Source organism: Deferrisoma sp. (assembly GCF_054681715.1).
The window spans coordinates 1-54,193 of the sequence record NZ_BAAHFQ010000012.1; the positions used below are offsets into that span (position 1 = coordinate 1).

51 protein-coding genes are annotated in these 54,193 nt (G+C 71.1%); 27 read left to right on the forward strand and 24 right to left on the reverse strand.

What is annotated here, in order from left to right:
- Nucleotides 1-16: 16 nt before the first annotated feature.
- The 8 genes from ACY0I8_RS03310 to ACY0I8_RS03345 form a co-directional block, all read right to left on the reverse strand.
- A complete protein-coding gene (locus ACY0I8_RS03310; RefSeq protein WP_461393572.1) occupies nucleotides 17-814 on the reverse strand; it encodes a TrmH family RNA methyltransferase in 798 nt (265 codons plus the stop codon).
- Between the two features lie 2 nt (nucleotides 815-816).
- Complete coding sequence (locus ACY0I8_RS03315; RefSeq protein ID WP_461393573.1) at nucleotides 817-1,728, reverse strand: class I SAM-dependent methyltransferase; 912 nt, start codon at nucleotides 1,726-1,728, stop codon at nucleotides 817-819.
- 88 nt (nucleotides 1,729-1,816) lie between these two features.
- Nucleotides 1,817-2,323: a thermonuclease family protein gene (locus tag ACY0I8_RS03320; protein ID WP_461393574.1), complete on the reverse strand. Its 507-nt coding sequence runs from the start codon at nucleotides 2,321-2,323 to the stop codon at nucleotides 1,817-1,819.
- Nucleotides 2,324-2,340: 17 nt separating this feature from the next.
- Nucleotides 2,341-3,312 carry a DMT family transporter gene (locus ACY0I8_RS03325; RefSeq protein WP_461393575.1) on the reverse strand — a complete coding sequence of 324 codons (972 nt, stop codon included), beginning with the start codon at nucleotides 3,310-3,312 and terminating at the stop codon, nucleotides 2,341-2,343.
- Complete coding sequence (locus ACY0I8_RS03330) at nucleotides 3,309-3,983, reverse strand: HAD family hydrolase (protein WP_461393576.1); 675 nt, start codon at nucleotides 3,981-3,983, stop codon at nucleotides 3,309-3,311. Before ACY0I8_RS03330 ends, ACY0I8_RS03325 begins: the two co-directional genes overlap by 4 nt.
- Nucleotides 3,984-4,063: 80 nt before the next feature.
- Nucleotides 4,064-5,401 (reverse strand): type I glutamate--ammonia ligase, encoded by a 1,338-nt coding sequence (gene glnA, locus ACY0I8_RS03335; RefSeq protein WP_461393577.1) that lies wholly within the window; start codon nucleotides 5,399-5,401, stop codon nucleotides 4,064-4,066.
- 62 nt (nucleotides 5,402-5,463) lie between these two features.
- Entirely contained in the window at nucleotides 5,464-6,792 is a 1,329-nt protein-coding gene (locus ACY0I8_RS03340) for a sensor histidine kinase (RefSeq protein ID WP_461393578.1), read from the reverse strand.
- Nucleotides 6,789-7,487: a response regulator gene (locus tag ACY0I8_RS03345; RefSeq protein WP_461393579.1), complete on the reverse strand. Its 699-nt coding sequence runs from the start codon at nucleotides 7,485-7,487 to the stop codon at nucleotides 6,789-6,791. The genes ACY0I8_RS03340 and ACY0I8_RS03345 overlap by 4 nt, the downstream gene beginning before the upstream one ends.
- A gap of 167 nt (nucleotides 7,488-7,654) precedes the next feature.
- Here ACY0I8_RS03345 and ACY0I8_RS03350 point away from each other — a divergent pair, with 167 nt between their 5' ends.
- Nucleotides 7,655-8,053: a periplasmic heavy metal sensor gene (locus tag ACY0I8_RS03350; RefSeq protein ID WP_461393580.1), complete on the forward strand. Its 399-nt coding sequence runs from the start codon at nucleotides 7,655-7,657 to the stop codon at nucleotides 8,051-8,053.
- 39 nt (nucleotides 8,054-8,092) lie between these two features.
- Here the strand turns inward: ACY0I8_RS03350 and ACY0I8_RS03355 are convergent, their stop codons facing one another.
- The 3 genes from ACY0I8_RS03355 to ACY0I8_RS03365 form a co-directional block, all read right to left on the reverse strand.
- Nucleotides 8,093-9,520 carry an ATP-binding protein gene (locus tag ACY0I8_RS03355; protein ID WP_461393581.1) on the reverse strand — a complete coding sequence of 476 codons (1,428 nt, stop codon included), beginning with the start codon at nucleotides 9,518-9,520 and terminating at the stop codon, nucleotides 8,093-8,095.
- Nucleotides 9,517-10,194, reverse strand: coding sequence for a response regulator transcription factor (locus ACY0I8_RS03360; RefSeq protein ID WP_461393582.1), 678 nt, complete (start codon nucleotides 10,192-10,194; stop codon nucleotides 9,517-9,519). Before ACY0I8_RS03360 ends, ACY0I8_RS03355 begins: the two co-directional genes overlap by 4 nt.
- 98 nt (nucleotides 10,195-10,292) lie before the next feature.
- On the reverse strand, nucleotides 10,293-11,495 hold the full coding sequence (locus ACY0I8_RS03365; protein ID WP_461393583.1) for a hypothetical protein: 1,203 nt from the start codon (nucleotides 11,493-11,495) through the stop codon (nucleotides 10,293-10,295).
- Nucleotides 11,496-12,128: 633 nt separating this feature from the next.
- On the opposite strand from ACY0I8_RS03365, the gene ACY0I8_RS03370 reads away from it, so the two are divergent.
- Nucleotides 12,129-13,535, forward strand: coding sequence for a citrate/2-methylcitrate synthase (locus ACY0I8_RS03370; protein WP_461393584.1), 1,407 nt, complete (start codon nucleotides 12,129-12,131; stop codon nucleotides 13,533-13,535).
- Between the two features lie 240 nt (nucleotides 13,536-13,775).
- On the opposite strand, the gene ACY0I8_RS03375 is transcribed toward ACY0I8_RS03370, so the two are convergent.
- Nucleotides 13,776-15,053: a double-cubane-cluster-containing anaerobic reductase gene (locus ACY0I8_RS03375; RefSeq protein ID WP_461393585.1), complete on the reverse strand. Its 1,278-nt coding sequence runs from the start codon at nucleotides 15,051-15,053 to the stop codon at nucleotides 13,776-13,778.
- Between the two features lie 334 nt (nucleotides 15,054-15,387).
- Between ACY0I8_RS03375 and ACY0I8_RS03380 the strand changes: the two genes are divergently transcribed.
- From ACY0I8_RS03380 to ACY0I8_RS03415, 8 genes are all read left to right on the forward strand, one after another.
- Nucleotides 15,388-16,905 (forward strand): sigma-54 interaction domain-containing protein, encoded by a 1,518-nt coding sequence (locus ACY0I8_RS03380; RefSeq protein ID WP_461393586.1) that lies wholly within the window; start codon nucleotides 15,388-15,390, stop codon nucleotides 16,903-16,905.
- Between the two features lie 260 nt (nucleotides 16,906-17,165).
- Nucleotides 17,166-18,473, forward strand: coding sequence for a 4-aminobutyrate--2-oxoglutarate transaminase (gene gabT, locus ACY0I8_RS03385; RefSeq protein WP_461393587.1), 1,308 nt, complete (start codon nucleotides 17,166-17,168; stop codon nucleotides 18,471-18,473).
- Nucleotides 18,474-18,563: 90 nt separating this feature from the next.
- A complete protein-coding gene (locus ACY0I8_RS03390) occupies nucleotides 18,564-19,799 on the forward strand; it encodes an amino acid ABC transporter substrate-binding protein (protein WP_461393588.1) in 1,236 nt (411 codons plus the stop codon).
- Between the two features lie 55 nt (nucleotides 19,800-19,854).
- A complete protein-coding gene (locus ACY0I8_RS03395; protein WP_461393589.1) occupies nucleotides 19,855-20,745 on the forward strand; it encodes a branched-chain amino acid ABC transporter permease in 891 nt (296 codons plus the stop codon).
- 3 nt (nucleotides 20,746-20,748) lie between these two features.
- Complete coding sequence (locus ACY0I8_RS03400; RefSeq protein ID WP_461393590.1) at nucleotides 20,749-21,729, forward strand: branched-chain amino acid ABC transporter permease; 981 nt, start codon at nucleotides 20,749-20,751, stop codon at nucleotides 21,727-21,729.
- A complete protein-coding gene (locus ACY0I8_RS03405; RefSeq protein WP_461393591.1) occupies nucleotides 21,726-22,451 on the forward strand; it encodes an ABC transporter ATP-binding protein in 726 nt (241 codons plus the stop codon). The genes ACY0I8_RS03400 and ACY0I8_RS03405 overlap by 4 nt, the downstream gene beginning before the upstream one ends.
- Complete coding sequence (locus tag ACY0I8_RS03410) at nucleotides 22,448-23,158, forward strand: ABC transporter ATP-binding protein (RefSeq protein ID WP_461393592.1); 711 nt, start codon at nucleotides 22,448-22,450, stop codon at nucleotides 23,156-23,158. Before ACY0I8_RS03405 ends, ACY0I8_RS03410 begins: the two co-directional genes overlap by 4 nt.
- Nucleotides 23,159-23,176: 18 nt before the next feature.
- Nucleotides 23,177-24,931, forward strand: coding sequence for an aldehyde ferredoxin oxidoreductase family protein (locus ACY0I8_RS03415; RefSeq protein WP_461393593.1), 1,755 nt, complete (start codon nucleotides 23,177-23,179; stop codon nucleotides 24,929-24,931).
- A gap of 95 nt (nucleotides 24,932-25,026) precedes the next feature.
- Here ACY0I8_RS03415 and ACY0I8_RS03420 read toward each other — a convergent pair whose 3' ends face one another.
- From ACY0I8_RS03420 to ACY0I8_RS03475, 12 genes are all read right to left on the reverse strand, one after another.
- Nucleotides 25,027-25,698, reverse strand: coding sequence for a DUF1614 domain-containing protein (locus ACY0I8_RS03420; protein WP_461393594.1), 672 nt, complete (start codon nucleotides 25,696-25,698; stop codon nucleotides 25,027-25,029).
- Nucleotides 25,695-26,462, reverse strand: coding sequence for an alpha/beta fold hydrolase (locus ACY0I8_RS03425; protein ID WP_459942512.1), 768 nt, complete (start codon nucleotides 26,460-26,462; stop codon nucleotides 25,695-25,697). The genes ACY0I8_RS03420 and ACY0I8_RS03425 overlap by 4 nt, the downstream gene beginning before the upstream one ends.
- Nucleotides 26,463-26,541: 79 nt before the next feature.
- Entirely contained in the window at nucleotides 26,542-28,854 is a 2,313-nt protein-coding gene (locus ACY0I8_RS03430; RefSeq protein WP_461393595.1) for a response regulator, read from the reverse strand.
- Complete coding sequence (locus ACY0I8_RS03435; RefSeq protein WP_461393596.1) at nucleotides 28,851-29,873, reverse strand: two-component system sensor histidine kinase NtrB; 1,023 nt, start codon at nucleotides 29,871-29,873, stop codon at nucleotides 28,851-28,853. Before ACY0I8_RS03435 ends, ACY0I8_RS03430 begins: the two co-directional genes overlap by 4 nt.
- An 83-nt stretch (nucleotides 29,874-29,956) precedes the next feature.
- The gene (locus ACY0I8_RS03440) at nucleotides 29,957-30,370 is read right to left on the reverse strand and encodes a YbaN family protein (RefSeq protein ID WP_461393597.1); all 414 of its coding nucleotides are present in this window, start codon (nucleotides 30,368-30,370) and stop codon (nucleotides 29,957-29,959) included.
- Nucleotides 30,370-32,937 (reverse strand): M16 family metallopeptidase, encoded by a 2,568-nt coding sequence (locus ACY0I8_RS03445; RefSeq protein WP_461393598.1) that lies wholly within the window; start codon nucleotides 32,935-32,937, stop codon nucleotides 30,370-30,372. The genes ACY0I8_RS03440 and ACY0I8_RS03445 overlap by 1 nt, the downstream gene beginning before the upstream one ends.
- Nucleotides 32,934-34,841, reverse strand: coding sequence for an ABC transporter substrate-binding protein (locus tag ACY0I8_RS03450; protein WP_461393599.1), 1,908 nt, complete (start codon nucleotides 34,839-34,841; stop codon nucleotides 32,934-32,936). Before ACY0I8_RS03450 ends, ACY0I8_RS03445 begins: the two co-directional genes overlap by 4 nt.
- A complete protein-coding gene (gene dnaJ / locus ACY0I8_RS03455) occupies nucleotides 34,838-35,941 on the reverse strand; it encodes a molecular chaperone DnaJ (RefSeq protein WP_461393600.1) in 1,104 nt (367 codons plus the stop codon). Before dnaJ ends, ACY0I8_RS03450 begins: the two co-directional genes overlap by 4 nt.
- Nucleotides 35,942-36,154: 213 nt before the next feature.
- Nucleotides 36,155-38,068 carry a molecular chaperone DnaK gene (dnaK, locus tag ACY0I8_RS03460; protein ID WP_461393601.1) on the reverse strand — a complete coding sequence of 638 codons (1,914 nt, stop codon included), beginning with the start codon at nucleotides 38,066-38,068 and terminating at the stop codon, nucleotides 36,155-36,157.
- Nucleotides 38,069-38,141: 73 nt separating this feature from the next.
- A complete protein-coding gene (locus tag ACY0I8_RS03465) occupies nucleotides 38,142-38,720 on the reverse strand; it encodes a nucleotide exchange factor GrpE (protein ID WP_461393602.1) in 579 nt (192 codons plus the stop codon).
- 218 nt (nucleotides 38,721-38,938) lie between these two features.
- Nucleotides 38,939-39,982, reverse strand: a complete 1,044-nt coding sequence (gene hrcA, locus ACY0I8_RS03470; protein WP_461393603.1) for a heat-inducible transcriptional repressor HrcA — start codon at nucleotides 39,980-39,982, stop codon at nucleotides 38,939-38,941.
- 235 nt (nucleotides 39,983-40,217) lie between these two features.
- A complete protein-coding gene (locus tag ACY0I8_RS03475; RefSeq protein ID WP_461393604.1) occupies nucleotides 40,218-41,411 on the reverse strand; it encodes a coproporphyrinogen-III oxidase family protein in 1,194 nt (397 codons plus the stop codon).
- Nucleotides 41,412-41,488: 77 nt separating this feature from the next.
- Here ACY0I8_RS03475 and rpmH point away from each other — a divergent pair, with 77 nt between their 5' ends.
- From rpmH to ACY0I8_RS03560, 17 genes are all read left to right on the forward strand, one after another.
- The gene (gene rpmH / locus ACY0I8_RS03480; protein ID WP_025323655.1) at nucleotides 41,489-41,641 is read left to right on the forward strand and encodes a 50S ribosomal protein L34; all 153 of its coding nucleotides are present in this window, start codon (nucleotides 41,489-41,491) and stop codon (nucleotides 41,639-41,641) included.
- Between the two features lie 38 nt (nucleotides 41,642-41,679).
- Nucleotides 41,680-42,027: a ribonuclease P protein component gene (gene rnpA, locus ACY0I8_RS03485; protein ID WP_461393619.1), complete on the forward strand. Its 348-nt coding sequence runs from the start codon at nucleotides 41,680-41,682 to the stop codon at nucleotides 42,025-42,027.
- A complete protein-coding gene (gene yidD / locus ACY0I8_RS03490; RefSeq protein ID WP_461393605.1) occupies nucleotides 41,979-42,203 on the forward strand; it encodes a membrane protein insertion efficiency factor YidD in 225 nt (74 codons plus the stop codon). The genes rnpA and yidD overlap by 49 nt, the downstream gene beginning before the upstream one ends.
- Nucleotides 42,204-42,208: 5 nt before the next feature.
- Nucleotides 42,209-43,825, forward strand: a complete 1,617-nt coding sequence (gene yidC / locus ACY0I8_RS03495; protein ID WP_461393606.1) for a membrane protein insertase YidC — start codon at nucleotides 42,209-42,211, stop codon at nucleotides 43,823-43,825.
- 290 nt (nucleotides 43,826-44,115) lie between these two features.
- Entirely contained in the window at nucleotides 44,116-45,498 is a 1,383-nt protein-coding gene (gene mnmE, locus ACY0I8_RS03500) for a tRNA uridine-5-carboxymethylaminomethyl(34) synthesis GTPase MnmE (RefSeq protein ID WP_461393607.1), read from the forward strand.
- A gap of 42 nt (nucleotides 45,499-45,540) precedes the next feature.
- Nucleotides 45,541-47,430, forward strand: a complete 1,890-nt coding sequence (gene mnmG / locus ACY0I8_RS03505) for a tRNA uridine-5-carboxymethylaminomethyl(34) synthesis enzyme MnmG (protein WP_461393608.1) — start codon at nucleotides 45,541-45,543, stop codon at nucleotides 47,428-47,430.
- Nucleotides 47,417-48,031 carry a 16S rRNA (guanine(527)-N(7))-methyltransferase RsmG gene (locus ACY0I8_RS03510; RefSeq protein ID WP_461393609.1) on the forward strand — a complete coding sequence of 205 codons (615 nt, stop codon included), beginning with the start codon at nucleotides 47,417-47,419 and terminating at the stop codon, nucleotides 48,029-48,031. Before mnmG ends, ACY0I8_RS03510 begins: the two co-directional genes overlap by 14 nt.
- A gap of 343 nt (nucleotides 48,032-48,374) precedes the next feature.
- Nucleotides 48,375-49,130 carry a ParA family protein gene (locus ACY0I8_RS03515; RefSeq protein ID WP_461393610.1) on the forward strand — a complete coding sequence of 252 codons (756 nt, stop codon included), beginning with the start codon at nucleotides 48,375-48,377 and terminating at the stop codon, nucleotides 49,128-49,130.
- Between the two features lie 17 nt (nucleotides 49,131-49,147).
- Nucleotides 49,148-49,999 (forward strand): ParB/RepB/Spo0J family partition protein, encoded by an 852-nt coding sequence (locus ACY0I8_RS03520; RefSeq protein WP_461393611.1) that lies wholly within the window; start codon nucleotides 49,148-49,150, stop codon nucleotides 49,997-49,999.
- 61 nt (nucleotides 50,000-50,060) lie between these two features.
- Nucleotides 50,061-50,333, forward strand: coding sequence for an AtpZ/AtpI family protein (locus tag ACY0I8_RS03525; protein ID WP_461393612.1), 273 nt, complete (start codon nucleotides 50,061-50,063; stop codon nucleotides 50,331-50,333).
- A 14-nt stretch (nucleotides 50,334-50,347) separates the two neighbouring features.
- A complete protein-coding gene (locus ACY0I8_RS03530) occupies nucleotides 50,348-50,653 on the forward strand; it encodes an ATP synthase subunit I (protein WP_461393613.1) in 306 nt (101 codons plus the stop codon).
- Between the two features lie 186 nt (nucleotides 50,654-50,839).
- The gene (atpB, locus tag ACY0I8_RS03535) at nucleotides 50,840-51,514 is read left to right on the forward strand and encodes a F0F1 ATP synthase subunit A (protein ID WP_461393614.1); all 675 of its coding nucleotides are present in this window, start codon (nucleotides 50,840-50,842) and stop codon (nucleotides 51,512-51,514) included.
- 6 nt (nucleotides 51,515-51,520) lie between these two features.
- A complete protein-coding gene (atpE, locus tag ACY0I8_RS03540) occupies nucleotides 51,521-52,231 on the forward strand; it encodes an ATP synthase F0 subunit C (RefSeq protein WP_461393615.1) in 711 nt (236 codons plus the stop codon).
- A gap of 24 nt (nucleotides 52,232-52,255) precedes the next feature.
- A complete protein-coding gene (gene atpE / locus ACY0I8_RS03545; RefSeq protein WP_025323645.1) occupies nucleotides 52,256-52,504 on the forward strand; it encodes an ATP synthase F0 subunit C in 249 nt (82 codons plus the stop codon).
- Nucleotides 52,505-52,638: 134 nt separating this feature from the next.
- Nucleotides 52,639-53,067 (forward strand): ATP synthase F0 subunit B, encoded by a 429-nt coding sequence (locus tag ACY0I8_RS03550; RefSeq protein WP_461393616.1) that lies wholly within the window; start codon nucleotides 52,639-52,641, stop codon nucleotides 53,065-53,067.
- Nucleotides 53,067-53,648 carry an ATP synthase F0 subunit B gene (locus tag ACY0I8_RS03555; RefSeq protein ID WP_461393617.1) on the forward strand — a complete coding sequence of 194 codons (582 nt, stop codon included), beginning with the start codon at nucleotides 53,067-53,069 and terminating at the stop codon, nucleotides 53,646-53,648. The genes ACY0I8_RS03550 and ACY0I8_RS03555 overlap by 1 nt, the downstream gene beginning before the upstream one ends.
- Nucleotides 53,645-54,187 carry a F0F1 ATP synthase subunit delta gene (locus tag ACY0I8_RS03560; RefSeq protein ID WP_461393618.1) on the forward strand — a complete coding sequence of 181 codons (543 nt, stop codon included), beginning with the start codon at nucleotides 53,645-53,647 and terminating at the stop codon, nucleotides 54,185-54,187. The genes ACY0I8_RS03555 and ACY0I8_RS03560 overlap by 4 nt, the downstream gene beginning before the upstream one ends.
- Nucleotides 54,188-54,193 lie beyond the last annotated feature (6 nt).

Below are 54,193 nucleotides of genomic sequence, written 5' to 3' on the forward strand. Positions count from 1 at the left end.
AGAGGCCCCAGGATGGCTACGCTCTATCCCTCTGCCGGACCACCTCGTAGAGCACCAGCGCCGTGGCCGTGGCGAGGTTCAGGCTGTCGGCCGCCCCGAACATGGGGATGCGCACCTTGAGGTCGGCGGCCTCGCGCCAGGCCGCCGAAAGCCCGTGGGCCTCGCTTCCCATGACCACGGCCACGGGCCCCGTCAGGTCGGCCGCGGTGTAGTCGAGAACGGCCTCGGGCGTGGCCGCCACCGTGCGGACGCCCCGCGCCCGGAGCCAGGCGATCACCTCCGGGGTCGGGGCCTCGGCGCAGGGCACCAGGAACCGGGTGCCCAGGCTCGCCCGGATCACGTTGGGGTTGTGGAGATCGGTGCCCTCCCCGCAGAGGATGAGGCCGTGGACCCCGGCGGCGTCGGCCGTGCGCAGGATCGCGCCCACGTTCCCCGGCTTCTCGGCCCCCTCCACCACCACGAGGAACGCCGGGTCGGGCGGGGCCAGCCGGCCGAGGCTGGTGTCGGCGTAGGGCACCACCAGGACGATCCCGCCGCTCCCCTCCCGGTAGGCGATCCGGGCGTAAGCCGCCTCCGACACCCGGAACACCGGCACCCCCGAGGTCTCGAGCCGCCCCAGGAGATCCCTCCCCTCGGGCCCCATCCGCCCCTCGCAGGCGTAGGCCTCCCGGGGCATCCAGCCCGCGTCGAGGCACCGGCGGACCTCCCGCAGGCCCTCCACCACGGTGAGCCGCTCCCGGTCCCGGTGCCGCCGGCTCGCCAGGAGCCGCGCCACGGCCTTGATGCGGGGGTTCTGGGGGCTCTGGATGAGCATGGCTAGGCGGCGGGCCGCCTGTTCCCGGCGTCTGGCGCGCCGACCCCCGACACCCACCGGCCGTAGGTGCCGCTCGGGAGCGGCCGGCCGGTCCGGTCGGTCACGAGCATCTCGCCCTTCTCGATCCGGTCGGGCCGGCGGGGTATCGCGGCCTCCAGGAGGTTCGCCAGGGTGGTGGGGGTGAACCCCGGGGTATGGCAGCTCAGGAGCACGAAGGCGGGCCCGGGCGCGAGGATCGCGGCGCAGGCCTCCAGGAGCTCGTACAGGTGCTCCTCGATCTTGAACACCTGGCCCTTGGGGCCCCGGCCGAAGGTGGGGGGATCGAGGACGATGCCCTGGTACCGGTTGCCCCGCCGGGCCTCCCGCCGGACAAACTTGAGCGCGTCGTCCACGATCCACCGGATGGGCCGGTCGGCCACCCCCGAAAGCCGCGCGTTCTCCCGGGCCCAGTCCACCACGCCCCGGGCCGCGTCCACGTGGACCACGGCCGCCCCGGCCTGGCTCGCGGCCAGGGTGGAACCGCCGGTGTAGGCGAAGAGGTTCAGGACCTTGGGGGACTCCGATCCCTCCATCGCCCGGAGGGTCCGGCGGAGCCAGTCCCAGTTCTCGGCCTGCTCGGGAAAGAGCCCTAGGTGGCCGAAGTCGGTGAGCCGGATCCAGAACCTGCTTCCCCCGTACGCGATGGCAAACTCCCGGGGCTCCCCGGTCCGCCACTCCCACCGGCCCCCGCCCTTGTCGCTTCGGTGATGCACCGCGTCGGCCCGGTCCCACTCGGCGGCCGGGAGCCGGGGCGGCCACAGGGCGGCCAGCCCCTGGCGCACCACGCGAAGCGGGCCCACCCGCTCCAGGCGGCGCTCGCCGCCGGTGTCGAGCAGCTCGTAGGTTTCTTCGGGGGGGGTGTCGGCTCGGGTCATGGTTTCGGTGGAATCGGGGCGCGCGGTTTTCGGGGAGCCTACGGGAAGGACGGCGCGGGGCGCAAGGCGGCGGGACGGGCCCGCCCGCTCAGTCGCGGCCGCGCCAGCTCTTCTTGCGGTGGAACTCCCAGGGGGGCACGGGGTCGTCGTCGCGCCACAGCCCCTTGCGGAACCGCCGGGCGCGCTCCTCGAGCTTCCCGAGTTCGGGGTCCTCGTCGTAGTCGGGGTCGGCCCAGGCGAGCCCCTCGGCCCCGAGCAGGCGGTTCAGGTTCTTCCCGCCGGGCAGAAGCACCACCCCGAGCGTGTGGCCGTAGCGGTTCCGGCCCTGGGCGATCACCCGGACCCGCTTGCCCATGGCCTTGGCCTGCACGAAGCTTCGGGCCCTTTTCTCGTACGGCTGGCCCTTCTCGGGGCTGTCCACCCCGGCCAGCACCACCCGGACGATCCGGCCCGAGTCTTTTTGGACCTTGATGGTGTCGCCCCGGATCACCCGGACCACCTTGCCCTCGAACTCGCCCCGCCACAGGCCGCAGCCGGCCGCGATGAGCGCGAGCGCCAAAAACAGTACCGCCGGCCCGTCCTTCCGGTGCCTCAACGTCAACGCCCTCCGTGTCACCCGCGGTCTCCTTCGGACCCCGCCCCCGCATACGATACGGCATCCGGCCCCGAGTTCTTGACCTCGGCCCGGGTCGCCGCCCACACGCCGGCCAGGATCAGGGCCGCGCCCCAGAGCATCGTACCGGAAAGGGGTTCCCCCAGGAACACCACCCCCGAGGCCACCCCGGCCAGGGGGATCCCGTAGATCAGGGTGTTCACGGCGGTGGTCCCGAGGGCCGGGATGGCGGCGTTCCAGAGGAGATAGCCCAGGGCCGAGCACAGGACCGAGAGGTACAGGAACGCGGCCCAACCGGCCGGAGAGGGCGCGGCCGCGGGGGGCGCCACCGCCCACTCCACGGCCGCCAGGGGAGCCAGGAACGCGGCACCGGTGAGCATGGCGGCCTGGGTCACCCACAGGTTGGGGTACCGCCGGCCCAGGCGGTCGGCCAGGAAGGTGTAGGCCACCCAGGAGCCCACCGCCCCGAACATGAGGCCGTCGCCCAGGGCGGTAGCGTCGGGACCCGCGTCGGCCCCCACGATCACCCCCACCCCGACGAGGGCCGTGGCGAGCCCCAGGAGCACCCGGGGCCGGGGCCGACGGCGGCGGCGCACGGCCTCGGCCAGCGCGGTGGCAAGCGGGATCGTGGCGATGATCAGGGCCCCGTGGCTCGCCGTGGTCCGGGCCAGGCCCAGGTTCTCGAAGGCGAAGTAGAGGGTCACCCCGGTGAGCCCGAGGCCGGCGGCGGACCACCGGTCGGCCGGCGCCAGGCGCACCCCCGCGCACCGGGCCCGGACGAAGGGCCAAAAGATCAGGCCGGCCAGGGCGAACCGCAGGAACGCCAGAAGAAGCGGGGGAAACTCCCGCACCGCCGCCCGGGTGGCCGCGTAGGACCCTCCCCACAGGAGGATCACCAGGCTCGCCGAGACCCAGTGGACCCACGGCCCGGGGCGCGCGCGAAGCCCGACGGCGGCGGGGTCGGCGCTCACGGGGTTCCCCCGGCCGGCCGGGCGCCGTCCACGAGGGGCAGGAGGTCCTCGGGCCGACGCAGGAGGCGGGCCGCGCCCGCGGCCCGAAGTTCGGCCTCGTCCCGGAACCCCCACAGGGCCCCCACCGGCACCATGCCCGCGGCCCGGGCGGTTTCCATGTCGGTGGCCGTGTCGCCGAGGTAGAGGCAGTCCTCCGGGCGAACCCCCAGGATCCGGGCGGCGCGGAGGGCCCCCGCCGGGTCGGGCTTCCGGGGCGTGTCGGGCCCCGCGCCGATCACGGCCCGAAACGGCCACCGGCCCAGAAGCGCGCGGACCATCTCCACGGCCGGCTCGTGGGGCTTGTTGGTCACGACGGCGAACGGGACCTCCCGGGCCACGAGCCCGTCCAGGAGTTCCGGAACCCCCGGGTACGGCCGGGTGGTCTCCAGGGATCGGCGCCGGTACTCGTCCCGGAGCGCGGCGAGCACCCGGGCCACCCCGTCCTCGGCCAGGTCCGGGGGAACGATCCGGCGCACCAGCATCTCCATGCCGTCACCCACGAACCGGCGGTAGGCCCCTTCGGGGTGCGGCGGGAACCCGAACCGCTCCAGCACGGCGTTGGCCGCCCGGGCGATGTCCCGCAGGCTGTCCAGAAGGGTACCGTCCAGGTCGAACACCACGCCGCGGTCCATCCTCGTCCTCCCCCGCCGGGCCCCAACGAGAACGGGGCGCCCGCGGGCGCCCCGTTCCCCGGTGGAATCCCGGACGGCTCCTAGTAGATGCCCAGGTAGTTGTCGAGTTCCCAGTCCGTGACGGCCGTGCGGAACTCATCCCACTCCTTGCGCTTGGCCTCCACGTACTTCTCGAAGATGTGGTCGCCCAGGGTGGCCCGGCTCAGGGGGTTCTTCTCGAACTCGTCCAGGGCCTCGGCGAGCGAGGCCGGCAGGCTCGGGATCCCGGCCGCGGCCTTCTCCTCCCCGGTCATGTCGAAGATGTTCGCGTCGGTGGAGGGCGGGCACTCGAGCCCGTTGCGCACCCCGTCGAGCCCGGCGTTGAGCATCATCGCGAAGGCCAGGTAGGGGTTGCAGGTGGGGTCGGGGCAGCGCACCTCCACCCGGGTGGACATGCCCCGGGCCGCCGGGATCCGCACCATGGCGCTTCGGTTCGAGGCCGACCAGGCCACGTACACCGGCGCCTCGTACCCGGGCACGAGCCGTTTGTAGGAGTTCACGAGCGGGTTCGTCACGGCCACGAAGCTCCGGGCGTTCTTGAGGATGCCGGCGATGTACTGCCGGGCCGTGGCCGAGAGCTGCAGCGGGGCCTCGGGGTCGAAAAAGGCGTTCGTCCCGTCGAGCCGGAACAGGGACTGGTTCGTATGCATGCCCGAGCCGTTGATGCCGAACACCGGCTTGGGCATGAACGTGGCGTGGAGCCCGTATTTGCGGGCGATGGTCTTCACCACCCACTTGAAGGTCACCACGTTGTCGGCGCAGGCGAGCGCGTCGGCGTACTTGAAGTTGATCTCGTGCTGGCCCTCGGCCACCTCGTGGTGGCTCGCCTCGATCTCGAACCCCATCTGCTCCAGGGTCTCGATGATCTCCCGGCGGCACTCGATGCCGTAGTCCTCGGGGTCCACGCTGAAGTACCCGGCCTTGTCGTGGGTCACCGTGGTGGGCTCGTCGTTTTCGAGGCTGAACAGGAAGAACTCGCACTCGGGCCCCACGTTCATGGTGAACCCGTCCCTCTTGGCCTCCTCCAGGACCCGGCGCAGGTTCACCCGGGGGCACCCCTCGAAGGGCGTCTCGCCGTCGGCCTTGTACACGTCGCAGATGATCCGGGCCGCGCCCCGGCCTTCCTTCTTCCGCCAGGGGAGCACCCGGAACGTGGAGTAGTCGGGCTTGAGGTACATGTCGGATTCGTTGATCCGCACGAACCCGTCGATGGAGGACCCGTCGAACATCATCTTGCCGTCGAGGGCCTTCTCGATCTGGCTCCGGGGGATCGCGACGTTCTTCATGAACCCGAAAATGTCCACGAACTGGAGCCGGAAGAAGTGGATGTTCTCGCGTTCGACGATCTCGAGGATCTCCTTCTTGGTCACCGGGGGCACTCCTCTCTTGTGGCGGAAAAATGGGCAACGGCGCGGGATCGTACCCCGCCGGGGCTCGAATCTCAAGGTGGGATCGGAAACCCCATCTCCACCCGCAGGCCCCCCTCGGGCCGGTTCGCGGCCGAGATCCGGCCGCCGTGGGCCTCCACGGCAGCGCGGGCGATGGCGAGCCCCAGGCCCGCCCCGCCGGACCCCCGCTCCCGGGCCCGCTCCACCCGCCGGAACGGCTCGAAGATGCGCTCGAGGTCCGCCTCGGGTACCCCGGGGCCGGCGTCGAGCACGGCCACCCGCGCCTCGGCGCCGTCCGCCCCCACCTCCACCCGGACCTCGCCGCCCGCCGGGGTGTGGCGCACGGCGTTTCGCACCACGTTCTCCAGGGCCCTTCGCAGGAGTTCCGGATCGCCCTCCACCACCGCCGGCCCCTCGGCGGAGACCCGCACCGCCCGGTCCGGGGCCTCGAACCGGGCGTCGGCCGCGACCGCCTCGGCAAGGCCGGCCAGGTCGAGGCGCTCCCGCCGGAGTTCGGGACCCGCGGTCTGGAGCCTGGAGAGCGTGAGGACCTCGCCGATCAGGTGGTCCAGGCGGCCGATCTCCCGCTCGGCCCGGTCGAGGCTCGGCAGGGCCGCGGGGCCGGCGTCGTCCCGGGCCAGCTCCAGGGCCACCCGGAGTCGGGCCAGGGGCGAACGCAGCTCGTGGGACACGTCGCGCAGGAGGGTCCGGTGGGCGGCCAGGAGGGCCTCGAGCCGTTCGGCCATCCGGTCGAAGTCCCGTCCCAGGTCGGCGATCTCGTCCCGCCGCCGGCCGAGCCGGGGCCCAACCCGCACCCCGAGGTTTCCCGCCGCGAGCTCCCGGGTCGCCTCCCGGATCGCCCGCACCGGCGCGGCGAGGTAGCGGGCGAGCCCGAAGCAAACGAGGCCCGCCACCACGAACATGAGGGCGAGCCGCTGGCCCAGGGTGTCGAGCCGGACCCAGCGCCACAGGGGATGGGGCGGCGTGAACCGGGCCACGAGCACCGTGGGGCCGGGGGCCATCCAGGCCCGGAGCCCGAGACGGCGGGCCATGCCCCGCATCCGATGCCCCCGGAGCTGGGCCTCGGCAACGCGAAGGACCTCGGCGGTGGGCTCCTCGGGCCCGATCCAGGCCCCGCCGGGCCGGAACAGGTAGAGCGCGGCGCCCACCCGCCGCCCCAGGGCCTCCAGGCGCTCGGCCGCGGCGTCGGGGCCGGCCTCGTCCCACAGGGTCAGCACCTCGGGCACCCGGGGCAGGAGCACCTCGTGGGGCATGGGGGGCGGCGGCCGCGTAAGGGCGATGGCCGCGATGCCCGCCCCGATCAGGATCATCGCGAGCCAGAACGCGACGAAGATCTTGAGGAACAACCGGCCGCCGGTCATGGCCCCCTCCGCCCCGGCAGCGCGTACAGATAGCCCACCCCGCGCACGGTGCGGATCCGCTCCGTTCCGTCCGGGGCCGGGCCGAGTTTCCGGCGCAGGCTGCTCACATGCACGTCCACGCTCCGGTCGAAGGCCATGAGCGGCCGGCCCAGGCCCTGCCGGGCCAGCTCGTCGCGGCTCACCGGCCGGCCCGCCTGCCGGAGCAGCACCTCCAGAAGCGAAAACTCGGCCGAGGTCAGGTCCACCGGCTCGCCGGCCCGGAGGGCCGTGCGGGTGCCGGGGTCGAGTTCCAGGTCCCCCGCCCGGACCACCTCGGGTTCGCGGCCGGCCCGCGCGCGGCGCCCCACGGCCCGGATCCGCGCCAGGAGTTCCCGGGGATTGAAGGGCTTGGGCAGGTAGTCGTCGGCCCCGAGCTCGAGGCCCACGATCCGGTCCACGTCGTCGCCCCGGGCCGTGAGCATGATCACGGGCACGTCGCTCGTCTTCCGGAGTTCCCGGAGCACCTCGAACCCGTCGAGCCCCGGGAGCATCACGTCCAGGACCACCAGGTCGAACGCCCCGGCCCGCGCCCGATCGAGCCCCGCGGGGCCGTCGGGCGCCGTCTCCACCCCGAACCCCTCCCGGCCCAGGTACTCCTGGAGGAGCTCGCAAAGCTCCGCGTCGTCGTCCACCACCAGGATCTTGCGCTCGTCCATCCGATCACCTCCCGGGGCACGATTCTACCCGCCCCCGGGGCCGCGCACCTCCCCCGTTTACCGTTCTTTACGGTTTGCCCGAACGTCTTCACCCCCCTTTTCGGGCCGGCGCGCTATGCTTCCCTTCGTCGGCCGACCCAACCCCGTTTCCCACGAAGGAGGCAGCCATGAACACGCGACGCACACACCGTTGGATCCCGTTCTTGACCCTGGGGGCCGCCCTGCTCCTCGCCGCGGTCCCGGCCTGGGCCGGCGGGGGCCGCCGGGGCGGGCCCCCCGACCCGGACCGCCAGCTCACCCACCTCACGCGGTACCTGGACCTCACCGAGGACCAGCAGGCCGAGGTCCGGAAGATCCTGGAGGGGGCGCACCAGAAGCGCCAGGAGATCTGGGACAAGGAGGAGGGCTGCCGGGCCGAGGTACGAGACGAGATGGAGGCCCTGCGCGAGGATACCCACGAGCGGATCGCGACCGTGCTGACCGACGAGCAGCGCGAGGCCTGGAAGGACCTCCTGGAGGACTTCGGCCCGGGCCGCCGCCACCGCGGCCCCGGCCCGCGCTGGTAGAGCCGCACGCGCCCCCCGGCCCGCTGCCGGGGGGCCGCTTCATCCCGTCGGGAACGAGATGCGAAACGTTGATCCCTCGCCCTTCCGGCTCTCCACCTGCACGTCTGCCCCGTGGATCCGGGCGATCTCCCGGACGATGGCGAGGCCCAGCCCGGAGCCCCCGTCGGTCCGGGACCGCGAGGGGTCCACCCGGTAGAAGCGCTCGAAGATCTTTTCTCGGTGCTCGGGGGGGATACCCGGGCCCGTGTCGGAAACCGCCACGGAAGGGTCCGGACCGCCGTGCGCCTCCACCCGGACGCGCCCGCCGCTCGGCGTGTACCGTACCGCATTGTCCACCAGGTTCGACACGGCTTCCTCGAGGAGTCCCGGGTCCCCCCGGACCCACACCGGGCCCTCGGCCCGGACCTCGAGGTCCACACCCTTGGCCTGCGCCGCCGCCCGGTGAAGGGCCGCGGCCTCTGAGGCCACGCACGCCAGATCGACCTCGCCCCACCCCCCCGGAAGCACCCCGTTCTGCAGCCGGGACAGGCGCAGCAGGTCCTCCACCATGGCGGCGAGCTTTCGCACCCGGCACAGCACCCGCTCGAGCGATCCCCGCAGTTCCTCCGGCGGGCGGGGCCGGCGCAGCGCCACCTCGCACTCGGTCTGCACCGCGGCCAGGGGCGAGCGCAGCTCGTGGGCGGCGTCCGCGGAGAACCGTTTCTGCCGCTCGTAGGCCGCCCCAAGGCGCTCCAGGGCGCGGTTCAGGGCCCGGACCAGGCCACGGATCTCCTGGACCACCGCCTCCTCGGGCAGGCGCGCCGAAGGGTCCTCGGGCCCGATCTCGTCCGCCCGGCGGGACAACGCCTCCAGCGGTCGGAGGGCCCGGGAGACGATCCAGACCGGCAGGAGCACCAGGGCCACGAACAGGCCGCCGAACCCGACGAAAAGACGCCGTCGGAGCCGGGAAAGGGCCTGCTCCACCGGTTTCGCGGCCCGCCCCACCGCCACCCAAAGGGTTTGGGGTTCCGGCTCGGGAAGCGGCTCCCCAGGATGCGCCTCTTGCCACTCCTCCACGTCCTCCGGGTCGCGCTCGGGTTCCCGGACCACCGGCAGGATCGCCACGCGAAATCCGGACGGCCCGTCCGTCACCCGCGGCCCGTCGCTCCCGGCGGGGGGCCCCACCGCCGGGGCCTGCGGGGAGCGGGCGACCACCTGTCCGTCTTCCCCCAAGATCACGTAAAAGAAGTCCGGACTCGGCGTGGAGAGTTCCGGAAGGGTCAGATCCTCCGGGTCGAAGGCCGGTGTCCCGTCGACCTCCACTTCGACCCCGGCCGCCAGGGCCCGCGCCGATGCCAGCAGCCCGCGGTCGAACGAGGCCAGGAGATCCCGCCGGGTGGACGCGTGGATGCCGGCCGCGGTCACGAGGAGGGCCAGCGCGGTCAGGGGGAGAAGCGGGGCGAGGACCCGCGCCCGGATCGAGGTCATTCCGGCGTCTCCGGAATGCGAAACCCCACGCCTCTGACCGTCTCGATGACCCGCTCACCGCCCGCTGCCTTGAGCTTTCGCCGTAGGTTCGCCACGTGGGCGTCGAGCACGTTGGATTCGGCGTCGAATGCGTGATCGTACACCTGGAGGCTCAGGCGGGTGCGGGACAGGGTTTTTCCCTTCTGCAGCAGGAGAGCTTGGAGGATCTGGAACTCCTTCGGGGTGAGGGAGAGTTCCCGCTCTGCCCAGAACGCCCGGTGGGCCTCCATGTCCAGGCGCAGACGCCCCCAGGTCAACACGTCTTGCTCCACGCCGTGGGTTCTCCGGAGCACGGCGCGGACCCGCGCGAGCAACTCCTCGAACCGAAACGGCTTGGGCAGGTAGTCGTCCCCGCCGAGGCGAAGCCCCCGGATCCGGTCCTCCACGTCACCGCGGGCGGTGAGGAACACCACCGGAACTCGGTTTCCCTCGCCCCGCAACGTTTCAAGCACCCGGAAGCCGTCCATGCCGGGGAGCATGAGGTCGAGTACCACGAGGTCGTGCTCGCCCATGCGGGCCAGGCACAGGCCGTCCTCCCCGTCGAAGGCCTGGTCCACGGCGAACCCCTCCTCCCGGAACCCGCGGGTCAGCGCGTTGGAGAGATCCACATCGTCTTCCACGATCAGGAGCCGCACGGTCACCTCCGCGGTGTTTCACCATCCCCGTACACGAACGGGAGCCTTCCCCCACGCGCGGGGGAAGGCTCCCACAGGTTTCAACGGAACGGCAACCGTCACGGCGCCAGCGAGATCAACTCCACGGTTTCATCGGCGGTGAGGGCTTCTTCCTTCACCACCCCCACGCCGGGGGCATACCACTTGTACTCCAACACGTCCGGCTCCAGGGGGTTCCAGTCCAGGGTCTGCACGCAGCCCGTGTAGGTGGTGCCGTCGTCGAGTTCCACCGTCACCCCCGTGGCCACCACGTAGGCCATGTCCTCGGCTTCGCCCTCGTAGTACTCCTGATAGTACGAGGTGCCGGCCGCCGGGGACGCGAGCATCAGGTAACCCGGTTCGGCGCCGTCCACGCCCGCCTCCCAGGAGCCCTCGCTATCCGTCGCGATCACGTTCCCATCGTCGTCGTACTCGTAGTTCATCACGTCCTCGCCCATGTACCACACGTTGCCGGCGTCGTCCTGGGCGTACCAGTCGTGGGTGTCCTCCACCAAGAGATCCTCCGGGCCCAGGGGCAGCCCGTCTCCTAAATAAACCCGGTCACGCACGACCCGACACTCGATCCCGTTGACCGTGCGGGTTTCGTCGAGCACCTCCACCACGGTGGTCTCCACCCCGTCCTCGGTCTCGGCCGTGTAGGTCCAGGTCGTGCCGGGAACCAGGGGAAAGAAAGCGTTGTCCACGTCCGTCGGGGTCGTGAAGGTCGCCGCGGCGAAGTCCGGCACCCGGTCCGCCCCCTGGTGGAACAGCCCCCGGAGCTCCACCAGTTCGCCGGCCTCTTCTTCTTTCACCACCCCCACGCCGGGGCAGTAATACTTGTGGGCGTCGGAGTTTTCCTCCAGCGGGTTCCACTCGAGGGTCTGCACGCAGCCCGTGTAGGTGGTGCCGTCGTCGAGTTCCACGGTCCCATCCACGGCCTCGACCTTGGCCATGTCCTCCGCGACCCCCTCCAGGTATTCCTGGCGGTAGGAGTCGCCCACCGCGGGTTGCGCCTTGAACAGGATCCCGGGCTCGGCCCCGTCCACGCCGGCCTCCCAGGCCCCCTCGTCGTCGGTGGCCACGACGTTCCCTTCGTCGTCGTAGTCGTAGTTGGTCACCGCTTCCCCGAGGTACCAGACGTTCCCGTCTGCATCCTGGGCGTACCAGTCGTAGGTGTCCTCCATCAGTAGGCCGTCGAGGAACACCCGGTCGTGCACCACCCGGCACTCCACGCCGGCCACCGTGCGGGTTTCCTCCAGCACCTCGACCACGTCCGTTTCCACGCCGTCTTCCGTTTCGTTCGTGTACGTCCAGGTGGTTCCGGGTTCCAGGGGGAAGAACTCGTTCGTGACGCTCGCCGAATCCGCCCCGAAGCGCGCTGCGGTGAACGCGGGCTCCGGTGGGTCGCTCGGTCCACCGCCCGACGAACTGCTTCCGCATCCGCCCAACGCTACCGCCACCAGGAGAGCCAACGCCGTTCCGACACCATGCCTCATGAGTCACCTCCTTTCCCGATCGAGGGCCAAAGAAAGGGCGCCGGGCCCGGGGGCCAGGAGGCAACCCCCGGGACCCCGGCGAGGGAGGCCTCGGGAGGGGCCCCCGGTTTCCCTACCGACGCAGGCTACCGGGGTGGGCGTGAAGAAAGCCTGAACGGCGTATGAAGATTTCGTGAAGGACTCCCGGCGGCGGGTTTGGTGGCATCAAACGCGCGGGATACTTGCGTTTTTTGGAACGAGCTGGTACAGTCCGCGAACCTGCCGGACGTTTCGCCCCGGCTTCAAGACCGGGGCGTTTTTGCATTCCCGCCCCATTCGCCAACCATCGTGGCACCGCGGCCGGGAGGGGCTCGCCGCGGACGCACCGCTGTGCCGTTGCGTCCGCGGGCTGCACGGTGCCCCGCCGAAGGAGAGCTGCGCATGGATCACCATCACAGCCACACGATCACCGAGATCATCGAGCGGGCCGCCGCCCGGGCCCGGGCCGAGACTTCCAACGAGCCCGAACCGGGGCTCACGAAGCGGGTGAAATGGCCGGTCACCTGCACCGTGGGCCCCGGGCTCGAGGGGGCCATCGCGTGCGAGACCAAGGTGGGGTACGTCAACGGCGCCAAGGGCTGGCTCGTGTACCGGGGCTACGACATCTTCGACCTGGCGGCCTACTCCAACTTCGAGGAGGTGTGCTACCTGCTGCTCCATGGGGAGCTTCCCTCGGCCGAGGAGTTCCGGGCGTTTCGGAACCGGTTGGTGGAGTACCGGTGGGTCACGAAGACGCTGCGGATGCTCATGGGGTTTCCGATCGAGGACATGCACCCCATGGCGGCCCTGCGACTCGGGGTGAACCTGATGCGCCAGGAGTTCACCTACGCCGACTCCCGGGAGCGCCACCCGGTCAAGGGCGACATCATCGGGTCGGACGAGGACTCGATCCCCATGGAAACGAAGCCCCGGGGGGAGACCCACGCGATCTACGAGTTCAAGCGGCGCAGCCGGGCCCGGCGGCTCCGGGACGCCCAGCAGATGGACGACGCCGGCACGATCCAGTCGGCCTACCACCTGATCGCCGGCTTGGCCACGCTGGCCGCGGCCATCTCCCGGGTCCACCAGGGCCTCATGCCCCTGGATCCCGACCCGGAGCTCAGCCACGCCGCGAACCTGCTCTACATGATGACCGGCCGGCGACCTACCCCGCTCGAGGAGCGGGTCATGGACGTGTGCCTCATCCTCCACGCGGACCACGGCATGAACGCGAGCACCTTCGCCTCCATGGTGGTGGCCTCGACGCTCGCCGACATCTACCTGGCCGTGGGCTCGGGCGTGGCGGCCCTTCAGGGGCCGCTCCACGGCGGGGCCAACGAGCAGGTGATCTACATGCTCGAGGAGATCCGGGAGCGTGGGGATGTGGCCGGCTGGGTCGAGGAGAAACTCGCGGCTAAGGGCCGGATCATGGGGTTCGGCCACCGCGTGTACAAGGCCTACGACCCCCGGGCCCGGGTACTGGGCCCCCTGGCCGAGGCCCTGGCCCGGGGCAAGCCCAACGTGGAGCCGCTCTTTCGCGTGGCCCAGGACCTCGAGCGGGAGGTGCTCAGCCGGTTCGGAAACGCGAAGAAGATCTTTCCCAACGTGGACTTCTACTCCGGCCTCGTCTACCGCAGTCTCGGGATCGAGCCGGAGATGTTCACCCCGCTTTTCGCCGTGAGCCGGGTGGCGGGCTGGACGGCCCGGGTTCTGGAGTACCTCCAGAACAACCGGATCTTCCGGCCCCGGGCCATCTACGTGGGCGAGTTCCACAAGGGGTTTCCCGCGCCCGAGGAACGGGGGTTCTAAACGTATGCAAAGTGCGGCGGTGGGGCTGGGGGTTCCGACGAAACGCGACGGCCGAGCAACTCGGGCCGCCCGGCGCCAGGGGAGCGGCTGCGGCGCGCGCACTCACGCGCCGCAGCGGACCGCGCCGAGGCGGCCCCTGCGAGGCCGTTCAGCGAAGGAGGGGCCCCAAGCTCCACCCCGTGGGAATACCACGAGATCCCGGGAACACCTCACCAGGGGCGGGGCCCCTCCGTTCTGCCCCTACACCCCGAGCATCTCCAGGAACGCCTCGATGCGGGTGGCGAGCTGGCCCGTGTCCTGGGAGTAGTCGGTTTCGAGCCGCAGCACCCGGTGGCCGCGGTCCGGAAGCTCCCGGGCCATGCGCAGGGCCTCCACGGCGTAGGGGGTGCAGAACGAGAGGTTGTAGTGGACCACGCCGTCGGCCCGGAGCTCCCGGGCCATCCGGTCCACGGTGTCGGGCCGCTCCTCGTTGGGGGTGAAGCAGGCGCACTCGATCCGGAGCTGGCGGTCGGCGATGGCCTCGAGGAGCTCCTCCCGGTCCGCCGGGTCCTCGTCCACGAGATCCCGGAAATTCCTCGCGCCCACGCACGACTCCTCCCCCACCACCACGGCGCCCTTCGCCTCGATGAGGGCCGGGACCTTCCAGTTGGGGATCGCCATGGGCGAGCCGGAAACGAGGATCCGGGGTGCGCCCTTCGGCCGGACCCCCTCCCCCCGGGCCACCCGATCCTCGAGCTCGTCGCACAGCTCGTTCACCTTCTGGGTGAACCGCACCGGGTCGTCGTAGAAGGAGATCTGGTTCACCAGGAGGGCGTCGAGGCCCGAGATCGGGGCCGGGTCCGCCGCCCGCAGGGCCGCGAGCCGCCCCAGTGCCCGGCGCTTTTCGTTCACGATCCGCACCCCTTCCCGGAGGTTCTCGGCCGTGACCTCCACCCCCGTGAGCTCCTCCATCCGGGCCACGAAACGGTCGAGCTCGGCCCGCCACAGGGCCCTGGCCGAGGGCCGCTTCGTGTGGGGGAGCTCCATCACGTGCACCGGGGCGTCCACGGGCAGGACCTCGTAGGCCTTCTTCTTGCCGTCGCAGGTGGTCTCCCCCACCACGAGGTCGGCGAGCTCGATGTAGGGGCACAGCCGGGCCAGCTTGAACCCGAACACGCTCTTGATCAGGGGGCAGGTGGCCTGGGGCAGATACTGCTCGGCCAGGTCGGAGCCCACGTCGGCGCCCCCGCACAGCCCGATCATGGCACTCCCGGTGGCCACCACGACCTCCTCGGGCACGTACACGCAGAAGGTGGCCACCACCTTGCCACCCCGGGCCCGGAGATCGTGGAGCTCCTTCACCCGGAGCCCGTGGATCTCGCTCACCACGAAGTCAAAGTACCCCATGGCCCGGGGCCGGTTGGGCTGGGAGAGAAAGATCTGCTCGTAGGCCTGGCCTAGAAAGGCCAGCAGCCCGTCGTGGGCCTCCAGGTTGAGGCCGAGGTCTTGCCAAAGCCGCGCGTAGTCTTTGGTTTCCACGATTCTCCCTCCTTCTTGGGGCTACGGGCGGAGTGTACCGGCCGGAGATGTTCCACGAAAAATTGGAAAATCGAATCTGATTGCCCCGGACCATTCGGGGTTTCGATCCCGGGCCCCTCGGCCTTGACACCCGGGGGTCCCTTTCCGACCCTGGAGAGGCAGTCCCACCATCGGAGGATCCATGCCCGCCCGCTCGTCATCCTTACTGCCTCCCGCTGCCCCCCCTGGGGTCGCCGTGCTCGTGGTGGATCCCGATCTTCGGGTCGTGGCCTGCCACGGAGGGGCGACGGCCGGAGAGAGCCCGCGCGGGATCAGCCGTTTGCCGGAGGCCCTGGTGACCGCGGTTCGGAGGGCGCTGGGGGATTCATCCCCTCAAACGGTGCGGATCGGGGATTGGTCGGGGGTGGCGGTGCCCCTTCCGGCCGAAGCGGGGCCGTCCGGGGCCGTGGTGGCCCTGGCTCCGGTGGATCGGCCCGACACCGCGCGCCAACTGCAGACGATTTTCGACGCCAGCCACGACGGACTTTGGATCATCGACGGTGAGGGGGTCATCCGGAACCTCAACCGGGCGGCCGAACGCCTCAACGGGGTGACGGCCCGGGAGGTGGTGGGCCGAAACATCGACGAACTGTTGGCCGAGGGGGTGATCGACGTGTCCGTGACCCGGGCGGTGCTGGCCCAGGGAACGAGCGTGAGCATGATACAGACGGCCCGCCGCACGGGCCGACAGCTCATCGTGACCGGCACCCCGGTCCTCGGGCCCAACGGGGCGCTGGATTACGTGGTGGTGAACGACCGGGACGTCACGGAGACCAGCGAACTCGCGCTCCAGCTCGAAGAGGTGCGCCGGACCAACGAACGGCTTCGGGACGAAATGGCGGCCTTGAGCCTCAAGGAGGCCCGGGAGCGGGGCCTCGTGGCCGAGAGTGCCCAGATGCGGGAGGTGCTCCGGGTAGCCCTTCGCCTGGCGCGCAAGGATGTGACCAATATCCTGCTCCTAGGGGAGTCGGGCACGGGCAAGGGCGTGCTCGCACGGTTCATTCACAGCGAAAGCCCGCGGGCCGGGCAACCCTTCGTTCAGATCAACTGCGCGGCCCTGCCCGAGTCTTTGCTGGAGGCGGAGCTTTTCGGCTACGAGAAGGGGGCGTTCACGGGAGCGGCCGACGAGGGCAAACCGGGTCTGCTCGAGGTGGCTGACGGCGGCACCGTGTTTCTGGACGAGATTGGCGATATGCCGTTTTCGATCCAGGCGAAGATCCTCAAATACCTAGACGATCACGAGATCCGCCGGTTGGGAAGTACCCGGGTGCGCCGTTCCCGGTGCTCGGTGATCGCGGCCACGAACCAGGACCTGGGGCAGCTCGTCCGGCAACGGCGGTTCCGCCACGACCTGTTCTACCGTTTGAACACGTTCACACTGCGACTGCCCCCCCTGCGGGAGCGCAGGGCCGACGTGGTGCCCCTAGCCCTGCACTTCCTGGATCGGTACGGGGTGCAGTTCGGGGTGCGGAAGCGGCTGGGGGCCAGAGCGTTGCGGTGGTTGGGTGAATATCCGTTTCCGGGAAACGTCCGGGAGCTCGAGGGGATGATCAAAAACGCGGTGGTGATGTGCGAGGAGGAAACGATCGACGGCTACCTGGTGCGGGGCTCAGGCTCCCCCCCTCCCCCGTCCGAGCGGCCGCGGACGCTCGCCGAGCAGGTGGCGGCCGCGGAGCGGGACGCCCTGCTCCAAGCCGCGGCCGAGTGCCGCAACACCCGGGAGATGGCGGCCCGATTGGGGATCAGCCAACCCACGGTGGTCCGAAAGCTCCGACGTCACGGCATCCCGGCGCCCGGTTCCCCTCCGGACTGATACATTTCTGCATCTCTACTCCTTCTCGATAAATAAAGCTATCGAGGCATAGCGCGGCCCTTTGATTCACGTCTGCATCTTTCAAACCCGCCCACCCCGCGCATCTTGATACACGAACGCATCACCGCCCCCCCTTCCAAGGGGTCCGCCTTTTCAATACCTTGTTTCTTCTTCACTTTTGGCACGACCCACGGGTCGGCACGCCCCTTGCTATCGCGAGGCGTCAAGCTTCCGTCTGCCCAAGATCCAAGGAGGTTTCGATGCCCCAGACGAACCAGGACCTCATGGAACGCAGAAAAAACGCCGTTCCCCAAGGCCCGTTTAATGTAACCGACCGCTTCGCCGTCCGCGCCCGGGGGGCCCGCGTCACGGACGCCGACGGCAACGAGTACATCGACTTTGCGGGGGGAATCGGGGTCGTGGGAACCGCCCACGGGCACCCGGCCGTGCTCGAGGCCGTGCGAGCCCAGATGGAGAGGTTCGTCCACACCTGCTTCCACGTGATGCCCTACGAGCCCTATGTTCGCCTGGCCGAGGAACTCAACCGTCGGACCCCGGGCACCCACGCCAAGAAGACCTTTTTCTGTAACAGCGGCGCCGAGGCCGTGGAGAACGCCGTGAAGGTGGCTCGGGCGTTCACGGGCCGGCCGGCGGTCATCTGCTTCGAGAACGCGTTCCACGGCCGCACGCTGCTGGGCATGAGCCTCACCAGCAAGATCGTCCCCTATAAGAAGGGCTTCGGGCCCTTCGCCCCCGAGGTCTACCGGATCCCCTACGCCTACTGCTACCGGTGCGCCTTCGGAGCGGAAGGGCCCGAGACCTGCGGTCTGGAGTGCGCCGAGAACCTCCGGCGGTTGTTCATCACCGGGGTGGATCCGGACGCCGTGGCCGCCATCGTCATGGAGCCGATCCTCGGCGAAGGGGGATTCGTCGTCCCGCCTTCGGCGTTCGTGACCCGCGTGGCCGAGATCTGCCGGGAACACGGGATCGTGGTGGTGGCCGACGAGGTGCAGACCGGGTTCGGCCGCACGGGCACCCTCTTCGCCTCGGAGCAGTTTGGCCTCGTGCCCGACGTCCTGACCACGGCCAAGGCCATGGCCTCCGGTTTCCCACTGAGCGGGGTGACCGGCAGGGCCGAGATCCTCGACGCTCCTCCGGTGGGGGGGCTCGGCGGCACCTATGGCGGGAATCCCCTGTCCTGCGCGGCGGCCCTGGCGACCCTGGAAGTCATAGACCGGGAGGACCTGTGCGGCCGGGCGCGGGCCCTCGGGGAGAAAATCCGGAGCCGCTTTCTGGGGATGAAGGAAACGCTCTCCTGCGTGGGCGACGTGCGCGGGCTCGGGGCCATGATGGCAATCGAATTGGTCACGGACCGCAAGACCAAGGAACCGGCGGCGGAACTGACCCAGGCCCTCGGCCGCTTCGCCTTGGAACGGGGCGTGATCACGATCAAGGCGGGCTCGTACGGCAACGTGGTGCGGCTGCTCCCACCCCTGTGCATCGATGAGGACGACCTGGATCGGGGCCTGGACGTCCTCGAGGAGGGGTTGAGGACCCTGAGTTCTTAGCCGGGGCGGACCCGACGCGGGCCGGAGAAGCGCCCCCCAACCACCACCCGCCGCCTCACGGCGGCTCCAGCGGGAAGAGGAGGAGAAGCGATGAGAAAGGGTTTAGCACTCGCGGTAGCCGGTCTACTTTTCGCCTTGCCGGTCCGAGCCGAACAGGCGCGGGACTACTTCAAGATCGGGGTTATCACCTCCCTGTCCGGCGATCTGGCCACCGGCGGGAACGTCACGAAACGTGGGTACGACCTGTGGGCCAAGGCCGTCAACGAGGCGGGCGGCATCGAGATCGGGGGCAACCGCTACGGCGTGAAGCTCTTCTACGCCGACGCCCAGTCCGAGCCCTCCCAGGGGGCGAGCGGCGCCGAGCGCCTCGCCACCCAGGAGAAGGTGGACTTCGTCCTGGGCCCCTACTCCTCGGGCGTCACGCTGGCCGTCGCGCCGGTGCTCGAAAAGTACAAGATTCCGATGATCACGGGCTCGGCAGAGTCTCCCCTGATCTGGCGGCAGAAGTTCGCCTATACCTTCGGGACGATCCCCCCGGTGAACTACACCGGGGCCCACCCCATCGGGGCCCTGGCGAACCTCGAGCCCAGGCCCAAGACGGCCATCGTCCTGGGCTCGAACGACGCCTTTTCCAAGGCCACCGCAGAAGCCTTTCAAAAGGCGGCCGAGGAACGCGGCATCAAGGTGCTCAAGTACAACATCGTCCCGAGTGGTCAGGACCTGATTCCCCTTCTCTCCGCCGCCAAGGTGATGCGGCCCGACCTGGTCGCCTTCGGCGGTCACGACGAAGAGCTGATCAACCTGGTCAAGGCGCTCCGCCAGATCAACTACGCGCCGAAAGCCCTCCTCATGCACTACGGGGTGACCGAGCCCGCGTTCGTGGAGGCGCTCGGCAAGGACGCCGAAGAGGTCTTCGGCGCCTCGGTCTGGACTCCCTCGCTCCCCACCCGCGGGGAACTCCTGTGGTCGGACGCCAGGGCGTACGCCGAGGCCGCCGAGAAGGAGTTCGGGGTTCCGGCAGACTACACCCAGGCCGGGTGCTCGGCCGCCGGCATCGCGTTCCAGGCGGCCGTGGCGAAGGCCGGGGTGACGCCGCCCCTGGACGAGGCCGAACGCGACGCCCTGCGCCGGGCCCTGGAGGGCCTCGTCGTGGAAACCTTCTACGGCAAAATCGACTTCGCCGACGAGGGGGAGTACTACCATGCTAACGTGGGGCTGGAGCCCCTGATGGTGCAGATCCAGGGCGGCAAACCCGTGATCGTGGCGCCGGCCGAGTTCGCAGAGGCGAAGCCCCGGTACCCGATGACCCCCTGGAGCGAACGCTAGTCTCGCGTAACGGCCGGGAGCCCCCGGCTCCCGGCCCGCAGCGGTGGAGGAATCCGTGCTCTGGCAACTGCTTCCCCAGGCCGTGCTGGACGGCCTGCTCATCGGCGGCATCTACATCACCGTGGCTCTCGGGTTTTCCCTGGCCTTTGGGGTCATGCACATCATCGACTTCGCGGTGGGCGAGTGGATCATGCTCGGGGCGTTCCTGGGGTACTACCTGCAAGGGTGGACGGGAGTCGATCCGCTGTGGCTCCTGCCCGTCGTGTTCGCGGCGTTTACGGCCGTGGGGTACGCCATCCAGCCCGTGATCTACCGCGCGGTCAGCGGCCGGCGCGGGAACCCCGTGCTCATGGGGCTCGTGTTCACCTTCGGGTTGATGCTCGCCATCCGGGGGGCGGGTCTCACGGTGTTCGGGTTTTTCAGCCATTCGATTCCATCGGCCCTGGCCCAGAAGTCCCTGTTCCTCGAGACCGGAAGCCTGTTCGTCACCATTCCGGCGATCCGGCTTTTCGGGTTCGGCTACGCCCTCGTAGTGATGATCGTGCTCCACTGGCTTTTGAAGCACACGAACTTCGGCCTGGCCGTGCGTGCGCTGGCCCAGCACCGCGACGCGGCAGGACTCATGGGAATCAACGCCAGGAGAATCAGTTCTTGGGTCTACGGACTCCACGTCGGAGTGAGCGCCATGACCGGCGTAGTGATCGGGTCGATCTTCTCCATCAGCGCCCAGATGGGCGGCGACTACACGATTCTCGCCTTCTTCGTCGTGGTGCTGGCGGGCATGGGCTACCTGGCCGGGGTGCCGTGGGCCGCCTTTCTCCTTGGCCTGGTTCAGTCCCTGTTCCTCATCTACGGCAATCCCAGCTACACGCTGCTCGCCGTGTTCGGGCTGCTCTACCTGATCCTTCTCATCTCGCCCAAGGGGCTGTTCGCGAAGGGAGTGTGAGGAATGGGCCGTTCGAAAGCCCTATGGGCCGGGATCGCCGCGGTCGGGTTCGCCGCCTTTCCCTTGTTCGTCCAGGACACCTTCGCGTTGCGGGTCGTCACCGAGGCCATGATGTGGATCGGCCTCGCGATAGCCTGGGACGTTCTGGGGGGATACACCGGATACCTCAATTTCGGCCACGGCGCATTTTTCGGCGTCGGAGCCTACACCACGGCGATTCTCATGATGCGGGCCCATTGGCCGTTCGCCGCGGCCCTGGGAGCCGGAGGGGTCGTGGCGGGGATCGCCGCCGTGATCGCCGGCCTTCCGACCCTGCGGCTTAAGGGCGCGTATTTCGCCATCGCCACCTGGGCCCTGTCACGGGCCGTCCAACAGTTGGCCCTGGTCCTGGATTTCACGGGGGGGCCGGACGGAATGCGCCTGCCGCCGTTTCTCCACCCCGTGTTTTTCTACTACCTCATGTGGGCGGCCGTGGCGGTCATCTTCACCACGCTTTGGATCCTGTTGGAGCGCTCGGCGTTCGGCCTGAAATTGCAGGCCATCCGCGAGGACGAGGAGGGCGCCATGGCCATCGGCCTCAGGCCCACGGTCATCAAGGTCCAAGCCTTCGTGCTCTCCACGGTTCCGGCCGGGATTCTGGGGGGCATCTACGCGTATTGGATCACGTTCATCGATCCCGCATCGGTGCTGGGCGACCTCGTGACCGACCAATCGGTCGTGATGGCCGTGTTCGGGGGCCTGGGGACCCTCGTGGGCCCGGCCATCGGGGCGGTCCTGGTGTACGCGTTCAAGACCTTTTTCTGGGCGTACCTTTCGGACTACCAGGTGCTCTATCTGATCATCCTCGGTGTGGTGATCGCCTTGAGCGTCGTGTTCCTGCCCGACGGCCTCGTCGGACTCCTGTCCCAGCGGAAACGAGACGTCGGGAGCCCGGGAATCGAGAGCCCGCCCAGCGAAGAAACGGCCCGGGAGGTGGCCCCGTGAATCAGCCCATCCTGCAGGTGGACCACGTGTCAATGGCCTTTGGAGGGCTCCGCGCCCTCGACGACGTGACCTTCTCCCTGGCTCCTGGCGAGATCGTGGGCCTGATTGGCCCAAACGGCGCCGGGAAGACGACCCTGTTCAATGTGGTGAGCGGGTACTGCCGTCCCACCGAGGGGAAGGTGCTATTGGAGGGTACCGATGTGACGGGGCGCAAACCGTTCCATCTGGCCAGGATGGGCGTGGGCCGCACGTTCCAGATCGTCAAGCCGTTCGCCGGGCTTTCGGTGCTCGAGAATGTCACGGTGGCCTGCCTGCTCCACCATCGCACCAGGCGACTCGCCGAGCGCAAGGCTTGGGAAATCCTTGAACTCACGGGGCTTGCCCACCGGGCCCGCCACCCGGCTTCCGGCCTGACCCTGGCGGGCCGGAAGCGTCTGGAGATCGCCAAGGCGCTCAGCTTGGAACCCCGACTCCTGCTGCTGGACGAGGTGGTCGCCGGGCTGAACCCCACCGAGGCCGACAAGACGATCGAGCTGATCCTCGACGTGCACCGCAGGGGCGTCACGATCCTCATCGTCGAACACATCATGCGGGTGATCATGAACATCAGCCACCGGGTGGTAGTGCTCAACTACGGCGCCAAGATCGCAGAGGGCCCGCCGGAGCAGGTTGCCAAGGACCCCGAGGTCATTTCGGCCTACCTAGGGGAGGCCGCCGCATGAGTGAACTCGTTCTCGAACACGTGTCGGCAGGATACGGGGACGTGCAAGCCCTCTGGGACGTGTCCCTTTCGGTGAAGACCGGGCGGTTGGTGACCCTGTTGGGCGCCAACGGCGCGGGGAAGACGACCACCCTCCGCACCATCTGCGGACTCGTCAAGCCGTGGAAGGGGCGGGTTCGGTACGACGGGCGGGCCCTGGACGAGCTCGAGGTGCACCAGGTGGCGGATCTCGGAATCACGCTCGTACCCGAGGGACGCCAACTCTTCCCCCAGATGACGGTCGAAGAGAACCTGCTGGTGGGCTCCTACCTTCCGAGGACGCGCCCCAACCGGAAAAGGAACTTGGAGAGGGTGTACGAACTCTTTCCCCGCCTGGCGGAACGCCGGTCGCAGCGAGCCGAGACGTTGTCGGGCGGAGAGCAGCAGATGCTGGCCATCGGCCGGGGCCTCATGCAGGAACCCAGGATCATCATGTTCGACGAGCCGAGTCTGGGGCTGGCACCGATCCTCGTGCAGGAGATCTTTGGTATCATCCAGGAACTCCACCGCCAGGGCCTCACGATCTTCCTGGTGGAGCAAAACGTCCATCATGCCCTTCGCGTGGCCGACTACTGCTACGTGATCGAAAACGGGCGCGTCGTGCGCGAAGGCACCCCGACCGAACTGGAGGCCGACCCCGCGATCCGCCAGGCTTACCTGGGGCTTTGACACAAACGGAGGTTCGCCATGCACGGGTTTTACGGCCGCGTTCTCGTTGCCGACGCCACCCGCCGCGCCTGCCGGGCCGAGGAGGTGCCCGAGGAGGTGCTCCGGGGGTACTGGGGGGGCAAAGGGCTCGGGGTGTGGCTCCTGGAACGCCACGGGTTGGTGGGGGTGGACCCCCTGGCCCCCGAGAACCCGCTCATCGTGCTGGCCGGGCCGGTGGCGGGAACCCCGGTGCCGGGGTCCTGCCGCCACGCCCTCGTGACGAAGAGCCCCCAGACCGGGTTCTTCTCGGAGTCGTACTCCGGCGGGAAGCTCGCCGAGAAGATCGCCCGGTGCGGATTCGACGCCGTGGTGGTGCTGGGCCGGGCCGACGGCCCCGTGGTGCTCGAGGTGGGGGACGGCGAGGCCCGGTTCCACGACGCCGAAGACCTCTGGGGCGCCGACACCTACGCCGCCGAGGAGGCCCTAGTCGAACGGTTCGGGGGACCCGGCCGGGCCGGGGCCTGCGTGATCGGCCCGGCCGGGGAAAACGGGGTGGTCCTCTCCATCGTGGCCAACGACAGATGGCGGTGCGCCGGCCGCACCGGGGCCGGGGCGGTCATGGGCTCGAAGCGGCTGAAGGGCATCGTGTTCCACGGAACCCGGGCGAAATCCGTGGCCGACCCCGAGGGGCTCAAGGCCTTCGCGCGCCGGGTGACGGCCGAGCACCGGGAAAGCCCCACGGCCCAGACCTACCGGAACTACGGCACCCCCAACATGGTGGCGCTTCTCAACACGGTGGGGGCGTTCCCGGCGCGGTACTGGCACAAGGGCCGGTGGGACCGGTCGGCCGAGATCTCGGCCGACGCGCTCCTTTCCCGGTGCGAGGTGAAGCCGAGGGCCTGCGCCCGGTGCTTCCTCGCCTGCGGGAAACTGAGCCGGGTCAAGGAGGGCCCCTACGCGGGGCTCGTGATCGAGGGGCCCGAATACGAGACCATCTACGCCTTCGGGGGGCTTTGCGAGATCGCCCCGATCGAGGCGGTGGCCCACCTGAACGACCTGTGCGACCGGCTCGGGCTCGACACGATCAGCGCCGGGAACCTGGTGGCCTTCGCCATGGAGGCCTCCGAGCGGGGGGCCATCCCTGAGCGGATCCCCTTCGGCGACGTGGGGGCGGCCGAACGGCTCCTCGGCCAGATCGCCCGGCGCGAGGGCCTCGGCGAGGTGCTATCCCGGGGGATCCGGGCCGCGGCCCGGGAGTGGGGCCTGGAGGACGTGGCGATCCACGTGAAGGGGCTCGAGCCGGCCGGGTACGACCCGCGGGTACTCCAGGGCATGGGGCTTGCGTACGCCACCTCGGACCGGGGCGCGTGCCACCTGCGCACCACCTTCTATAAGGCCGAACTCTCGGGCCAGATCGCCCCGGACCAGGTGGAGGGCAAGGCCGCCTTGCTGGTGGACTACGAGGACCGCCTGGCCCTCATGGACGCGCTGGTGCTCTGCCGGTTCTACCGGGACTTTTACGGGTGGGAGTTGCTCGGGGAGATCGCCCGGCTCGTGCTGGGGGTGGACGGCACGAGGGAGACCCTGGAGGCCACGGCCCGCCGGATCGCCGACGCCGTGCGGCGGTTCAACCTGCGGGAGGGGCTGACCGCGGAGGACGACGGGCTCCCTCCGCGGTTCTTCGACGAGCCCCTGCCCGAAACCGGGGCGGCCCTCCGGCGGGAGGATTTCGAGCGGATGCGGCGGGAGTACTACGAACGCCGGGGCTGGGACCCGGCGGGAAGACCGCGGTAGAGGCCCTGCCGGGCCCCCGCGGGGCCCGGCAGCCCAGGGCAATCGAAGAAGGGGTGTCACGAGGGCTTGGCGGCCACGCGTCCACGCGGACAGCCCTACGCCGCCAGGAACACGGCGATCACGCCTGAGAGGAACACCCCGTCGAAGGTGCCCGCCCCGCCGATGGACGCGATGGGCGCCCCGAGCCGGGCGATTTTCGGCAGATTGAGGAGGTCGGCCCCCAGCAGACAGCCCAGGGTGCCGGCCACGTAGGCGGCCGGGCCGGCCTCGGCCGGGCTGAACACCAGCGCCGCGATGGCCGCGGCGGCCGGCGGCACCAGAAGGGGCACGGCGATCCCGAACCCGGGCACGGGCCGGGCGAACCGGTGCACGACCCAGGTGACGGCCAGCGTGGCGGCCAGGTACCCCAGGGGCGAGCCGGCCCGGCCCAGGAGGTAGAGGGACACCAGGGTCGGGATCACGGCCCCGCCCAGGTTCACGGCCAGGATGGTCTCGCGCCGGGGGGCGATGACCGGCATCCGGAACCGGAACCCCAGGGCCAGGAGATCCAGCTCCGCCGGCTGGGGAGGCCCCTGGATCCGGCGTACCGGGATGTTGACGCCGCTTCCCAGGAGGCTCCCGAGGAGCACCAGGGGAACGGCCTGGGGCGGGAGGCCCAGCTTCGCGAAGGCCGCGCCGATGAGCCCCACCTGCACCAGGGCCAAAACGAAAAGCCCCAGGAAGAAGAGAGCGAGGGCGAAGACCAGGGCCAGGGGGAAGAAGATCATCCGACCGCCCTCTTCCAAAGCTCGGCCAGGGCCTCGGCCACGGCCCCGGGCGCCTCCAGGATCACCATGTGCCCGGCCCCGGGAACCAGGCGGAGGCCCGCGCGGGGAATCGCTTCGGCGAGCTCCCGGGAGAGCTCCGGCGGGGTCATGACGTCCCGGTCCCCGCACACCACGGCCGTCGGCACGGCGATCCGGCCCAGCGCCTCGGGCGAGAGCCCGTAGCGGCGGCAGGCCTCGAAATCGTTCCACAGCACCCCGGGGCCTGCGGCGGCCAGGGTGGCGGCCGCCTCCTTCCACACCCCCTCGGGCGTGCCCTTGGGGTAGCACCACCGGGCGATCCGATCCACCGTCACCTCGAAGGCCGTGCGGATGCCCTCGAGAATCGCCGGGTTGACCCCGAGCCGGGCCCCGGTGGCCACCGCGCCCAGCCCCAGCACGGCCGGATCCCCCGACGCCCCGAGCGTCAGGGCCACGGCCCCGCCCAGGGAATGCCCGGCCACCACCCAGGCCGCGAGCCCCCCCTCCCGCAGCCCCCGGGCCACGGCGTCCGCCAGTCCCTCCACGGTCCACTCCGGCGGCGGCGCGGAGCCGCCGTGTCCGGGCAGGTCCACGGCCAGGGCGGGAACGCCCCGGGCGCGCAGCTCCCGCCACACCGGGAGCCACAGCCCGTGGTGCCCCCCGGCGCCGTGGAGCAGCACGAGGGCCCGGCCGTGCGGGTCCGGGTCCCCGATCCAGTGGAGCGGGCGCGCGGGTTGGGAACGCATGGGGCCTCCTTTTCGTTCGGCGGTCCTCCGGCGGTGGGGCTCCCCCCGCCAGCCTACCCGCCTCGGGAAAAACCGCCAGCTACCGGGCCAGAATCCTTCCGATCCGCTCCACCAAGGCCTCGAGGCTCACCGGTTTCACCAACACCGCCTCCACCCCGAACCGGGCCACCCGGAGCACGGTGGCCCGGTCGCCGTGGGCGGTCACCACGAGAACCGGGGGTCGGCGCCGTCTCCGGGCCAGGGCCTCCAGCACCCCGAACCCGTCGAGGCGGGGCAACTGGAGGTCGAGGAGCACCAGATCCACGGGCACGCGCTCCAGGAGCGACACGGCCTGGAGCCCGTCGGCGGCCGGCAGGGGCGAAAACCCCTTTTCGAGGAGATACCGGCAGTACACGTCCCGAACCGCCGTCTCGTCCTCCACCACCAGCACGCACGGCCCCCCCGTTTCGGTCCCCGAGGAAACCGTTTCCGCCCCGGGGTGGCGCCGCGACACCTCCCCCAGGGCCTTGCGGGCCGCGTCGGCCAGCGCCGGAGCGGAGCCGCGGCACAGGGGAACCAGGGTGGGAATGCACGCGGCGGAACCCCGAAGCCCCAGGGCCCGCACCGCCTCCACCCGGGCCCCCACGTGCGCGCCGCGGTCCGAGGCCACGGCGGCCAGACACGCCTCGAGGCGTTGGGAAAGTTCCGGCGGGAAGTCCACATCGGGCCGCGCCCAGCACCGGGCCAGGGCCCCCACCAGGTCGGGCCGGGCCGGGCCCTTCCCCAGGCGGTCCAGCAGGGTCTCGGCCTCCTCGACGCACCTCTTGGCCGTTCGGAGGCTCAGCAGCCGGCCCGCCACGGCCAGGTACGTGGCCTCCGCCAACGAGGGCTGGCGCCCCCCGTGCTCCCGCAGATTCCCCCGCAGGCGCTCCTGCAGCGTCTCCAACACGTCGGCCGGCAGGTCCTCGATCCAGCCCGCCCAGGCCTGGAGCAGCGCGCCCTCCAGGGGAGCGGTCCGGGCGGCTTCCCGCATCCGGTCCTGGGCCGTGGGGCCGAGAAGATCCCAGGTGACCTCCCCGCGCCGGCGCAACCGCAGGAGCGCCTTCGCCGCCGACGCCGCCCGCCAGGGCTCCGCCAGGAGGCAGGGGGCCAGCTCCCCGGCGGTCCCCGCATCGCCCCGCTCCCCGAGCGCCGCGGCGGCCCGCTCCACCACCAGCGGGATCGCCGACTCGCGGCACGCCCGTTCCAGGGGCTCGGGATCCCCCGGGAACGCCTCGGTCACCTGGGAGACGGCCACCAGGGCCACCCGGGGATCCGGGTCCGAAAGGAGGTCGGCCCACAGGTCCTCCCGGCCCAACCGGGCCGCGGCCCGGGCCGCCGGTGCGCGCCGCTCGGGCTGCGCGTCGGCCGCCCAGGCGCGCAGGGTCCGGCCGTCGTCCATCGGTCCCAGGGCCGCGAGACAGGCCGCGGCCTCGGCCTCGCCGGCCCGGGCGAGCACCTCCCGGATCAGGGGCTCGGCCTCGCGCCGGGGGCGGCGCAACAGGGCCTCCAGGGCCTCCCGGCGCACCGGTTCCACCGGGGAGGCCAGCATGGCCCCAAGCGCCTCGAGGGGCACCGGGCCCCCGCCGCTGCACGCGAGCCGGGCCAGGGGCGGCCCCACCTCCGGATCCCCCGCCCAGCGCCGTGCCCCGGTCACCCACCGGCCCCGGTCGGGTTCCGCCAAAGGGGGGTGCCGCACCGCGATCTCCGCCAGGGCCGCCAACACCTGGGGATCGGGACGGTCCGGATCGAGGTCGGCAGACAGGGCCCGGTACGCCGCCTCCCCGCCCCGCCGGCCGAGCACCGCGAGCGCCACGGCGCGCCCCGCCGGCCCCAGGGCCGGCAGGACCTCCAGGAGCAGGGGTTCGAGGTCCGGATCCGGCGCCCCGGCAAGGCCCTCCACCACCTCCCCGCCGGGCTCGCCCCCCTGGGTCAGCCGGGGGATCCACCGGTAGCGGGCCGGGCTTCGGTTCTCGATCTCCGCCCGCCGGGCCGCCGCGGCCGCCCGCAACGCCGGATGGTTCGTGCGGGCCTCGATCTCGGCCAAGGCCGCGTGGGCCGCGGGGCTTCCCAGGTCTCCCAGGGCCCGCACCGTGGCCAGCCCCCGGGGGAGGGTGGGCTGCTTCAGCACCCCCTCGACCAGATAGGGGATCAGGGGCTCGGCCGCCGCGGGGGGCAGGGCCTCGATGAGCAGGGCCGCCCGGCGGGGATCGGGCTCCCGCACCAGGTGGAGTCCCAGGGCCTGCTGGCCCTGGGGGCCCGCCCGGTGCAGGAGGGCCGGAAGCACCCGGCCCAGGGCGTCGGCCGGTACCCGCGCCCGGCCGGTCAGCAGATCCTCGAGGCGCCGCAGCGCCTCCGCCCCCACCCGGGTCATGACGCCGGCAGCCGCACCCAGAACCGGGTTCCTCGCCCCGGATCGGACTCCCACGAGACCCGCCCCCCGTGGGCCTCCACGATCTCGCGGCACACCGCCAGCCCCAGGCCCCGGCCGGGTTTCCCCGTCACGAACGGCTCGAACAGCCGCGGCGCGATCTCGTCGGGCACCCCGGGGCCGGTGTCGGCCACCTCGAGAACGACCGCGTCCGCCTCGGCCCACACCCGCACCCGCACCGTCCCCCCGGCCCCGGCCGCCTCCACCGCGTTCTGGAGCAGGTTCACGGCCACCTGCTCCAGCCGGTCGGGGTCGTGGGGGATTGGCGGCAGGGGGGAGGGCACCTCGGCCTCCAGGCGCACGCACGCGTCCTCGGCCACCGGGGCCAGGATCTCCACGGCCCGGTGCACGCAGGGGGCGGGATCGGCCGTTCGCAGGGCCAGATCGCCCGCGCCCTGGAGTTCCGAGATCCCGTCGAGCAAGCGGGCCAGGCGTTCGGTCTCCTCCGCGATCCTCTCGGCGTACCGCCGGGCGGGCGCCTCCGGATCGGAGATGAGCCCCAGGTACTGGGCCGTGCCCAGAATGGCGTTCAACGGGGTGCGCAGCTCGTGCACGAGCCGCCGAAGGGCCGCGGCCCGCTCGGCCTGCCGGGTCAGGTCCTCCAGGGTCGAGGAGAGCCGGACCCGTTCCGTGATGTCCCGGCCGGTGAGCACGGCCCCCAGCAGGTGGTCGGCTTCCTCCAGGGGGGAGACCGTGACCCCGAAGATCCGTGGCTCTCCCCCGATCTCCAAAGCCACCTCGTCGAGCCGCGCGGTCCGGCGCCGGTCCATGGCCGTTCGCACGGCCGCCAGGACCTCGGCCCCGAGCCGACCTTCCACCTGGGCCCCGGTGGCGCCCTCCGCCAGGCCCAGCGCGGCCCCGGCGGCCGGGTTCCACAGCGTCACCCGGGCCTCGGGGTCGAACACCACGAGCACGGTGTGGATGGAGCGGATCAGGATCTCGGCGGGAACGGTCGCGGACACGGAGACCCCTCCGTTTCTTCAGCTTGCTGTGGGTGGGCGGATCGGCCGATGGGCGGCGCGGTGGCGGGCCCACCAGGCCGCCCCTACCGGGTACGGATCGACCCGCGGGGTCCGGGGGTTGAGGGAGAAGCGTCGGTGGGGAGCCGAAGGAGGTACGCGGACACGGCGGCCGCGATGGCCACGAGGAGAACCCGCAGCCACCCCGTGCGCACGACCAGGCCCGCCGTGAGCCCGATCGTGACCCAAAGGAGCACGAGGGCCCGGTTCCGGGCCCTTCGGGGCACCCGGCCCGACCCGTACGCCCGGACGAGGGGGCCGAAATGGCGGTGCTCCCGGAGCCAGCGGTGCGCCCGCTCCGACCCCCGGGCGAAGCAGGCGGCCGCCAGGAGCACGAGGGGCACCGTGGGGAGAACCGGCACGAACACCCCCACGACCCCTAGCCCCAGGGCGACGGCCCCACCGCCCACCCAGAGGGCACGGACCGTGCGGTCCCGCATCAGCCGGCCGATCCGTCCGGCCCCAGGACGACGCTCACGCAGTGCTCGGGCCGCAGGTACCGGCGGGCGGCCTCCTGCACCGCCCCGGCGTCCACCGCGAAGATCCGCTCCGCGAACGCCTCCAGGTGCCGGTGCCCGAGCCCGTAGATCTCGTCGAGGGCCATCTGGGTGGCCTGCACCTGGTTGGACTGGAGCGCGATCTCGAACGCCCCCACGAGCTTTCGCCGGGCCCGTTCGAGCTCGTCCCGATCGGCGGGTTCCTCGGCCAGCCGGAGCATCTCGGCCAGAAGCCCCTCCCTCGCCTCCTCGGCCCGGTCGGGCGCGGTGGCGATGTAGCCGGCCAGGTATCCCGGGTCGAGCCCCTCCACGCACACGCTGGTCACCGCATAGGCGAACCCCCGCTCGTCCCGAAGCCGGCGGAACAGGCGGCCCCCCTGACCGTTCAAGAGGGCGTCGACCACCCGAAGTGCATACCGGTCGGGGTCGGTGAGCCGGGCGCCCAGGAACCCCACCACCACATGGCTCTGTTCGAACGGGGCCGCCTCCCGATGGACCGCCGGGGTCGGGAGCCGGGGGCTCGGGGGGGCGGCCGGGAGGGCGTCGGCGGACCCCACGTCTTCCAGGGCCCGCTCCCAGAACTCGATCACCCGGTCCGGGCTCACGTCGCCCACCACGGCCACGGCCAGTTCGTCGGGCCGAAGGCCCTTGCGGTAGAAGGCCCGGAGATCGCCGGCCGTGAGCGCCCGAACGGCCTCTTCGGTTCCGAGCACGTCCCGGCCAAACGGGTGATCCCCGTACAGGGCCGCCTCGAACCGGCGGAACGCGAACCCCGAGGGGTTGTCGCGCCGCGCCCGGATGCCGGCCAGGGTGTCCTGGCGCACCTTCTCCACCTCGCCCTCCGGGAAGGTGGGGTGGGCCAGAATCTCGGCCAGGAGCTCGAACCCGTCCTCGGCGTACCGGGCCAGAAACTCGGCCCGGAGCCCGAAGGAGTTGCGGCCCGAGAACCCCTCCACCTCGCCCCCCAGGGCGTCCATGGCGTGGGCGATCTCGTAGACGTTCCGGGTGGCCGTGCCCCGGGTCCAGGCCCGGGCCAGGAGATGGTAGAGGCCGGCCTTCTCGCCCGGCTCCCGGCGCAACCCCCCGAGACAGCCCACCCGCACGGCCACCAGGGGCACGTGGGGGTTCGTTTTCACGATCAGCCGGGCGCCGTTGGGGAGCCGGTGACACACCCACTCCCGCCGCACGGCCGCGCTCCTGCGGTGGACCCGCCGCGCCTCCTCCGCCGCGGCCCCCACCTTTCGGGCGACCCGCTCGGGTCCGAGTCCGGCCCCCTTGGGCTGGAGCCCCACGACCACGGCCCGCTCCGGGCGCAGGTACCGCCGTGCCGCCGCCATCACCTCGGCCGGGCCGACCCCCCGGAGGGCCTCCAGGTATTGCTCCTCCGCCTCGGCGCTCCCGAGGACGAGGTGGAAAAACCCCGCCTTCTCGGCCTGCCCCTGCACCGTCTCCCGCTGGTACACGAACTCGGCCTCCAGCATGAGCCGCGCCCGCTCCAGCTCCCGGCGGCCGACGGGCTCATGCCGCAGCCGGAACACCTCGTGGAGCACGGCCTCCAGCGCCTCGCCCGCCCGCTCGGGATCGGCCACGGCCGAGGCGTACACGAGACCCGGATCGCGGGGGGTGTACGCGCCCGCGGCAACCCCCCGCACGAGGTTGCGCTCGAGCTTCACCCGGTGATGGAGCCGCGACGCCTCCCCCTGGCCCAGAAGCGCGGCCAGAAGGTCCACGGCGGCCACGTCGGGGCTCCGGGCCGAGGGCCCCGGGAAGGCCAGGCTGAGGTACGCCTCGGTCACGTCCCGGTCCTCGAGGACCACCCGGACCCCCTCGGGCCGGGGCTCCCGGGCCCGGGGGATCGGACGGGGCCGGCCACGGGGGCCTCCGCCGAACCACCTCTCCGCGAGGGCGGCCACCCCGGCCGGATCCACGTCGCCCGCCACCACGAGCACCATGTTCCCCGGCCGGTACCAGCGCTTCACGAAGGCCCGGCAGTCCTCCGACCGAAACGCCCTGACCGTGTCCTCGAACCCGATCACCGGCCGGCCGTAGGGGTGCACCCGGTAGGCCTGTTCGAACAGGAGCCGGGAGAGCCGCAACTGGGGGTGATCGCGGCCCCGCTTGATCTCCTCCAGGACCACGAGCTTCTCCCGTTCCAGCTCGTCGGGGTCGAAGCGCGACCGGAACACCGCGTCGGCCAGGATGTCGAGGCCCTGCTCGGCGAACCGGCTGGCCAGGGTCAGGGTGTAGACCGTGTGGTCGAAGCTCGTGAACGCGTTGATTTCTCCGCCGAGCCCCTCCACCTCGGCCGCGATCTGTCCCGGCCCCCGACCCTCGGTGCCCTTGAACAGCATGTGCTCCACCACGTGGGCAAGCCCCTCCTGGCCCGGAAGCTCGCTGGCGCTCCCGGCCCGGATCCACAGGTCCATGGCCACGACGGGCGCGGCCCGGTTGGGGAGCACGAGGAACTCGAAGCCATTGGGCAAGCGGTGGAACACGGGCGTGTCGATCATGGAATCCTCGAGGTGGGGGGGGGAGGCAGGTCACCGATCGGTTCGAAGCGACCCCTTCGCACGGTAAGGAGCACCGGGGCGGCATGGAGGTCGCCCCCGGGGCTCGCCGACACGGGGCCCAGGGCCCCCGGGAGGTCCCGCAGGCTCGCCAGCAGAGCCCGGACGTCGGGCCGGGTGGCCTCCGGTCCGGCCGAGACCACGGCTTTTACCGCGTCGTGGGCGTAGGCGGCCAGATCGTCGGGAGGCTCGCCATAGGCTTGCTGATAGGCCGCCGAGAACGTGGCGCTCTCGGGGCGCGAGGGATGGAACGCGGCCGCGAACACGGCCCCCTCCACCGCGTCTTTTCCCACCTCCAGAAACTTGGGGTAGGTCCAGGACCGGATGCCCAGGAGCCGGACGCTCTCCACGTCGTGGAACGCCAACAGGGGGGCCACTTGCGCGGCCGTGAGGCTGGGGGCCGGCAGGAACACGGCGTCGAAGTCCACGATGGGCTTGGGTTTGTACTCCGCCAGGCGCTCCTCGTCCACCTGGGGCTCGGGGGCCGCCTCGGCCGGGGTCACGCCCAGGGCCTCCCACAGGGCCCGCTCCCGTTCGAGCCGGAGCCGTTCCTCCTCGAGGAACCGGGCCCGGATCTCCTCGGGCGTCAGCCCGTAGACGCCCGTGAGCTTCTCCACGGCGGCGCCCGCCGAAGCCAGATCCTCGGCAACAAAGGCTTCCACGCCCGTGATCTCCCCACCCTCGGCCACCACGGCGTCCCAGAACCGGTCCCGGTAAAGGCGGCCGGTGGGGGTGTCGGGGTAGAGGATCGCGAACGTCCGGAGCCCCAACCCTGCCACCGCGTAGCGCACGAGCGCCCGGACCTCCTCGGCCTCGGGGAGGTACATCCGGAAGACCCCATCCCCCGCCACCCCCTCGGCGGGCGTCAGGGTCACGAGGGGCAGCCCGAGCCCCCGGGCCGCCGCGGCCGCGGCTGCGGCGGCATCGCCTTTGAGGGGCCCAACGGCGGCCACCGCACCCTCGGCCGCCAGGGCCTGCGCCTGGACGCGGGCCGCGTTCGGATCGGCGCGGGAGTCCTTGAGCACGAGCCGGATCCCGGGATCCTCGTCGCCGAACAGGCCCGCCCCCAGCACGGCCCCCCGGACCGCCCGTTGGCCGAAGGACCGGAGGGGCCCGGAGAGAGGGACCAAAAGCCCGATGGTGCCCGGCCGGACGGCCCGCCGGGCCTCGATGTTCCGCCGCAGGGCCTCGGCGGAACGGCCCAGGAGATCGCCGGCGAAATCGGCCTCGATCTCCCCCAAAAGGGCCAGGGCCTCGTCCGCCGCGCCTCGCTCGAGGGCCAGGCGGGCGAGCCGGAGCCGGGCGTACCCGCCCTCGGGGCAGAAGGGGCACCGCGCGGCGACCCGTTTCAGGTCCTCGGGGCCCATGGCGTCCAGTACGCCCCGGATCGTCTGCCGGATCGGCTCGGCCGCAATGTCGTCGTCTTCGGGGATGGCTTCGGCGTAGGCCGCCACGGCCTCGGGGTACCGACCCAGGGCCACGAGCACGTCGCCCAGGAGGCGCCGCGCCTCGGGGGTGGGTTCGGCCCCGGCCAGGACGCCGCGGGCCTGCTCGAACTCGCCTCGCTCCAGGAGGTCCCGCGCCAGGGCCAGGGGATCCGCGGGCGGTTCCGGCTGGGGTCGCGCGGCCTCGGCCTGCTCCGGTTGGGCGGGGGCGCGAGGCGACTCCTCCGGCGCCGGGGCGGGGGTCGGCCGCGGGGCCGGTGCGCCGGGCGCCGGCGGCGCCGCAAACACCTTCCGGTGCACCTCGACGGGAGGCGCCGGGGGCTCGGGACGCACGGCCGGCGACGCACATCCCCCGAACCACGCGGCGGCCGCCAGGACCAGCCCGAGCCGCACCCCCCTCACACCCCGCCCCCGTTCAGAAACCGGCTCCGAAACCGGGCGTAGGGCGATCCCGGGTCCTCGGCCTCGAGCCGGGCCCACTCCTCCAGGAGTTCCCGCGCCCGCCCCTCCACCTTTTCAGGCACCTCGACCCGCACCCGCACGCGCAGGGCGCCCCGGCCGCCCCCTTTCCGGGGGATGCCCCGGCCGGGCACCGAGAACTCGGCCCCCGGCTGGGTCCCCGGGGGAACCTTCACCTTCACCGCGTCCCCGGAGAGGGTGGGCACCTCCAGCACCGCCCCCAAGGCGGCCTGGGCGAACGAGATGGGCACCTCGCACACGAGATCGTTCCCCTCCCTGCGAAAGAGCGGGTGGTCCCGGACCTCCACCACCACGTAGAGGTCCCCGGCCGGCCCGCCGTGCTGCCCGGCCTCGCCCTCGCCGGCCATCCGCAGCCGGTCTCCGGTCTGCACCCCCGGCGGAATCCGCACCTGGAGCCGGCGCACCACCTCCTGGGCACCCCGCCCACCGCAAGCCGGGCACGGGGACTCCGGCACCCTGCCGTCGCCCGCGCACACCGGGCACTCCTTCTCCACGTGGAAAAACCCCTGCTGGAATCGGACGGTGCCGTGGCCCCGGCACTCGGGGCAGGCCACCCGGGGCGTTCCGGGCCGGGCCCCGGTGCCACCGCACGAGCGGCACAGGGTCCGGGCCGGGATCTCCAGATCCCGGGTCCCGCCCTCGACGGCCTCGGCCAGGTCCACCTGGATCCGGTAGCGCAGGTCGGCCCCCCTCTGGGGCCGCGGCCCCCTGGGGGAGCGGCCGCCGAAGATATCGCCGAAGATCTCCCGGAACAGCTCGTCCACCTGGGCCCGCAGGTCCACGTCGGCGGCCCGGGCCCTGGCCTGGGGCCGGCCGCCCCGGTCGTACTCGGCCCGGCGTGCCGGGTCGGAGAGCACCTCGTAGGCCTCGGCGATCTCCTTGAACCGTGCCTCGGCCTCGGGGTCCTCCGGGTTCCGGTCGGGATGGAACCGCAGGGCGAGCTTCCGAAACGCCTGCTTGATCTCGGTCGCGGTGGCGTTGCGGTGGATGCCCAGGATCTCGTAGTAGTTCACTCGTGCCACGTCTTTCGTGTGCCGGATCGCGGTTGGAAAGCTAGACGGCTACGGATTCCGACCTTCCGTCCCGCCGGGGGCGGCAACGCGGTGGGTCGGCCTTCGCATCCCCCGGCGGCGAAACGGCCTTCGGGTCGCCCATTGTATCCGCCGGGGCTCCGAAACGAAACAGGGGACCCCCGCGGGGTCCCCTGCTCGTGATCTCGCCCCTCGGGGGCGCGCCTACTTCACCTCTTCGAAGTCGGCGTCCACGACCCCCTCGTCGCCGCCCGAGCCCCCCGCAGAGGCCCCGCCGGCCTGGGCCCCGGCCTCCGCACCGCCCTGGGAGGCCGCGGTGCGCTTGTACATCTCCTCGGCCAGCTTGTGGGAGGCCTGGGTCAGCCGCTCGAAGGCGCTCTTGATCCGGCCGATGTCTTCGGCCTTGAGGGCCTCCTTGGCCTCGGCCAGCGCCGACTCCACCTCGGAGCGCTGGGCCGCGTCGAGCTGGTCGCCGAACTCCTTGAGGCTCTTCTCGGTGGAGTAGACGAGGCCGTCGAGGCGGTTTCGCTCCTCGGCGAGCTCTCGCTTGCGGCGGTCCTCCTCGGCGTGGGCCTCGGCATCGCGGACCATCCGCTGGATCTCCTCCTCGGACAGGCCGGACGAGGCCTTGATCTCGATCGACTGTTCCTTGCCCGTGGCCAGATCCTTCGCCGACACGTGCAAGATGCCGTTGGCGTCGATGTCGAAGGTGACCTCGATCTGGGGCACGCCCCGGGGCGCCGGCGGGATGCCCACCAGCTCGAACCGGCCGATGGTCTTGTTGTCTCGCGCCATCTCCCGCTCGCCCTGGAGCACGTGGATCGACACCGCCGTCTGGTTGTCCTCGGCCGTGGAGAAGATCTGGCTCTTCCGGCACGGGATCGTGGTGTTGCGCTCGATGATCTTCGTGAACACCCCGCCCAGGGTCTCGATGCCGAGGCTCAGCGGCGTGACGTCCAGAAGGAGCACGTCCTTCATCTCGCCCGCGAGCACCGCGGCCTGGATGGCGGCGCCGATCGCCACCACCTCGTCGGGGTTCACACCCTTGTGGGGCTTCTTGCCGAAGATCTTCTCGACCCGCTCCTGGACCGCCGGCATCCGGGTCATGCCGCCCACGAGGATGACGTCGTCGATCTGGGACGGGGAGAGCCCCGCATCCTTCAGGGCCTGGCGGCACGGCGGCTCCAGCTTGTCCAGGAGGTCGGCGCACAGCTGCTCCACCTTGGCCCGGGTCAGCCGGATGTTCAGGTGCTTGGGCCCGGTCTGGTCGGCCGTGATGAAGGGCAGGTTGACCGTGGTCTCGGTCATGGAGGAGAGCTCCATCTTGGCCTTCTCGGCGGCCTCCTTGAGCCGCTGGAGGGCCATCGCGTCGCCCCGCAGGTCGATGCCCTGCTCCTTCTTGAACTCATCGGCCAGGTAGTCGATGATCCGCTTGTCGAAGTCCTCGCCGCCCAGGAACGTGTCGCCGTTGGTGGCCTTGACCTCGAACACCCCCTCCCCGATCTCGAGGATCGAGATGTCGAAGGTCCCGCCGCCCAGGTCGAACACGGCGATCTTCTTCTCGCCCTGCTTGTCGAGGCCGTACGCCAGGGCCGCCGCCGTCGGCTCGTTGATGATCCGCTTCACGTCGAGCCCGGCGATCCGGCCCGCGTCCTTGGTGGCCTGGCGCTGGCTGTCGTTGAAGTAGGCCGGCACCGTGATCACGGCCTCGGTGACCGGCTCGCCCAGGTAGTCCTCGGCGGTCTGCTTCATCTTCTGGAGGATCCACGCCGAGATCTCGGCCGGGCTGTACTTCTTGCCCCGCACCTCCACCCAGGCGTCGCCATTCGTCCCCTCCACGATCGTGTAGGGGACCATCTTCTTGTCTTTCTCCACCTCGGGGTCGGTGTACTTGCGGCCGATCAGCCGCTTGATCGCGAAAACCGTGTTGGCCGGGTTCGTGACGGCCTGGCGCTTCGCCGCCTGGCCCACCAGGCGCTGGCCGTCCTCCGTGATCGCCACCATGCTCGGGGTGGTCCGGCTGCCTTCGGCGTTGGGGATCACGGTGGGCTCGCCGTTTAGCACCACGGCGACCACGCTGTTCGTGGTCCCCAGGTCGATTCCGATGATCTTGCCCATGGGTTTCGCCTCCTAACTAGAATTTTGGTTTTGCGTGGTTTCCCGCGGCCCCTTCGGCCGGGGCGCCGGTACCTTAACCATCGCCCTCCCCAGCGGCAACCTTGGTCACCACCACTTTTGCGGGCCTAAGCAGCCGGCCCTTGAGGCGATATCCCTTCTCGTACACCTGGTGGACCTTGCCGTGCTCCTCGCCCTCCACCTGGGCCATGGCCTCGTGCACGTAGGGATCGAAGGGCTCCCCCTCGCCGGGCACCGGTTCCACCCCGTGGCGGCCCAGCACGTCGTGGAACTGCTGGATCACGTGCCCGAGGCCCTCGAGGAGCCCCTCGTACCCTTCGGCCCCGGCCTGCTTCGCGTGCTCAACCGCCCGCTCCAGGTTGTCCAGAACCGGCAAGAGGTCCCTGAGCACGGCCTCGCAGCCGAACTCGGCGGCCTCCTGCAGCCGGCGCTCGGTACGCTTCTTGTAGTTCTCGAACTCGGCCGCCAGGTAGAGGAGTTTCTTCTTCGTGTCCTCCAACTCGGCGGTCACCCGGGACAGCCGGTCCTCTTCCGCCGCCGCCTCGCCGGTCTCCGGCTCGGTGGCCACCGGGCTCTCTGTTTCCTCCGCAGAGTCGGCCTGTTGCTGCCGTTCCTCGTCGCGTTCTTCCGCCATGGTTCGTTTCTCCTTGTAACTTCGGTCCTCGGTCGGCGGTCCGTTGGTTCGGGCTGCGGCGGCCCCTCGGTTTCTGCCGGACCGGCCGACCGCGGGGCCGAGGACGGAACGTTAGGATTCTTGCAAACACGCCGCCCTCGGGCCGCCCCCCATCGTGCGCGATGGCCAACCGGGAATCGCGGGGGCGCGCGGGCGCCAGGCGCGGCCCGCGAGCGGGATCACAGGCGTGTCAGCGCCTGGCCCAGAAGCCGGGCGGCGTACTCCACCAGGGCGATGACCTCCCCGTAGGGCATGCGCTTCGGCCCGATCACCCCGACCGCGCCGAGCGGATGTTCCTCGCCGCCGTACGAGGTGGCCACCACCGAGCATTCCTGGAGGTCGGCCACGGGGTTCTCCGCCCCGATCGACACCTGAACTCCCGGCGCCTCCAGGGCCTGGTCGAGGATCCGCAGCAAAATCCCCTTGCGCTGGAACGCCTCAAAGATCTGTCGCATCTTCTCGACGTCGCGAAACTCGGGCTGGTCCAGCAGGTGCAGGGGTTCCCCCACGTACACCTCGTCTCCGTCGCCCTGGGGGGTCACGGCCCGGGACCCGATCTCGAGGGCCCGCCGGAGCATCCGGTCGTACTGGACCCGCTCGCTTTCCATCTCGGCCAGGATGCGCTCCCGCACCGCGACGAGGGGCACGCCCTCCAGGAGGCTGTTCAGATAGTTGGCCATGGGTTCCAGCTCGGCCTGGCTGGCCACCTCGGGCGCTTCCACGACCCGGTGGTGGACCACGCCGGAGCGGGTCACCAGGATCACCAGCACCCGGCCGGGCCGGAGAAGCACGAAGTCCACGTGGCGGAACACCCGCACCTCCAGCCGAGGGGCCACCACCAGTCCCACCTGGTGGGCCACCCGGGAGAGCACCCGGGACGTCGCCTCCAGCAGGGACTCCAGGGCCTCGTCCTCGGCCGGGCGGATGCCCTGCCTCAGTTTCCGGCGCACCGTCGGGGGGAGGCTCCCGCCCCGGAGGAGATGATCAACGTAATATCGATACCCCCGGTCCGTGGGCTGGCGTCCGGCCGAGGTGTGGGGCTGGCACAGGTATCCCATCTCCTCGAGATCGGCCATCACGTTGCGAACCGTGGCCGGGGAGATGTCGAGCCGGTACTTCTTCACCAGGTTCCGGGATCCGACGGGTTCGGCGCTCTGCACGAACTCCTCGACCACCGCTCCCAGGATCCGGGCGTCGCGTTCCTTCAGCACCTCTTCGGTCATGGCGCTCCTGCCTTAGCACTCTTCCAGAGGGAGTGCTAACCGGCCGTACCGTAGCAACGCCCCCCGGGGTAGTCAAGGAGATCGCCGACACCCGAGACCTCGCCCGTGCCCGGCGGCGACACAACCGCGGAGACGCCGATAGGCGTCTCCCCATCAGGCTACCATCGCAGGGTGCCCTGCCTGCCCGGGGACGAACTCCGGGGCCCGGGGAAGATCGCCGGGCCTTCGGGTTGGGCTACCCGGCCTGGTCGCCCTCTTCGGAATTCCCTCGCCCGGTGTCGGCAACGAGTCGCTCCCAGAGCCACAGGGCAAGCCCGTCCGCGCGGAGCATGCCTTGGGGGGTGGGCCGGTTCCGGCGGTCCAGGTCCCCCCCGCGGCGGAGGACCTCGAGGAGGGGCTCCGCGCGGCGGGGTTCCAATCCGTGCCGCCGCAGCACGTCGGCCGGCCAGGGCACCGGCCGGCGCGCCCACAGGAACAGGGCCTCCAGAAGGGCGCCCTCGGCCGAGCGCTCGTCCACCGACCGCGGGGGCGGCGCCCCGGCCTGCAGGGCCCGGAGCCAGCCCTCCAGATCGGGGCGGTTTTCCCAGCGGATTCCCCAGGGGCCCAGGTCCGGGTCGAAGCTGTGGGCGCCGGGCCCGAGGCCCCGGTAGCCCTTGCCGTCCCAGTACGCCAGGTTGTGGCGGCATTCGCCGCCGGGCCGGGCGAAGTTCGACACCTCGTAGGGGTGAAGCCCCTCCGCGGCGAGCGCCTCGGCCACGGCCTCCCATTGCCCGGCGGCCTCGTCCGGGGCCGGCCAGGGGAACCGACCGGCCTCGGTCGCCCGGCGCAGGGGGGTTCCCTCGTGGAGTTCCAGCACGTAGACCGAAACGTGGTCGGCGCCCGCACGCACGCAGTCCCTCGCCCACCCGGCGAGCGTCCGGGGCGCGAGGCCGGGAAGCCCGATCAGGAGGTCTGCCGACACCGATCGGACCCCCGCGGCCCTCGCGGCCGACAGGTAGGCGAGGGCCTGGGCCGCCCCGTGGCGACGGCCGAGGGTTTGTAGCCACCGGTCGTCCAGGGCCTGAACCCCCACCGAGACCCGGGTTGCCCCGGCGCTCCGCAACGCGCCGGGGTCGGGGCCGGCCCCGGGGTTCACCTCGATTGTGATCTCGGCGTCGGGGGCGATCCCCCGCACCCCTCGGAGGGCATCCAGGATGCGAGTGAGTCCCTCCGCGCCCAGGAGTCCCGGCGTTCCGCCCCCCAGGTACACGGTGTCGAGGGGCCCGGCGCCCGGGCCCCAGGCCTCGATCTCCCGCTCCAGCGCGGGCAGGAACCGCGGAACCCGGTCGAGGGGCTCCCCCGAGTAGAACGCGCAGTACCGGCAGCGCGCCGTGCAGAACGGCACGTGCACGTAGGCCGACCGGGCGGAAAAGGGGCTTGACGCCGACACGGGATGTGCCGTAGGGTTCCGCATTTCCGAAACCGTTTCGAGTTGGATCATGACCGGACCGCCGAGGAGGTTCTCATATGCAGCAGTTGACCTACAATCCCAGCCGCATTCGACGGAAGCGAACCCACGGGTTTCGGGCCCGGATGGCGACCCGGAACGGTCGCAAGGTTCTGGCGCGCCGCCGGAAGAAGGGCCGGAAGCGGCTCGCGGTCGAGATCCCGCGCAAGTAGACCGCACGCCGAGCGAGCGGTTTCCGCGGGCATGCCGGATCCGCAAGCGGGCGGAGTTCGACCGGGTCTTCCAGGGGGGAGCCCGGGTTCACCGCCCCTTTTTCACCGTCGTGGTCCTTCCCCGGCCCCAGGCGCCCAGCCGTCTGGGGCTTGTGGTGTCGAGGAAGGTCGGCAAAGCCCACGACCGAAATCGGGTGAAACGGCTGGTGCGGGAGTACTTCCGCCGGAACCGAGTTCGGCTGGAGCCGCCTGTGGACTGCGTGGTGATTGCGCGAAAGGGGGCGGCCGGTCTCCGGTACGAGGAGGTGCGGGCAGAGCTCGAGGAGGCCTTGGACCGATGGCTTCGCGGGTCGCGGCGGGGCTCGTCCGGGCCTACCGGGCGTTGATCTCCCCGGCGCTGCCGCCCACCTGCCGCTTTCACCCCTCTTGCAGCGCGTACGCGCTGGCCGCTTACCAGCGTTACCCGTTCTGGACGGCCTCCTGGCTCACCCTGAGACGACTCGCCCGGTGCCACCCATGGCACCCCGGCGGGTTCGACCCCTTGCCCGATCCCAGGAAATAGACCCCATGGAAACGAAGCGTACGATCCTGGCCGTGGCCCTGTCCATGGCCGTCCTGGTGCTGTGGCAGTACCTTTTCGCCCCTCCGCCCAAGCCCGTGGACGGGGGCTCCGCGACCCAAACCGGGGCCGAGCCGGCCCAGGCTCCCGTCCCCCAGGATGAGCCGCAGCCTCAGATCCAACCGCTGCCCGGGGAAGCATCGGTAGAGGCCCGGGAACCGGCGCCGGTCGAGACCCTGACCCTGGAGAACCGGGACCTCCGGGTGGAGATCAGCTCCCAGGGGGCCGCGATCCGCCGGGTGGAGCTCAAGGACTACACCGAGAGGGGCGAAGGGGGGGATCGGCCCGTGGAACTCCTGGCCGCGCCGGCCGGCTTCGACCTGGCGGGTCAGGTGCGCCTCGGCGGAAGCGACGCGCCGGGGAGCGCCGTGTACCGGGTGCTAGAGCGCTCCGAGCGCCGGGCGGTCCTGGCCTGGGACGGTGCCGGGGGGATTCGGGTCGTGCAGACCTTCGACCTCCCCGAGGAGGGCTTCGCGATCGGGGTCACCGTGGAGGTGGAGAACCGGGGTCGGGGGCCGCTTCCCGACCGCCTCGCCTGGACCGTGGTGCGTGACTTCACCCTGGTGGCCGAAGGGGACATGAGCCGGTACAACTTCTTCGGGCCCGCCTACATGGCCGACGGCGAGTACGAGGAGGTGAAGCTCAAGGACCTGGAGGAGCCGGTCACGGCGTCCGGCCAGATCGGATGGCTGGCCATGGTGGACGGGTATTTCCTCGTCGCCGGCGTGCCGGCGTCCCCGGCCCAGGAGGTTCGGCTTGCCCGGTTCCGGGGCCTCGAGGAAGTGGCCCAGGGGGAGCTCGTGGTGCCCCTGGAGCCGGTGTCGCCTGGCCGGTCGGCCCGGGCCGCGCTGCGGGTGTTCGCAGGGCCGAAGCTCCGGGAGGCCCTGGCCCCGCTGGGCGCGGATCTCACCGAGGTGGTCCATTACGGGTTCTTCCACCCCGTGGCCGTGCCGCTCCTGTGGTTCCTCAAGGCCATCTACCGGGTCACCGGGAACTACGGCATCGCGATCATCGTGCTCACCGTGCTGGTGAAGCTCATCTTCTGGCCCCTGAGCGCCAAGAGCTACCGCTCGATGCAGAAGATGAAGGAGATCCAGCCCAAGCTCCAGCGACTCAAGGAGAAGTACGGGGACGACAAGGAGCGCCTGAACCGGGAGATGATGCAGCTCTACAAGACCCACAAGGTCAATCCCATGGGCGGGTGCCTCCCGATGCTCGTGCAGATCCCGGTGTTCTTCGCCCTGTACAAGGTGCTCCTGGGCTCGATCGAGCTCCGGCACGCCCCGTTCATGCTCTGGATCCAGGACCTCTCGGCCAAGGACCCCTACTACGTGACCCCGCTTTTGATGGGGGTCACCATGTTCCTCCAGCAGAAACTCACCCCGGCCACCGGGGTGAACGAGGGGCAGATGAAGATGATGATGTACGGGATGCCCGTCATCTTCACGTTCCTGTTCCTCAACTTCCCTTCGGGGCTCGTGCTGTACTGGCTCGTGAACAACGTCCTCAGCGTGGCCCAGCAGGCCTGGATGATGCGGGAGTCCCGGAAGGCGGCTGCGGCCTGACGGGGAAGGCCGCCGCGGGGTGTGATCGCCCCCTCGGCTCTGACCGACGGAACGGGGGAGCCCCTGCGGGGCTTCACAACCGGGGAAGGGAGCGGGGTCGGGTTCCGGGGGGAGCGCCCTTCCGGCGGGGACCCGGGCGAGGGCCCCCCGGCTGCTCGCGAGCCGTTCTTACCGGGTGGAGGGGACTGTGCCGCCGGACCCGTTTGGATTCCGTGACGCCTGGCCGCCAGGCTGCCCCGCCGCCCGGCGAAACCGAACCTGCAGACATACGACGCCCCCACGGCTTCGATATGGAACACCCCAACGACACCATCGCCGCCGTGGCGACCCCTCCCGGGACCGGGGGCATCGCCATCGTACGGGTGAGCGGCCCGGGCAGCTCCCAGGTGGCCCGGGCCGTTTTGCGCCGGCGGTCCGGGACCGAGCCCCTGCCCCTTACGCCCCGGACGGCCCTCCTGGGTTCCGCGGTCGGCCCAGACGGGGGCGTTTTGGACGAGGTTCTGGCCCTGTGGATGCCCGGGCCGGCCTCCTACACCCGGGAGGACGTGCTCGAGATCCACTGCCACGGCGGCCCGGCAGCGGCCCGGGCCGTGCTGGGGGCGGCCCTGGCGGCCGGGGCCCGCCTTGCCCGCCCCGGTGAGTTCACGCTGCGGGCGTTCCTGAACGGCCGGATCGACCTGGTCCAGGCCGAGGCCGTGATCGATCTGATCCAAGCCCGGACGCAGGAGGCGCTCCGGGCCCACGAGGCCCTCCTCGCCGGAGCGCTCTCCCAGGAGGTGGGGCGGTGGCAGGACCGCTTGGGCGGCATCCTGGCACGGGTCGAGGCGCACCTTGACTTTCCCGAGGAAGACGACGTGGGGGAGGAGGACTGGGGGGAGATCCGGGAGGAGCTGGGGCAGCTCGCCCGGGAGATGGAGCGGAAGCTCGAGACCTTCGGCTGGGGACGCACCGCCCGGGAGGGGTTCACGGTGGCGCTGGTGGGGGTCCCCAACGTGGGGAAATCGAGCCTGCTCAACCGGCTGGTGGGGGAGGAGCGGGCGATTGTCACCGAACTCCCCGGAACCACTAGGGATTTGGTTGAGGGTTGGACCCAGGCCGCCGGCGTTCCGGTGCGCGTGGTGGACACCGCGGGGCTCCGCGCGGCCCGGGATCCGGTGGAGGCGGAGGGCGTCCGGCGGGCCCAGAGGGCGAGGGACGAGGCCGATGCCGTGGTCCTCGTGTGCGAGGCCGGACGAGCCCTCCTTCCCGAGGAGGAGGAAGAGGCGAGGCGACTCGCGGCCCGGGGCTCCACGGTGGTTGCGGTGAACAAGGCCGATCTGGGTCCCGGCCCCCTGGATCGGTTGAGAGCCCTGGGCCTGGAGCCCGTTCTGGTGTCGGCCCGGACCGGCCAGGGGATTCCGGATCTCCTGGAGCGGATGGCCGCCTTGGCGCTGGGAGGATCCCGAGGCCCGACGGGGGAGGCGCCGCTCACCCGGGAGAGGCACCGGTCCCTGGTGGAGACCGCCCTGACCGGGGTGCGCACCGCTGCGGAGATCCTCGAAGGGGGCGGGATTCCCGAGGTGGCGGCCAGCGAGCTCCACGCCGCGAGGCGGGCGCTCGCGGAACTCGTCGGCTGGGGAGCCCCGGACGACGTGCTCGACCGCATCTTCTCCCAGTTTTGCATCGGCAAATAGGCCGGGATGTTTCACGTGGAACATCCCGGCCGGAGGACCGCGATGGAGTGGCACCGGCGCTATGACGTGATCGTGGTGGGCGCGGGCCACGCCGGCATCGAGGCCGCCTTGGCGGCGGCGCGCATCGGCGCGGCCACGGCACTCCTCACGCTGAACCTCGACACGGTGGGGAAGATGTCCTGCAACCCCGCCATCGGGGGCCTGGCCAAGGGCCACCTCGTTCGGGAGGTGGACGCCTTGGGGGGCGAGATGGGTCGGGCCATCGACGCCAAGGGCATTCAGTACCGCAGGCTCAACACCCGCAAGGGGCCCGCCGTGTGGGCCTCCCGGGCCCAGGCCGATCGGGCGGCCTACGCCGCCCACATGAAGCGGTGCGTCGAGTCCCAACCGATGCTCTTCGTGCACCAGGCCGAGGTGGTGGCCCTCTGGGTCGAGGGGGCCCAGCTCCGGGGCGTAATCACCCGCGAGGGGGTCCGGTTCCCGGGCCGGACCGTGGTCCTGTGCCCTGGCACGTTCCTGAACGGGCTCGCCCACGTCGGCCTCAGGTCCTACCCAGCCGGCCGCTCCGGAGAACCCCCGTCCCGGGAGCTCGCCGAGAACCTGAGGGATCTCGGGTTTCCCCTGGGCCGGCTCAAGACCGGCACGCCCCCGCGGCTGAACGGCCGAACCATCCGTTGGGACGCCCTCGACGTCCAGCACGGCGACCCTGACCCCCTCCCGTTCAGCGTGGACACACCGGCCATCGACCGCCAGCAGGTGCCCTGCCATATCACCTACACGAACCCGAAGACCCACGAGATCATCCGGGCGAGCCTCGAGCGTTCGCCCCTTTACACCGGGGTCATTCAGGGGGTCGGGCCCCGCTACTGTCCGAGCATCGAGGACAAGGTCATGCGGTTCGCGGACCGCGACCGGCACCAGGTGTTCCTCGAGCCGGAGGGCGGGGGAACGGCCGAGGTGTATCCCAACGGCATCTCCACGAGCCTGCCACTCGACGCCCAACTCGCTTTGGTTCGCTCCATCGAGGGCCTGGAGAGGGCCGAGATCCTTCGCCCCGGGTACGCCATCGAGTACGATTTTGTGGATCCCCGCGACCTCTACCCCACCCTCGAGTCGAAGCGCCTTTCCGGGCTTTTCCTCGCCGGGCAGATCAACGGCACCTCCGGGTACGAGGAGGCAGCGGCCCAGGGCATCCTGGCCGGGATCAACGCGGCGCTCCGGGCCGGTGGGGCCGACCCGGTCTACGTGGGCCGCCACGAGGGCTACCTGGGCGTGCTGGTGGACGATCTCGTGACCCGGGGCACCCGGGAGCCTTATCGCATGTTCACGAGTCGCGCGGAGTTCCGGCTGCTTCTTCGCGAGGACAACGCCGACCTCCGACTGACGCCCCTCGGGATCCGGGTGGGCGCCGTGCCTTCGGCTCGGGTCGAGGCGTTTCGCCGACGCCAGGAGCGGATCGGGGAACTCCGGACGTTTCTCCGATCCGTTCGCGTCCGGCCCGGCCCGGAAACGGACGACGTTCTCCGCGCGGCCGGCGAGCCCCCCCTACGGGAGGCCGCGACCCTGGAAGACCTGCTGCGCCGGCCCGGGCTTTCCCTCGAGGCTCTCCGCCCCCTGGCCCCGGCCTGGCCGGAGCACGATCGCCGCGACGCCATCACCGTGGAAGCCGAGGTGAAGTACGAGGGATACATCCGGCGCGACCTCGAGGGGCTCGAGCAGCTTCGCCGGCTCGAGGCCACCCCCCTTCCGCCGGACCTCGATTACTCCCGGGTCGAAGGCCTGGCCACCGAGGTCCGACAGATCCTGGCCCGGGCCAAGCCCCTCACCCTGGCCCAGGCCCTCCGGATTCCCGGAGTTCGCCCCTCCGCCGGCCCCGTGCTTCTCGTCCACCTCAAGCGGCTCGGCGCCCTTCGATCCCATGGCGGTTCCTGACCCTTGGGCCCCCCTGAGGGGGCTACGCGAAGACCTGCCCTGGGACGACCTCGGGCGCCTCGCCGACGAGCTCCTTCGCTGGAATCGGGCGATCCGCCTCGTGGGCCCCAAGACCCGCGAAGGCGTCGCCCTCCAGATCGCCGACGCCGTTCTCCCGTTTCTTCTGGAGGCCCCGGGTTTTCCCTTCCTCGACATCGGCACCGGCCCCGGTCTTCCGCTCCTCCCCGTTTCCCTCGTCTACCGGGGCCAGCGTTGCGTCGGCATCGAGCCCAGAAGCCGGCGGGTGGCGTTCGTGCGCCACGCCGCCCGGGTTCTGGGCCTCCCCCACACCGAGGTCTACGAGGGGCGGGCTCCCGAGATTCTGGACGAGGCCCCGGAACTCGCCGGGGCGTTTCGCGCCGTGACGCTCCGGGCCGTCACCCAACCGATCCAGGCCCTCGAACTCGCGCGCCCCTTCCTGGCCCCCGACGGGCGCGTTTTTCTCCTCCTCGGGCCCGAGCCCGTCCCTGATGCGCCCGGGTGGACCCGCCTGGTCCACCGCGCCTGCCCTTCTCTGCCCGGATTTGGCCCCCGCGCCCTCGCAGTGCTGACCCCGCGTTGAACCAGGCATCCTACCAAGTTGCCTTCCAAGCAGCCGTTTCCTGATTCGGCCCGGTAGGGGGCCTGTTGCAGCGCCGGGCGTGACTCCTACAGTGGCCGGATGCCGCGCCCACGCACGGCCGGAACCAGGCCCCTTGCCCCGCCCGACTTCGCGCGCGCCGGCGCCTCCGCGTGCCAGGGTATGGCAAGCACGCGGCCCCCACGGCCTACCGAGGCTTAGCCCCGTTCCGGGCGGGGGTCGGCCCCCGGCCGATGTTTCACGTGAAACATCCCCTCCGGCGCCGCCGAGTCGGTTCCCCGTCGCCGCCCCCTGTGCTACCATACGCCGCCTCAGGAGGTGGCCGATGGGCAGGATCCTTTGCACGGCGAACCAGAAGGGGGGCGTGGGCAAGACCACCACCGCCGTAAACCTCGCGGCGTCGCTGGCCGCCGCGGAGCGCCGGGTTCTCCTCGTGGACCTCGACCCCCAGGCCAACGCCTCGAGCGGCTTGGGGCACCGGCTCGCCCCCGGCGACCCCTCGTCCTATCACCTTCTTTTGGCCCAGGCCCAGGTGGCGGACCTCCTGCGACCGGCCGATCTGCCGAACCTCTCCCTGGTTCCGGCCTCCCGCGACCTCGCCGGCGCCGAGGTAGAGCTGGTGGGCCAGGACCGCCGCGAGTTCCGGCTCCGCCAGGCCCTGGCGCCCGTGCGCGACGAGTATGAGTTCATCCTTGTCGACTGCCCCCCGAGCCTCGGCCTCCTCACCGTCAACGCGCTGGTGGCCGCGGACGCGGTCATCATCCCCCTCCAGTGCGAGTACTACGCCCTCGAAGGCCTGGGGCAACTGCTCACCACCATCCGCACGGTGCGCCGCACCTTCAACCCTCGGCTTGACGTGGAGGGGATCCTTCTCACCATGTTCGACGCCCGGAACAACCTCAGTCACCAGGTGGCCGACGAGGTCCGGCGCCACTTTCGTGACAAGGTGTTCCGCTCCGTGATTCCCCGGAACGTCCGCCTGAGCGAGGCCCCGAGCCACGGCAAGCCCGCGCTCCTCTACGACGCCCGGTCCACCGGCGCCCAGAGCTACCTGCGGATGGCCCAGGAACTCCTCTCGTAACCCGGAGGGAGCCGCCCATGAGCCGCAAGAAGCGCCCCGCCCTCGGAACCGGGCTCGACGCCCTTTTGCCCGACCGGCTGGAGGGAGAGTATTTTCTCTGCCCCATCGAGGAGATCCACCCGAGTCCCCACCAACCCCGGCAGGATTTCGACCCCGAGGCCCTCCAGGAGCTCGCCCAGAGCATCCGGGAGAAGGGGCTCGTGCAGCCCGTCATCGTCCGCCCCGACCCCCAGGGCGGCTACGAGCTCATCGCCGGCGAACGCCGGTGGCGCGCGGCCCAGGTCGCCGGCGTCACCGAACTCCCCGCGATCCTCCGCCACGCCGACGACGAGGAGGTGCTGGAGCTCGCCCTGGTGGAGAACCTCCAGCGGCAGGACCTGAACCCCGTGGAGGAGGCCCTGGCCTACCGGGTCCTGATCGAGCGCATGGGGCTCACCCAGGAGGAGCTCGCCCAACGCATCGGCCGGTCCCGGCCGGCCGTGGCCAACGCCCTCCGGCTCCTCTCCCTTCCCGAGCGGGCCCTCACCGCCCTGCGCACCGGCCGGATCACCGCGGGCCACGCCCGCGCCATCCTGAGCCTCGACGACGAGGCGGATCGGCTTGGGCTCCTGGAGGAAATCCTCCGCAAGAATCTCTCGGTGCGCCAGGCCGAGGAACTCGCCCGCACGCCCCGGTCGCCCCGGCCCCGCCAGGCCCCCGCGTCCGATCCCAACGTCCGCGAACTGGAGGAGCGACTCTCCCGCCGGTTCGGCACCCGGGTCCGGCTCTCTCCCGGCAAGAAGAAGGGCTCCGGCCGCCTCACCATCGAGTACCGAAACCTGGACGACCTCGATCGCATCCTACAACTGCTGGAGACTGCCTCGCCCTGACGCGGAGCGCTCCCGAGACCCGTGCGCCCTCTTCCGCCCCCCCAACCGCCGCGAGGCGTCGATGGCCGAAGGCAAAAAGCGCTGGGGCATCGACCCCGGGGAACTCAAGGAACTGTCCGAAAACCTCGGCCTTCTGACCCACCTGGGGCTCACCATGGTCGCGGCCATCGGCATCGGCCTGGCGATCGGCCACGGGTTGGACCGCTGGATGGGAACCCGCGGGGTTTGGAAGGCGGTGTTCATCCCCCTCGGGGCGCTTTCGGGCATCTGGACCGTATACCGGATCGTGATGGACACCATCGATAAATCCGATCGTCGGGGGCGGAAACCGTGACCACGGGACTACCGGTGGCCGCCGGCATCGCCGGCCTCGTCGCCGCCCTATGGGGCGGCTGGACCGCCACCGCCGGCGTGGCCTGGGGGGTTCTGGGAGGGGTCCTCGCGCTTCGGCTGCACCTCGCGACCCTCCGCCGCTTTCCTGCGGATCCCGGTCGCGCCCGCCGCCGCGCCGCCGCCGGAGCCTTCGGCCGGTTCGGCCTGCGCCTTGCCTTTCTCGCCGCGGCCATTACCTTATCGCCCGCGTGCTTCGCGGGCACGGCCGTGGGCCTCTTTCTGCCGCCCGCGCTGGTGGCGTATCACGCGACCCGGAGCTGAAGGGCTACCGGGAAGCAGGAACCGCTGGATAGAGGACAGGACGAAGGTCTACCCCGACACCCGTTCTCGGGATTCCGCCCCCCGTGGGGAGGCCCCCCCAGAGGTTGGGCCGAACGGAAGGAGCGAGAACTCCGGATGATTTTGCGTCCCAGCGTCCAAGCCTCCTAGCGTCCCAGCGGAGATCCCATGGACGAAATTCTCTCGGTTCCCCAATGGACGCTCTGGATCCAGGGCCGGCCGGTGGTCCTCAACGCGGCCACGCTCGCCATGTCCTGGCTGGTCATGGCGCTGCTTCTCGCGCTAGGCGTCTACGCCGCCCGGCGGCCGTACCTCGTACCGTCCCCTTTCCAGGCCGCCGTGGAGACCGTGGTGGAGGCGTTCCGGGACCTGGTGAATGAAAGCCTCGGAAAGCTTGGGCCCCGGTATTTCGCCTTCATCGCCAGCCTCTTCCTCTTTATCCTCCTCTCCAACTGGATCGGGGTGGTGCCCCTCCTTCAGGAACCCACCCGCGACCTCAACACCACCTTGGCCCTGGGCCTCCTGGGGTTCGTGGTGGCCCACGCCACGGCGCTCAGGGTCAAGGGCTGGAGGGCCTACCTCAAAGAGTATTTCCAGCCCTTCTTTTTCATGTTCCCCCTCAACGTCATCGGGGAAGCCGCCAAGGTCGTTTCCATCTCCTTCCGCCTCTACGGCAACATCATGGGCGGCGCCATCATCATCGCCGTGGTCTCGCGGCTCGTTCACCACCTCATCCTCCCGCCCTTCCTCTACGCCTTTTTCGGCCTGTTCGTCGGCACCGTCCAGGCCTTCGTGTTCGCCATGCTGACCCTGACCTACATCTCCGTGGCGATTCAGGAGTAGCCGGCCGTGGACCTGACCCTCGCCACCTTCACCGCCGCAGCCGTGTGCATGGGCCTCGGGGCCATCGGCTCGGCCCTCGGGGAGGGGGCAACCGCCGGCCGCGCCGCCGAGGCCATCGCCCGCCAGCCCGGGGCGGCCCAGGAGATCCTTCGCACCATGCTCGTCGGCCAGGCGGTGGCGGAATCTGCCAGCATCTTCGCCCTGGTCGTGGCGCTCCTTCTCCTCTTCGGCCCCCAGCAGGGCGGGGCCCTGACGGCCGTGTCCCTCTTCTCCGCCGGCCTGTGCATGGGCGCGGGCGCCTTCGGGCCCGGCGTTGGATCCGGATTTCCCTCGGCGGCCGCCTGTGAGGCCATCGGCCGCAACCCCCGCCATGCGGGCCGGATCACCACCACCATGCTCGTGGCCCAGGCCGTTGCCCAAACACCCAGCATCTTCGCCCTGCTCGTCTCGTTCCTCCTCCTCTTTCGGGTCCCGCCGGCTCCCCCCAGCCTCTCGGCCGCCGCGGCCCTCCTGGGCGCCGCGATCTCCGCGGGCGCGGCCGCCACCGGCCCCGGAATCGGCGCCGGGTTCGCCGGGGCGGCCGCCTGCCACGGGGTGGCCCGCCGGCCCGAGCGGGCCGGCCTGCTCCTGCGCACCATGCTCGTCGGCCAGGCCGTCAGCCAGTCCACCGCGGTGTACGGGCTCGTCGTGGCCCTCGTCCTTCTCTTCGTCGTATAACCCCTTTTCCATCGGAGGATCGCCATGGACATCACCGGAGCCGATCTTGTACGCGCCGCCGCGCTCCTCGGGGCCGGCATCGCCATGGGCTTCGGGGCCATCGGCCCCGGCATCGGCGAAGGCTTCGCCGCCGGCAAGGCCTGCGAAGGCATCGCCCGCGCCCCGGAACACGCCAACCTCCTCACCCGCACCATGCTGGTGGGCCAGGCCGTCAGCGAGTCCACCGGGATCTACGCTTTGGTGGTGGCGCTCCTTCTCATCTTCGTGGTATAGAGACCCGCCCCCTCGGGGGCGGCGTTTCGCCAGACCGCGGCGTTTCTTTTTCGCCTCCGGGTGTTTGATTCCCGGGCGGCCTTTGTGTATCATCGCCGCCGCTTTCCGCCCGGGGCTTTGGGAGGAGTGTTCCCGTGATCAACCTGAACGCCACCCTCGTCATCCAGCTCGTCAACTTCCTTTTGCTCATGGTCCTTCTGGACCGGCTGCTGTTCCGGCCGATGCTCCGGGTTCTTCAGGAGCGCCAGGCCCGCACCCAGGGCCGCCGCCAGAAGGCCCAAAGCTTGGAGGCCGAGGCCGAGGCCATCTGGACGGACTACCAGGCCAAGCTCCAGGCCGCCAAGGCCGACGCCGACCGCATCCGCACCCAGCTCATTCAGCAGGCCGAGGCCCAGCGCCAGAAACTTCTTGCCGACGCCGAGGCCGAGGCCCAGACCCAGCTCGCCAAGATCCGCGCCCAGGTCCAGGCCGAGGCGGCCGAGGCCCGCAAGGCGCTCGAATCCGACGCCCGGGCCCTGGCCCGGGAGCTCGCAGAACGGCTTCTCGAAAGGAGGGTCGCCTGATGCGCCGGTTCGGCCGCTCCGTCCTCTCCCTCGCCCTGCTGGCCGGCCCCACCCTGGCCCTGGCGGCCGAGCACGCCGCCGAGGGGGCCCACGAGGGTCCCAATCCCTGGGTCGCGCTGGGCATGAAGTTCGTGAACTTCGCGATCCTCGTGGCGATCCTCTACTTCGCGCTTCGCAAGACCGTGCCCCAGGCCCTCCGGGACCGCCGGGAAAACATCCGCCGGGCCCTCGAGGAGGCCCGCAAGGCCCTGGCCGACGCCGAGGCCAAGCTCAAGGACTACAAGGCCCGGGTCGCCAACCTGGAGCAGGAGATCGCCCAACTCCGGCACGACTTCGAGGCCGAGGGCAAACGCCAACAGGAGCGGATCCTCGCCGAGGCCGAGCGGGCCGCCGAGGGCATCCGCCGCCAGGCCGAGGCTTCGGCCCAAAACGAGGTCAAGCGGGCCCGCGACGAGCTGCGGGCCCATGCGGCCCAGCTCGCCGTGGCGATGGCCGAGGAGATCATCCGGGGCGCCTACGGCCCCGAGGACCAGAAGAAAGCCGTGGACTTCACCGTTCGTCGCGTCGAGGGACTCCATTGAACCGCAAACGCATCGCCCGCCGTTACGCCAAGGCCCTGTTCGAGTTGGCGCGCGACGCCGGCCGCGCCGAGGAGGTTGGCCGGGAGCTCCGGGAGCTCTACGAGCTCTTCGCGACCAACCCCGAACTCCGGGCCACCCTGCTGACCCCGGTGCTGCCCCGGCGGGTCAAGGCCGAGGTGCTGGGCGCCCTCCTGGAGCGGCTCGGCCCCTCGGAGCTCGTCGCCAACTTTCTCCGGGTGCTCCTCGAGGCCCGCAAGCTCCCGGTCTTGTCCGACATCCTCGAGGCCTACGAGGCCCTGACCGACGAGGCCGCGGGCCGGGTCCGGGGCGAGGTGCTCACGGCCCTTCCCCTCGAAACCGAGGAGGTCGAGGCGATCCGGGCGGCCCTCGCCAAGCGCCTGGAGAAGGAAGTCCAGCTCTCCGCCCGCCAGGACCCCGAGATTCTCGGCGGGGTCGTGGCGCGGGTCGGCAACCTTGTGTTCGATGCCAGCCTGCGCACCCAGCTCCAGCGGCTGCGCGATAGCTTCCTAAAGGGGTGATAGAGC

Bases quoted from the DNA above. Each gene is read 5' to 3' on its own strand.
- ACY0I8_RS03310 (WP_461393572.1), bottom strand. From the start codon at position 814: ATGCTCATCCAGAGCCCCCAGAACCCCCGCATCAAGGCCGTGGCGCGG.
- ACY0I8_RS03315 (WP_461393573.1), bottom strand. From the start codon at position 1,728: ATGACCCGAGCCGACACCCCCCCCGAAGAAACCTACGAGCTGCTCGAC.
- ACY0I8_RS03330 (WP_461393576.1), bottom strand. From the start codon at position 3,983: ATGGACCGCGGCGTGGTGTTCGACCTGGACGGTACCCTTCTGGACAGC.
- ACY0I8_RS03340 (WP_461393578.1), bottom strand. From the start codon at position 6,792: ATGACCGGCGGCCGGTTGTTCCTCAAGATCTTCGTCGCGTTCTGGCTC.
- ACY0I8_RS03345 (WP_461393579.1), bottom strand. From the start codon at position 7,487: ATGGACGAGCGCAAGATCCTGGTGGTGGACGACGACGCGGAGCTTTGC.
- ACY0I8_RS03350 (WP_461393580.1), top strand. From the start codon at position 7,655: ATGAACACGCGACGCACACACCGTTGGATCCCGTTCTTGACCCTGGGG.
- ACY0I8_RS03355 (WP_461393581.1), bottom strand. From the start codon at position 9,520: ATGACCTCGATCCGGGCGCGGGTCCTCGCCCCGCTTCTCCCCCTGACC.
- ACY0I8_RS03370 (WP_461393584.1), top strand. From the start codon at position 12,129: ATGGATCACCATCACAGCCACACGATCACCGAGATCATCGAGCGGGCC.
- gabT (WP_461393587.1), top strand. From the start codon at position 17,166: ATGCCCCAGACGAACCAGGACCTCATGGAACGCAGAAAAAACGCCGTT.
- ACY0I8_RS03390 (WP_461393588.1), top strand. From the start codon at position 18,564: ATGAGAAAGGGTTTAGCACTCGCGGTAGCCGGTCTACTTTTCGCCTTG.
- ACY0I8_RS03400 (WP_461393590.1), top strand. From the start codon at position 20,749: ATGGGCCGTTCGAAAGCCCTATGGGCCGGGATCGCCGCGGTCGGGTTC.
- ACY0I8_RS03410 (WP_461393592.1), top strand. From the start codon at position 22,448: ATGAGTGAACTCGTTCTCGAACACGTGTCGGCAGGATACGGGGACGTG.
- ACY0I8_RS03415 (WP_461393593.1), top strand. From the start codon at position 23,177: ATGCACGGGTTTTACGGCCGCGTTCTCGTTGCCGACGCCACCCGCCGC.
- ACY0I8_RS03420 (WP_461393594.1), bottom strand. From the start codon at position 25,698: ATGATCTTCTTCCCCCTGGCCCTGGTCTTCGCCCTCGCTCTCTTCTTC.
- ACY0I8_RS03425 (WP_459942512.1), bottom strand. From the start codon at position 26,462: ATGCGTTCCCAACCCGCGCGCCCGCTCCACTGGATCGGGGACCCGGAC.
- ACY0I8_RS03430 (WP_461393595.1), bottom strand. From the start codon at position 28,854: ATGACCCGGGTGGGGGCGGAGGCGCTGCGGCGCCTCGAGGATCTGCTG.
- ACY0I8_RS03440 (WP_461393597.1), bottom strand. From the start codon at position 30,370: ATGCGGGACCGCACGGTCCGTGCCCTCTGGGTGGGCGGTGGGGCCGTC.
- ACY0I8_RS03445 (WP_461393598.1), bottom strand. From the start codon at position 32,937: ATGATCGACACGCCCGTGTTCCACCGCTTGCCCAATGGCTTCGAGTTC.
- dnaK (WP_461393601.1), bottom strand. From the start codon at position 38,068: ATGGGCAAGATCATCGGAATCGACCTGGGGACCACGAACAGCGTGGTC.
- ACY0I8_RS03465 (WP_461393602.1), bottom strand. From the start codon at position 38,720: ATGGCGGAAGAACGCGACGAGGAACGGCAGCAACAGGCCGACTCTGCG.
- hrcA (WP_461393603.1), bottom strand. From the start codon at position 39,982: ATGACCGAAGAGGTGCTGAAGGAACGCGACGCCCGGATCCTGGGAGCG.
- rpmH (WP_025323655.1), top strand. From the start codon at position 41,489: ATGCAGCAGTTGACCTACAATCCCAGCCGCATTCGACGGAAGCGAACC.
- yidD (WP_461393605.1), top strand. From the start codon at position 41,979: ATGGCTTCGCGGGTCGCGGCGGGGCTCGTCCGGGCCTACCGGGCGTTG.
- yidC (WP_461393606.1), top strand. From the start codon at position 42,209: ATGGAAACGAAGCGTACGATCCTGGCCGTGGCCCTGTCCATGGCCGTC.
- mnmE (WP_461393607.1), top strand. From the start codon at position 44,116: ATGGAACACCCCAACGACACCATCGCCGCCGTGGCGACCCCTCCCGGG.
- mnmG (WP_461393608.1), top strand. From the start codon at position 45,541: ATGGAGTGGCACCGGCGCTATGACGTGATCGTGGTGGGCGCGGGCCAC.
- ACY0I8_RS03510 (WP_461393609.1), top strand. From the start codon at position 47,417: ATGGCGGTTCCTGACCCTTGGGCCCCCCTGAGGGGGCTACGCGAAGAC.
- ACY0I8_RS03515 (WP_461393610.1), top strand. From the start codon at position 48,375: ATGGGCAGGATCCTTTGCACGGCGAACCAGAAGGGGGGCGTGGGCAAG.
- ACY0I8_RS03520 (WP_461393611.1), top strand. From the start codon at position 49,148: ATGAGCCGCAAGAAGCGCCCCGCCCTCGGAACCGGGCTCGACGCCCTT.
- ACY0I8_RS03525 (WP_461393612.1), top strand. From the start codon at position 50,061: ATGGCCGAAGGCAAAAAGCGCTGGGGCATCGACCCCGGGGAACTCAAG.
- atpB (WP_461393614.1), top strand. From the start codon at position 50,840: ATGGACGAAATTCTCTCGGTTCCCCAATGGACGCTCTGGATCCAGGGC.
- atpE (WP_025323645.1), top strand. From the start codon at position 52,256: ATGGACATCACCGGAGCCGATCTTGTACGCGCCGCCGCGCTCCTCGGG.
- ACY0I8_RS03555 (WP_461393617.1), top strand. From the start codon at position 53,067: ATGCGCCGGTTCGGCCGCTCCGTCCTCTCCCTCGCCCTGCTGGCCGGC.